Origin of the sequence: Aliidiomarina indica (assembly GCF_015354615.1) — a bacterium.
Taxonomy (GTDB): Bacteria; Pseudomonadota; Gammaproteobacteria; order Enterobacterales; family Alteromonadaceae; genus Aliidiomarina; species Aliidiomarina indica.
Genome location: NZ_JACAVQ010000001.1, coordinates 864,870 through 921,450, shown reverse-complemented (window position 1 = coordinate 921,450; position 56,581 = coordinate 864,870). Strand labels below are relative to the sequence as shown.

The following is a 56,581-nucleotide window of genomic DNA, read 5'->3' as shown; positions in this document are numbered from 1 at the left end:
ATCTTCAGGTAAACGCACAGGCAATTGTTCTTCGGGTACGGCAACCGACTCGCCATTCTCGAGGTTGAGCATTGGAATGGGTGTCCCCCAATATCGCTGGCGTGACACACCCCAATCCCGTAAACGATAATTAACCTGACGTTTCCCTTTGCCAAGTTCCTCTAGTTTATTGGCGATGGCGTTAAAGCCGTCGCTAGAGCTTAAACCGTTAAACTCAGCAGAATTAATTAAGCTGCCTTTCTCTACCATGGCGCCAGTGCTGTAATCGTGCGGTTGTTCACCTTCGATCACGGGCTTAATCGGCAACTTATAGGTAGTGGCAAATTCAAAATCACGTTGGTCATGGGCAGGAACGGCCATCACAGCACCGGTGCCGTAATCCATGAGCACAAAGTTAGCTACCCATACCGGCACTTCTTCACCGGTAAGCGGATGGGTTGCGGTATAGCCAGTGGCAATTCCGCGTTTTTCCATAGTGGCTAAGTCTGCTTCGGCCACTTTTTGTTGCTTGCACGACTCCACAAATTCCGCCACTTCGGGGGAATTCTCGGCTGCTTTGCGTGCCAACGGGTGTTGGGCAGCAACTGCCATATACGTGACGCCGTAAAAAGTGTCTGGGCGCGTGGTGTAAACACTGAGATCCATATCCAAGGCGTTGACATGGAAAGTAATCTCAACGCCTTCCGAGCGACCAATCCAGTTGCGTTGCATCGCTTTTACTTGATCTGGCCAGCCATCCAAATGCTCCAGGTCTTGTAACAGCTCTTCGGCATAAGCGGTGATGCGCACAAACCATTGCGGGATTTCTTTTTGCTCGACAATGGCACCAGAACGCCAACCGCGACCATCAATAACTTGCTCGTTCGCTAATACGGTTTGATCAACCGGATCCCAGTTCACCGTCGCATTCTTTTTATAAACCAATCCTTTTTCAAACAGCTTGGTAAAGAACCACTGTTCCCAGCGGTAGTACTCAGGATGACAGGTGGCGATCTCTCGGTTCCAGTCATAGCCAAAGCCAAGGGTTTTAAGCTGTTTACGCATTTCAGCGATATTTTGGTAGGTCCAGTGCGCCGGAGCAGTTTTATGCTGAATAGCGGCATTTTCTGCAGGCAATCCAAACGCGTCCCAGCCAATCGGGTGCAGTACATTTTTGCCTTGCAACCGTTGATAGCGGGATACAACATCACTGAGCGTGTAGTTTCGTACGTGCCCCATGTGCAATTTGCCACTGGGGTAGGGGAACATCGATAAGCAGTAGAATTTCTCTTTGCTTGAGTCCTCTGTCACAGTAAAAACTTGGTCACGTTCCCAACGTTCCTGAATTTCAGATTCCAGTGCGGTGGCGTGATATTGTTCGTCGATTTTCCGGGTCATCAAGATACTACCTGTTTAAAACTGCCTGATTAGAAATTGGATTAGCTTGCGTTGAAGATCATCGCCACAACCATTACCAAAGCGATAATGACGCCAGCGGCACCAAAAAAGATGGATTCGATTTTATCCCGCGCGCGCTCTTGTTCGTCGTCGCTGACGGTCGAAGGCATGAGGGCGCAAATAATACTGGCAATGCCTAGCCCAGCAGACGCGACGAACACGGTAAATAGAATGGCACCAAAAATCTCGTTCATGTTCTTATCCTTCCATTCGAACTGATTCGGCTAATACGTACAGCCCGTTAGTGTATAGTTTTTGTGGCTTTTTGACTACGCTGAGTGACGGAATTTCCAAGGTCGGGCTAGGGCAAGCAAGAGTAGGACAAACCCCCAAGCAGGGAGGTCGCCCCAACGGGCGTAACCCGTCGCTCCGGATACCAACATAACCCGCGCACTCGCTATACCAGGCTCAAACTGCGGAATACGCGTAATTGTATGACCTTGCTCGTCATAAATTCCGGTAATTCCGTTATTGGTAGCCCGTAGCATCGGCCGACCGAGCTCACGCGCTCGCATGCGCGCAATCTCCATGTGTTGGTGAGGTCCATGGGAATCACCAAACCACGTATCGTTACTGATGGTGAGCAACAATCCGGTCTCATCACTAAAGTTGGCACGGATTTGACGACTAAAAACCACTTCGTAACAAATATTGGCGGCAACTAAAACGCCATTCGCGTTTAAATTATTTTGAATGAAATCGCCCCGTGAAAAAGACGACATCGGCAAATTAAATAAAGGCGCGAGCGGGCGGAGTAGCGACTCAAAGGGAACAAATTCACCAATTGGCAACAGCTGGTGCTTTTGGTAGCGGTTTGGATGTCCGTGATACCAATGGCGGCCCGACTGCTCACCCAAAACAATCATACTGTTGAAGAAGTCCCCGGTGTTGCGATCCAGATCAATAATGCCACTGATCAGGGTGGTGTTTTGCTCGCGTAAATAATCATCCAGATCCGCCAATTGGCGCTGGGCAAACGGCTCAATAAAGGTAATTGCCGATTCTGGCCAAATAACTAAATCGTGGTCTAAATAGGGTGCAGTTAAATCCAAGTAGGTATGGAAATTGGGCCATTGTTCATCGGGGTTCCACTTTAGATCTTGAATGACATTGCCTTGTACCAATGCAACTTGCCGGTGTTCGCCGGTGGCTTCCATGGGATTAATCGAAGGCGCGGCAACGCCTAGTACGAGCAACGCGGGTACAGCTAAAAGCCACTGCAATTGGCGACGTAATACCGTGTAAGCAATACACACGGCCATCAACCAGAGCACCACAACAATACCCAGTTCGCCAATATGCGGGGCGAAGTTACCCAGCACGGAGGTGGTTTGCGTGTAACCTAAGCTCAGCCAAGGAAAGCCTGTAAATAGCCAGCCACGGAGAAACTCAGCGACCAGCCAAATGAAAGGGATGGCAAATAAACTTAAACCCATAAAATAAGGGCGACATCGTAACCAAAGCACGGCGACAAGAGTGGGGAAGAGCGCAAGGTATGCACAGAGTAAAACCATCACAAAAATAGATGCGATGAGGGGCATGCCCCCGAACTGGTCAATGCTAACAAACACCCAACTGATACCGGCGCCAAACCAGCCTAAACCAAACCAAAAACCGGTTGCTGCGGCTTGTCGCCAGTGTTGTGAGCGCACGACAAGCAGTAACCATGCGGCCATCACCAGAGGTGTTAGCCATGGCTGTGAAAAAGGCGCGTAGGCAAACACCAACACAAGCCCCAAAGCGAAGCTAAATACGCTTCGCCAGCGTTGGCTCTGCAGGAGGCGTGCAACATACTGCAGCATAGTTACGGGCTCCGTCGAATTAACTTTGTTCGTGGGGAATAGATACTTGTAATTGCTGAATACGGCGGCGGTCGGCAGCGGTTACTTTAAAGTTCAGATGACCAATCGTAACCTCTTCTCCCACTTCGGGTAAATGCCCAAACGAATGAGCGACTAAACCACCAATAGTATCGTATTCGTCGTCCATATAGTCGGTGTGAAAATATGAATTAAAGTCTTCGATGGTGGTCAGTGCTTTCACCATAAATCGAGAGTGACTCACTTTCCGTATATCACCCCGTGAGTCGTCATCGTCGGTTTCATCTTCAATTTCACCTACGATTTCTTCCAAGATATCTTCAATGGTGACCAAGCCACTAACGCCGCCATATTCATCGACAACTACGGCCATGTGGTAACGCTTGGAACGAAACTCCTTGAGCAGGGCATCAACACGCTTACTCTCTGGAACAATCACTGCGGGGCGCATAATTTGCTCAAGGGAAAAGGGTTGTTCAACCATACCAAAACCATAGGCAATAAGGTCTTTGGCGAGCAAGATACCTTCGATGTGGTCTTTATTTTCACTAACCACGGGATAACGAGAATGCTGAGTTTGAATAACAATAGGAAGGAATGCTTCAACGCTGGCGTTTTTATCAATCGTTACCATTTGTGAACGAGGGATCATAATATCCCGTACTTTCAGCTCGGCTACATCAAGTACGCCTTCAATCATTTCTTTGGTATCGAGGTCGATGAGATCGCGATGCTCCGCATCTTGGATCATATCAACGAATTCTTCGCGACTAGAGGGCTCGCCGGTAAAGGCCTGAAGTAACTTTTGTGCCCACGTTTTCCTTGAGTTCCCCGAACCGGGTTGGGGTTTGTCATCGCTCATTGACGTTTACTCACTCCTCGAGTCATTGTCGGTATCTTCGATTGAATTGATCATGGTATAGGGATCTGCGATATCCAGTGTGGCTAAAACAGCCCGTTCCAGATTCTCCATCGCTTCCGCTTCAGTATCGGTTATATGGTCATAACCTAGCAAATGCAAGGTGCCATGAACAACTAAATGCGCAAAGTGATGGGCAAGCGGTTTGTTTTGGGCGATAGCTTCTGCGCGCACAACCTCTTCGCAGAGAATCACATCTCCAAGCAAAGGTACGTCGAGACTTACTCCAGGCGGCAATTCTGCATCAAAAGGAAACGACAAGACGTTGGTGGGTTTGTCCTTGTCACGATACTCGCGATTTAGCGTTTGTACTTCGTTCGCATCGGTGATGCGGACGGTTAACTCAGCATGATCAATGTTTAGGTGACGGAATACCGCCAGCACCGTGGCTTCAATGGCGTTATCGTTGGGTAGATCGGGCGCCTCAACTTCTCGCTGAATATCAATGTGATGGCTCACGAGCGCGGATTCTCCGCTTCAAATAATTCGTAGGCTTGCACCACGCGTTGTACCACTGGATGGCGCACGACATCTTTTGCGCTAAAGAAGGTAAAGCTAATACCGTCGACGTCGTTTAGCACTTCGATGGCTTGGCGGAGCCCCGATTTCTGACCGCGGGGTAAGTCAATCTGGGTGATATCGCCAGTAATGACCGCCTTTGAATTAAAACCAATACGAGTGAGGAACATTTTCATCTGCTCCTGCGTTGTATTTTGGCTTTCATCCAACAATATAAAGGCATCGTTGAGGGTGCGACCACGCATATAAGCCAAGGGCGCAATTTCAATTACGTTGCGCTCAATGAGTTTTTCTACCTTCTCGAAACCGAGCATTTCAAATAGGGCGTCATAGAGAGGGCGCAAGTAGGGATCAACCTTTTGCGCAAGATCACCGGGTAAAAAGCCAAGTTTCTCACCGGCTTCAACGGCCGGGCGCGTTAATAGAATACGGCGAATTTCTTGGCGCTCAAGCGCATCGACCGCGGCTGCTACGGCCAAATAGGTTTTACCGGTACCGGCAGGGCCGATACCAAAATTGATGTCGTTGGTGAGAATGGCGCGAACGTACTCTTGCTGATTACGATTGCGGGGCTTAATTAACCCCCGCTTTGTTTTAATCAGCGTCATTGGATCGTCTTCGTCGGCACCTTCGTTTTGATCAAGGGCTCGGCTTTCTTGAATAGCCAAGTGCACCTGATTAGGTTCAATGGCGCGCATGCGCCCACGCACTGGGGCAGTTTCGATATAGAGGTTTTTCAGGATTTCTACGGTGGCGCGACTACCTGGGCCTTGACCGATAATGCGAAAATGATTGTCTTTGTAAACCACTTCAACGCCTAGGCGTCGCTCAATATGACGAATATTATCGTCTAAAGGGCCACATAAGTTTGCCAAACGCTGGCTATCTGCAGGCTCAAGATACAATTCGATGGTTTCTACCGTAGTACTCAATCGTTCCTCTCTGTTTATGACGTTGGGGGCCGCAGCCCCCATAGTCGGCTATTACACCGACGGATTAATTCGAATGACGCCTAAGGTATCGGGCGTAGGTTCTGGATTACGGGCAAGAATCGCTTGCGGTGCGGTATCAACACGTAAACCAAGCTCGTGCTCTTCACGCAGCACCACGCCGCGCAAAGAGTTTGGTAAGGCTTCGGTGATTTTTACATCCACGAATTTACCAATCATATCGGGGCGTCCTTCAAAATTTACCACGCGATTATTTTCGGTACGGCCACTCAATTCCATAGGGTTCTTGCGTGACGGACCAATCACCAAAATACGCTGCTCGGTGTCGAGCATTTGTCGTGCATGGCGCTGAGCTTGTTGATTAATACGCTGCTGGAGCAAATGCAGGCGTTCTTTCTTCACCGATTCTGGCACATCGTCGGGTAAATCCGCAGCCGGTGTACCAGGGCGTGCACTGTAAATAAAACTGAAGCTTAAATCGAAATCGATAGCCTGAATAAGGTCCATCGTCTGTTCAAAATCTGTCGCAGTTTCGCCAGGAAAACCAATGATAAAGTCCGACGACATGGCGATATTCGGACGCACTTTGCGTAATTTTCGAATTTGCGATTTGTACTCGAGCGCCGTATGGCCACGCTTCATCAAGGCCAAAATGCGGTCAGAGCCGCTTTGTACTGGCAAATGCAGGTGGCTCACCAGTTCCGGAATGGTTTCGTAGGCGGCGATAATATCGTCGGTAAACTCCACCGGATGTGAGGTGGTGTAACGAATTCGATCGATACCATCAATGGCGGCGATGTAGTGCAGTAATTCAGCAAAGGTACATACGCTGCCATCGTGACGATCACCACGGTATGCGTTTACGTTTTGGCCGAGCAAGTTCACTTCGCGCACGCCTTGGTCGGCGAGCTGCGCAATTTCAAACAATACATCGTCGAGAGGACGGCTAACTTCCTCACCACGAGTATAGGGGACCACACAGAAAGTACAGTATTTGCTACAGCCTTCCATAATCGACACAAAGGCAGTAGGGCCGTCTGCTTTTGGATCGGGCAAACGGTCAAATTTCTCAATTTCTGGGAACGAAATGTCGATCACCGACGTTTTCCCTTCGCCGAGCTCTTTGAGCATGGCAGGAAGGCGATGTAAGGTTTGCGGGCCAAAGACCAAATCGACAAAAGGAGCGCGCTCACGAATGGCGGCGCCTTCCTGAGAGGCAACACAGCCGCCCACGCCGATAATTAAATCGGGCTTGGTATTTTTTAGCTGTTTCCAACGGCCTAGCTGATGAAACACCTTCTCTTGCGCTTTTTCGCGTATAGAACAAGTGTTCAGCAAGATAAGATCCGCTTCTTCTGCTTCTGCTGCTGGCTCGTAGCCTAGGTGAGCGTGCAACAGATCTGCCATTTTGCCCGAGTCGTACTCGTTCATCTGGCAGCCCCAGGTTTTGATATAGACCTTTTTACTCATACTCTGCGTCTTCAGTTACTGCGTAGCTTTAAGGGCGGTTATTTTACCTTGTTCACCGCCCCCTTGCTACCTTTGCGCGCAAAGTGTTCGAGATGGTCTTAGCGAACAGGGTGAAATTGAATGCTGATTTGGGTGACAGGCTCGTTAGGCGCGGCCGAGTCGAGCTGGCCTTCAAGGGTAAAATGGTCGGCAAAGAAGGTAAAATTATCGACACCCCAGGTGATATTGCGGAATTGGGCGTCAATACCATCGGCAGTGGTTGGTATATTCAACGCTTGTAACAGTGCCGTGCGCTCTTCTGGTGTTGCCTCGGGATGTTGCGGGAACAGATAAAGGCGCGTGAGGTTGTCGCCACTGAGTGTGAAGCTCAGCCATAACGAGACCGCATAAGACTGTTCAAAATCTTGCGGTTGCGACAGATGTAAAAGCGGTAAGTTTTGTAAAGCCGTAACTCCCGCTTCAGCGTGGGCCTGTTCTGGTGAGAGCTCGAGTGCGCGCAGAGCCGCCACCACATCATCTAAATCGACCCGCTCACTATGGGCTAACAGCCGGTCATGGGCTTCTTGCTCTGAAGCCGATTCCGCGCTGGCGCGTTCAGCGGATAATTGCGCTTGTAGTGCACTTAAATCAACTTCGGAACTTTCGTGGCTAATGGTTTGAGTTCTGCTGCGTTGCTGGCGCTCACCGACACGGTTAAATGGCGTGGCTTGTCCGCCAATCTCTGCGTCACTGGGGCCTTGGCAAGCGCTCACAAGTTGGGCTTCAATGGTGACGCGCATACGCACCGATTGCGTTCCGCTTACTTCGTGAAGCGTGCGATCGACGCGGGTTAAAATAATCCCTGCGGCGTTCGCGGCTCTGGCTTCTTGCTGAACCTTGGCAAGCGCTTGGTCGAATACCGGTTGGAAATCACTGCGTTCGGGCTCTTCCACATACCCGGTACGGGTGCGGCTACGCCAAGTGACTTGTTCGGTCTCACTCACTTCCGAGAGAACCGAATACTCGCACTGTGGATATTGCTCGAGCACGGGCACAGAGGCCCATGCGTATCCGCTGACAAACATCGCTAAAATTAAGATCACTATTCCACGAAATGCGGCCACTAGAACTCCCACTTACTTCAATTGATGTGCGCTAAAACCATGGCTATCAGTTAAACAGAGCCTAGCATAGATTGCAAAATTACGGGTTGGTGGTTCCCGAGGGCGGAATTTTAATCGCAGGGCTACGGTTTTGACGTATAGCCATATAACCGGCAGCAATAATAATGGCTGATCCCACAAACATGTGCACGGTAAAGGCTTCTCCCCAAATGAGATATCCAATGAGAGCGGCAAACAGAACCGAGCTGTAGGTAAATACGCCAATTTGCGACGGTGAGGCCATGCTAAAGGCACGCGTCATGGTGAGTTGTCCGAGTACCGCGAAAACACCCATGAGCATAACGCCTAGCCACAGTTGCCACGATAGCCACTGCCAAGTCACCAGTACCGGAATGGCGGTGAGTACGGTGGAGAAAAATGAGAAATAGAAAACAATTTTGCTGGGCGACTCGGTCGCCGAGAGTTTACGAATAACTGTTTTCGCCCATGCAGCTAATCCTGCCGCGAGAAAAGCCAAGGCCATCACCGCCGGAAAGCCCCCGGCAAATGGATTTAGAAATACTAAAACGCCAAGAAAACCTAGCCCAATAGCCGCCCATAAGATGGGGCCGACCCGCTCTTTGAACCAGAACCAGCTAATAATTGGAATAATAAATGGGGCCATTAGCAGCACCAATGTGGCTTTTGCCAGCGCTACTTGAGTAATCACATAGAAAAACAGGTACATGCCGGCGATACCGGTTACCGTGCGTAGTAAATGTAGTTTCAATTGCGTGGTACGAAATGCCGTTGCTCGGCGCTTGTACAGCCAAGGAAGCAACACTACGAAGGCAAAGAAATTGCGAAAAAATACCAAGTGGGTGGAAGGAATATCAGCCGCTAAGTACTTTACCATGGCACTGGTAGCCGCAAAGCAGAGCTCGGCGAAAAGCAGAAAAAGTGAGGCGGCGATCAACGGGTTCAGAGCCAACTCCAAGGTGCCGGAGAGTGATGGCGTGATTCTATCATGATCTAGGATAAATGCAGCGACCTTTTGAATGGTGCATAATAGGCAGCATCAGGCGTAACTTGGGATGCGACACGTGGCAGAAAGAATGAAACCTTGGGTGATTGTCGGTGGCGGCATGGTGGGCGCAGCGGCCGCCCTAACTATAGCTGAACAGGGCTATCGAGTGGTGCTGCTAGAGCCGAAACCCGAGTCTGAATTTGATCCTCAAAGCCCCCATGATTTACGTATTTCTGCCATTACCGCTGACAATATCGCGCAATTGAATACGCTGGGGGTGTGGGAAGATGTCATCGCTCAGCGTGCGCAACGATTTGATGAATTAGCCGTACGCGAGCTTGACGGCCCCTGGGTTGAATTTGCAGGTCGTGGCGGCGCGCCGCTTGGCTATATGGTTGAGAACAAACTTCTACAGCGGGTGTTACAGAGTCATTGTAAGAAACATCCGTTGGTTCATTTTAAAACCGATGGTTTTTCCCATCTTGCTCGAACGGAGTCGGGTAAGCGTACGGTGCATACCAGCGCTGATGAAGCGATTGAATATTCTGGTTTACTCGGTGCCGACGGCGCGCAATCGTCGGTACGGGACGCATTGGGTCTTGGTACGGCGGGTGCTAGCTATCGTGAGCGTTGCCTGCTGGTTAATGTGGAAACAAGCTCGGTTTTACCCACACGTACTTGGCAGGTATTTTCGGATCAGGAAGTTCACGCGTTACTGCCTTTAACGTCCCATCATGCATGCTTGATTGTTTATGCGAATCACGATGAGATTTTGGCCTTGAGCGATAGTAAACAAGAGCTTGATGCGTGGCTACACACCCGTTTTGTGCCCCATATCGGTGATTTTACGATCCAGAGTTCCGGCAGCTTTCCATTGCGCCACCAACAAGTACTGACACCTTGGTCAGAGTCACTTTGTGGGGGTGTGATTGGTGATGCCGCTCATGCGGTGCACCCGCTCGCGGGCCAGGGTGTAAATCTTGGTTTTCGTGATGTGCAGGGCATTGCCTCAGCCTTAAAACATTGCTCAGAGAGTGAGGCGGTTACGGCGGTTGCGCGGGCGCTAAAACATCGGCGTCGGGAGAATTTACTAATGGGTTATGGCTTGGATGCGATCGCCAAAGGGTTTCGGTCACGCCACCCACTGGTGCAATTGTGCCGGCGCAGTTTATTTCATGGGTTGTCTCGGCAGCCGTCACTGCGCGACTTAATCGGACGCATAGCAGGGGGCAGGTTACTCTCGCGGTAGCCAACGCATTGCGTTGGCCCAGAGTTCTCGGGCAGCAATTCACGCTGACCAACGCATTGCGTTGGCTAGATTTTTCCATGCACGGAATGACCCTGACCAACGCATTGCGTTGGTTATATGTGATGCTATTGGGGAATGCTTGAAAGCTAGGGGAAACGATAGATACTGCGTGATTTCGATTCACGAGTTGGTGCGGAGGGGGGGACTCGAACCCCCACGTCCTTTCGGACACTAGCACCTGAAGCTAGCGCGTCTACCAATTCCGCCACCACCGCAACTCGGTGAATACGAAATGACTGAATAAAAAATGGCTGGGGTACCAGGATTCGAACCTGGGAATGGCGGGATCAAAACCCGCTGCCTTACCACTTGGCTATACCCCAGCAGAGTACTTTTTATTTGCCGCTGAAGTTTGCCGATGACGGTTTGCTACTTAGGTTGAACCTAGGCGCTGAACGTATCAACAAGAAAATGGCTGGGGTACCAGGATTCGAACCTGGGAATGGCGGGATCAAAACCCGCTGCCTTACCACTTGGCTATACCCCAACTATAGTGCACTTCTTTGATGCGATGGTGCGGAAGGAGAGACTCGAACTCTCACGCCTCGCGGCACTGGAACCTAAATCCAGCGTGTCTACCAATTCCACCACTCCCGCATTTAAGCATCAAAAGCTTTGAGTATATCGATGGTGGCTACGGCGGGATTCGAACCTGCGACCCCATCATTATGAGTGATGTGCTCTAACCAACTGAGCTACGTAGCCGTTTGCCGATATACTTGTGTGCGTGTCAGCGGCGCGTATTATGCGAATCCTGACTGACTCCGTCAACACCTTTCACGAAAAAAAGCAGCTTTAAGAGATCGATTGTACAAAAAAACACTGCGTTGGTTAAATTTACATCAACTGCATTGGGTTTTTGGGTTCGATCGCTGAGGCAAAAACACGTTAGCTCTGTTTACTACCAGGGTAAAACTTCGCCGTTGCTGTGCCAGAAGGTGCCTGAGTTGCTCTGATTGAGTTCTTCAATGCGCTGGCGCAGTCGTTCGGCAGCGGTATCTGCGCTGATATCACCGCTATTGTTTACCATGTCTGTTTGTACGTAGCCCGGGTGCAGCAGAGCGACTGAGATGCCTTGGGTTTCTAAATCTTTGGCAAGTGATACGCCAGCAGCGTTGAGTGCTGCTTTTGACATACGATAACCATAATAACCACCACTGCCGTTGTCTGTCATCGATCCCAATCGGCTGGTAATAAGTGCCACTTTACTGCCTTCTTTGAGGTTGGGAAGTAGGCCAATGGTAAGGCGCAACGGGGCCAATGAGTTTACCGCGAACTGTTTTAAAATGCTCTCCTCGGGCGCGTCGTGGAGGGTCTCGCGGCTGAGGATTCCGGCGTTGTTGATTAAAATATCAAGGTGTTGACCGTAAAGCACTTCACTGATTTTGGTCACTGCATCTGCAGAGGTTACATCGACACCATCGACCACGGTGATGTTGTCGTGATCAAGGCCTTCGGAGCGGCTTCTGCAGACGGCGAACACTTGGGCACCTGCGTTTGCGTACTGGGTGGCAAGGGCTAAGCCGATACCGCGGTTGGCACCGGTGATTAAAACCTTTGATTGTTCCATAGGTGACTCCTTTGTTGGTTGCTATCGGGTTCTGTGGCCAACGCGGTGCGTTGGCTACGAATCGCCCGTGAGCTTCTTCGGATTAAGGCGCTGTTCAAGCTCGTCTTCGGAGAGGTCGGTCATCTCTCGGGCAACGTCGATGATGGGCCGTTTCTCTTGATATGCTTTTTTGGCAATTTCTGCGGCTTTGCTATAGCCGATTACAGGATTGAGAGCAGTGACCAAAATCGGGTTTTTCGACAAGGCTTCTGACAGTTTGTCGTTGTTCACCGTAAAGCCTGCGATGGCCTGATCTGCTAACGCTATTGCCGACGATGTCATCAACTCAATACTCTGTAATAGGTTATATGCGATCAATGGCAACATCACATTGAGCTGGAAATTACCACTTTGGCCGGCAACGGTAAGGGACGTATGATTACCGAGTACTTGCGCGCAGGCCATGGCGACCGCTTCAGGGATGACCGGATTTACCTTGCCCGGCATAATGCTAGACCCCGGTTGCAGCGCAGGCAGAGCAATTTCTCCTAAGCCCGCGAGGGGGCCGCTATTCATCCAACGTAAATCATTGGCAATCTTCATTTGCGCGGTCGCTAACGATGTCAGGCAACCGGATACACCCACGGCCACATCTTGGCTCGCAATTCCCACAAATTTATTCGGTGCTGCGGTAAACGACATCTCCGTGAATTTGGTCAGGGAGTCACAGAATGTTTCTGCAAATTTAGGATCTGCATTAATGCCCGTGCCAATGGCGGTTCCCCCTTGAGGCAAGTCCATCAACTGTGGCATCAATGTGGCAAGGCGCTCGCGGGCTGCGGCGATTTGTTGCGCCCAGGTGCGTAATTCTTGCGCTAATGTCAGTGGCATGGCGTCCATTAAATGAGTGCGGCCGGTTTTAACAACCGTTTCCACCTCAGACGCTTTGTTCTCAATGGTTTCTTCAAGGTGGCGCAAGGCTGGAAATAGTTTGCGGTGCAGGCGTCGAGCAGCACTTATCTGAATGGCGGTAGGAATAACATCGTTGCTGCTTTGGCCGAGATTGACATGATCATTGGGATGCACGTCTTTGCCACTGTAGCGGGAAGCAAGCGTTGCCAACACTTCGTTGACGTTCATATTGGTGCTCGTGCCCGAGCCGGTTTGAAAAACATCGACGGGGAATTGGTTATGCCAGCGCCCTTCAAACACTTCAAGCGCCGCCTGCATGATGGCATCGGCGCGGGCCTTATCGAGCAGTTCCAGACGTTCGTTGGTTTCCGCAGCGCAGTATTTGATCAGGGCAACTGCCCGAATAAATGCAAAGGGCAGGGTAAGCTCGCTCATTTGAAAATTATTCACGGCGCGTTGGGTTTGCGCTCCGTAAAGTGCATCTTCCGGTACTTCAACTGATCCCATGCTATCCTGTTCTTTGCGAAAATTATTCGACATAACCTCTGTCCTTCTGCCAATGTAAGCAATTAAGTAATCGAAATTGAAAGTGTATCCGTATACATGACTATAGCAATTCCTCGGAACCTCAGAAAGCGGTCGGGTGAGGGAAGGCTCCCATGATGCGGATATAATGAACGTGACAAGGAGTTGCACTTGCCGCAACCACACCGAAATCAGAACCACTTTTTAGCACGCTTGCGCGCGTGGACTTTACCTATTCTGTTCCTGATTGGTTTTCCTGCGTATGGAGCACCGATACACATCATTGACGCTGAGAACAATCCGCTTGTCGGGGCGTTTATTTTTCAGTTAGTGCACCATGAAGGATCGGAAGCCAAAGAAAACGAGCAGAACGAGACGAATGCTCAGCAACAACAAACTTCTACCGCGCATATGATGGAGCAGGTCAATCGTCAGTTTTTTCCCCAGCTATTATTGATCCAGCCGGGAGACATCGTGAGTTTTCCCAATAACGATAATATGCGTCACCATGTGTATTCCTTTTCTGAGGCGCGTTCGTTTGAATTCCAACTGTATGCGACAGGTACGGCACCTTCGGTGGATTTTCCTGAACTTGGATTAGTCACCGTAGGCTGCAACATTCACGATGATATGATTGGGCATATTATCGTGAGCAATAACCCAGTGATGTATGAAACCGATGCCGAGGGCATAGCGAATTTAACTGAGCACGAAAAAACACAGTTAGAAGATTGGTATATTTGGCATCCGTGGTTTGGCGCGCAAGGATTTGGGCCTCTCGCATTAGCCGATTATGTGCAGGAGGCGGCGTACATAAAAATACCGGTAAGTGAGCCCGCGCCAGCAAAGGAAAGTGAGTTAGAGCAGCGCTTCCGACGGAGACTACAGCGTGAACATTAGTTTTCAAAGTCGACTCATTCTGTTGCTTACCGGTTTTACCGGACTGGCACTACTCACCATCACGCTCGCGATCATGTGGTCGACACAGGTAAGCGTGCAGCAAAATTCAGAACGCGAGCTTGATGTGAGTGAGCGGGTATTTAAAGAACTGCTGGAAGTGCGTGAGGAGCAGTTGCGCCAAGGCGCCGCCATTCTTGCAGACGATTTCGGCTTTCGACAAGCTGTGGCTAGCGCCGATGAAGACACCATTATTTCAGCCTTGTTAAATCATGGCCAGCGCATCGATGCTCAGTTGATGACACTGTTTTCAGCCAACGGCGATATTATCGTTTCAAGCCATGATATTGAGGAATACGAATGGGCGCGAAGCCTCGATTTACGTCGTCAAGAATCGGGCCTGCTGCGTGCGGAAGGGAATTTGTATCAAGCGGTTGTGGTTCCGGTGCGTGCGCCTCAAGTGGTGGCTTGGGTATTATTCGGATTTCCAGTAGATAGCGCCCTTGCGCAACAGCTCGAAGCGCTAACAAACAGCTATGTGAGCTTTATTTATCATCAAGACAGCGATGAGCCGTTGATAATTTCCTCAAAATCAACGGATCTACAAGCAGGGCTGCGCCAGGAGTTGATAACCTACGAGTCTTATTTAACCGATTGGGCGAAGGCGTCAAATCTATACTTGCGCTGGTTGCCTATGGCTACCTTTGCGACTGGGCCGCAAACAGAGCAAAGTAATCTAAGAGTGTTGCTCGCCGCGTCGTTAGAAAGTGCGCAGGCGCCGTTTAACACGCTACGCACGCAACTGTGGCTTATTGCATTTCTCACCATGGTGTTAGCTATTTTAATCGCTTTATTTTTAGGGCGGCAAGTCGTGCAGCCCGTGCGCGCTCTAGTTGAAGTAGTAAAGGGTATTGGCCGCGGTGACTATCAGCAAAAGATCGCCCTGAATCGGCGCGATGAGATTGGTCAGTTGGCTCAGGGCTTTTCGCATATGCAAACCGCCATTGCTGATAGGGAACAGCGTATATCCTATCAACTATTACATGATGATCTCACCGGATTACCCAACTCGCGGCAACTGCATAATGAAGTGGTGGCGCGACTCGCCAACGCCAGTAGCTTTCAGTTGGTGATTCTTAATTGGCGCAACTTTCGTCAGCTCAATAGCATGTATGGGCCCACGGTCTGTGATGATTTACTCAAAGCCATGGCGGAGCGATTACGTCAGGTGTGTGCCTCCAGTATATTTGTAGCGCGCCTGCAAGGGGATGAGTTTGTCTTGTTGCTTCCCGAGGCATCGAGTGAACGCGCGCTGAAACAACTATCGGCATTGTTAAATCAACTTAACCAACCGATTCAGGTGGGTAAAGTGCAATACGCCGTGAACTTGAGTGCGGGGTTAGTAGGCGCACCAGAGCACGGCAAAGAATTTGATGTGTTGGTGCGTTATGCCCAGTTTGCACTGGCTCATGGCCGGCGCAAAAAACTCGGAGTGAGCGCTTACAAAGATGGCCTTGATTTGGCTTATATTCGTACCTTGGCCATATCATCGGCGTTGCCCAATGCCTTGGTGCGCGATGAGTTTCATTTGGTGTATCAACCCAAAATTGCGGTGCAATCGGGCGAATGTACCGGTGTTGAGGTGCTGTTGCGCTGGCAAAGCGAAGAACTGGGTTGGATTGGCCCCGATGAATTTATTCCAGTGGCAGAACAATCGGGGCTTATTCATGAAATCACAGCCTGGGTTTGCACCCAAGCCATTCAACAAGTAGCCGAATGGCATGGTCAGGGATATCCGCTAAAGCTATCTGTGAACTTCTCCGCAAACGATTTGCTGAATGAAAACGTGCTCAATACCCTGCAAAAACAGCTACAGCAGCACAATTTGGATCCGAAATTCTTTGTGTTGGAAGTGACCGAAGGGGCCGTTGTGGAGAATCCTGAACTGACGTCGAAGCGTTTGAAGTCGTTGCGTGATGATGGCTTTGGCGTCTCCATTGATGATTACGGCACCGGCTACAGCTCGTTAGTACAGCTGCGTGATTTGCAGGCCACGGAGCTGAAAATCGACCGCAGTTTTGTGATGAAGCTAGAGCATAACAAAGCGGATCAAACTATTGTGCGTTCCAGTATTCAAATGGCGCACCAGTTAGGGTTACATGTAGTGGCCGAAGGTGTAGAAACAGAGCGGGCAGCAAAGCTATTAGGAACTTGGGGCTGCGATGAACTGCAAGGTTACTTTTACAGCAAGCCACAACCGGCAAACGACTTTATGCAGTGGTATGAACAACACCAAGCGCAACTGAGCGCGCAAAGTGATTAACAGGCATTAAAGAAGGGGAAAGGGATGGTTAAAACAACACAAAACAGCAGAAAAAGCTGGTTTGGCATCGGCACCATAACACTTTTACTAACGGCGGCGTCCATAGTTCCAGCACATGCTGCCGGAGGCCGCTTATTGGCGACCGGAGGGGCAACCACGATTGAAGGTGCTGCTGGTGGAGGATTAGTGCCTTGGGCGGTCATTAGCGGCTACACCGAAGACGATCAAGTGGGTGGCACCGTCGCTTTAAGTCGTGCTCAAGTTGACGACTACCGCTTAGATGTTACAGCTGCGTCGTTTTCGTATGGCAATCGGTTTGAACTGAGTATTACGCAACAGATGTTTACGCTGGAAAACCTAGGCGCTGAACTACGCCAACAAGTGCTCGGCGCTAAATACAAAGTGGCCGGGGATCTGATTTATGGTGATATTCCCCAAGTTAGTGTGGGCGCAATGTATAAACGCAATACCCGTTACGATATTCCAGAAGCGGTGGGCTCGGGACGAGATAGCGATTGGGAAGCCTATGTGGCGGTAAGCCGTGCCTGGCTCGCCGGACCTTTTGATCGCACTTGGCTCGCCAATGCAACGGTACGAAGCACGCGTGCAAACCAAACCGGTTTGTTAGGCTTTGGCGGTGATTTAAACGATAGCCATGAGCTGCAATTTGAAGCCGCTTTAGGCATGTTTTTACATCGCTCGCTCGCCGTGGGCGTAGAATATCGTCAGAAGCCCGATAATTTGAGCTTCGCCCGTGAACAAGATTGGATGTCGGCGTTTGTAGCGTGGTTCCCATCAAAACATGTGGCGCTGGTTGGGGCATACGTCGATTTAGGCGAGATTGCTGGCGCGCGGAATCAAACCGGTTATTACCTCAGTTTACAAGCGTCGTTCTAAGGGGGCACAATGAATTCAATATTCAAACATACGGTTTACTTACTTGCAGTAGCTGCCATGGGCACCATGCTAACTTTGGCGAGCCCTAGTGCGCAGGCCAATTCGTTATATCAGGAACTCGGTGAACGTGCGGGCATTGAGATCTTAATGGAGGATCTCTTACTCTATGTGGCCGAAGACAGACGTATTAGCCATCATTTTGTCGACATCGATATTTTGCGTTTACATGAAAAGCTCAGCGAGCAGATTTGTGAGTTGGCTGGTGGACCCTGTGTGTATACCGGCGACGATATGGTGACTTCGCATACGGGCATGGAGCTGACCAATACAGATTTTAATGCCCTCGTAGAAGCGCTGCAAAAAGCAATGGATGATCGGGATATATCGGTGGGTGCGCAAAATCGCTTATTAGCGTTGTTAGCACCGATGCACGGCGATATAGTCGGCCGTTAGCTTTCTGAAACTCACCAGAACGCACATACAAAAAGGCGCGAGTAGGGTACTCGCGCCTTTTTTCATGATAATCGCTGTAAAACTGAAAAAGTCTTACACGTTAAAGCGGAAGTGAATAACATCGCCGTCTTTTACGATGTACTCTTTGCCTTCTAAGCGCCATTTACCGGCATCTTTGGCGCCTTGTTCGCCTTTATTCGTGACATAATCGTTGTAGCCGATTACCTCAGCACGAATAAAGCCTTTTTCGAAGTCGGTGTGAATACGGCCGGCCGCTTGCGGCGCCGTTGAATTCTTCTTCACTGTCCATGCCCGTACTTCTTTCACACCCGCGGTAAAGTAGGTGTGTAGGTTCAAGAGCTCGTAACCGGCACGAATAACACGGTTCAAGCCCGGCTCTTCTAAGCCCATCGTTTCTAAAAACTCTGCTTTGTCTTCGTCTTCCAGCTCGCCGATTTCAGATTCAATGGCGGCGCACACGGGTACCACGATAGCATTTTCATTTTTCGCTAAATCGATCACTGCTTGTAAGTGCGGGTTATTTTCAAAGCCATCTTCACTCACGTTACAGATGTACATGGTGGGCTTGAGCGTAAGCAGGTTGAACGAACGAATCACCTTGCGGTCATCGTCGCTTAAATCGACGCTACGGGCCATGTGGCCTTCTGAGAGGGCAGGAAGGAGCTTTTCAAGCACGACCAACTCTTCTTTCGCTTGCTTTTCGCCACCTTTGGCTTTTTTGCCCAGGCGATGAATGGCTTTTTCCACACTGTCGAGATCCGCCAATGCCAACTCAGTATTGATGGTATCAATATCTTCCAGCGGATTTACGCGGCCAGCCACATGCACGATGTTCTCGTCTTCAAAGCAGCGCACCACGTGGCCGATGGCATCGGTTTCACGAATATTGGCCAAAAACTGATTGCCCAAACCTTCGCCTTTCGATGCACCTTTTACCAAGCCGGCGATATCGACGAACTCCATGGTGGTAGGAATCACTTTTTGCGGATTGACGATGCTCGCTAGTTCATCGAGGCGCGTATCCGGAACAGCCACCACGCCGGTATTCGGCTCAATGGTACAGAACGGAAAGTTAGCTGCATCAATGCCTGCTTTGGTAAGGGCGTTGAACAGAGTTGATTTACCGACGTTGGGCAGGCCAACGATGCCGCATTTAAATCCCATGATTGGTATCCACGTTATCTGGTTCTAGAGTTCGGGTTTAATCGAATGTAAGTATTGCTTTGCTGCCGTCCAGCCTTCTTTCATGGCGATCTCAACGGCACGCAATGATGCGTTAACCGCATCATCTATTAAATTCTGATCTTGGCTTGGCGCTTTGCCCAATACATAGCCAGTAACTTGCGAACTATGCCCAGGATGGCCAATACCAATGCGCAACCGGTGGAAATTCAAGTTATTGCCAAGGGCGCTGGTTATATCTTTTAAGCCATTGTGCCCACCGTGACCGCCGCCTTGTTTAAATTTGGCAATGCCGGGGGGTAAATCTAATTCGTCGTGCACTACTAAAATCTGCTCAGGCTCAATTTTGAAGAAATTAGCCATAGCGCCTACCGATTGACCACTGCGATTCATAAATGTCATGGGCAGTAATAAACGGGTATCCGAAAAAGGAGGCGTCAGGCGAGCCGTTTGGCCAAAATACTTGGCTTCGGGAGTGAGTTGCACGTTTAATTGTTGAGCGAGGGCCTCAACAAACCAGAACCCGGCATTGTGCCGGGTTGCTGTATATTCGGGGCCTGGATTTCCCAGGCCCACAATAAGACGAATGTCTGCTGACATCAGAGAATCCTATTGATTACTCTTTGTCTTCGTCTTCTTGATCACCAGCGGCTTCAGGTGCTTCTGGAGCTTCTGGCGCGTCGTCTTCTACTTTCTCAGCTTTAGGCTTGCTCACAGTAACCAATACTGGGTTGTGCTCTTCACCGCGAGTAAGTTCAACGAAAGTAACACCTTTAGGCGCAGTAATATCGCTCAGGTGAATATTGTCACCAATTTCTAGGCCAGATACGTCGATTTCGATGTATTCAGGCAGATCTTTTGGTAAACATGCAATTTCGATGTCGTTCATTTGGTGAACTACTACGCCACCTGCTTTCTTCACGATGTCTTCACCGATGAAGTGGATAGGCAGGTTCGTGTGCAATTCTTCTTTAGCGCTTACGCGTTGGAAGTCTAAGTGAGTGATCTTAGGCTTGAACGGGTGACGCTGAACGTCTTTCAAAATAGCCTGATGCTTCTTGCCACCGATGTGCAGAGTAAGAATGTGGCTATAGAAGCCTTCGTGGTCTGCAGCGTTGATGATTTTGTCATGGTTTAACGTTAATGACACTGCATCTTCGCTTCCACCGTATAAAATGGCAGGAACAAGACCTTCACGACGCAGGCGGCGGCTCGCACCTTTACCCAGATCGTTCCGGATTTCAGCTTTGAATTCGTATACTGGTTGACTCATTAGTAAATCTCCGAAGATTAATGGACCGTTTCCCGCGACCAAGAAACGGCGCTAAACCCTGATTTCAGGGGCCGCGCATTCTACCATCGGTTCGAGATTGGCGCAATGGCGAGGAGAGGGTTTTGCTAGGGTGTGATGGTTGACCGCCTTGCGTGCTCGATTTTACACTCAGGGCAGTAACGGTGAGCACTATGATTCCCATGCCGAGAACCTGCAGCGCCGCCAAACTTTCACTTAAAATTATCACGCCAAATAGTGACGCGGTAACCGGCTCAACCATGGCCACAATGGAGGCAACGGCCGGTGGAGTATGATTTAGCCCGACGATATAGAAAATAAATGATAATCCGGCACCAAGAATGCCTAGCACCAAAAACAGGGGCCAACTCGGTGTTGTGAGCACCGCCAAAGTTTGATCGGCATCGCCCAAAAAGATTAGCAGGGTGGCGAGCACTGCAAACGCGATCACTAAAATTGCCTGCGGACTACCGTGGGGTGCTGCATACTTAAAACCGAAAATAAATAACGCATAGGACAAGCCAGCAAGCAGGCCGGCACCAGCGGCAATGAGGGTAACGTCATCGGCATCAATGTTGTAAATGCCAGTAAGCAACGCAATGCCAAATATGATCATGACGATGGCAGCCCACTTGAGCAGCGTGGGTCTTTCGAGCTTCAGAGTGAAAGACACAAGATAAACGAACACGGGTGCGCAGTACATTAAGGTTGCAGCAATCGCGACACTTCCCTCGGCAATACTAATAAAATAGAAGGTAAAGTTACCGGCTATACCTAACCCAGCAATCGCCGACCAGAACCATAGTTTATGGTTTGCCAATCCACTGTTATTCGGGCGCAACATTAACCAGCAGAGAACGAAGAGAAAACCAATGGCACCCCGATAAAACGACACGACCACGGGATCCCAGTTGTGAGCTGTAAGAATACCGCCGATGCCGCCAGATAGTCCCCAGCATAGTGCTGCTAGCGCCACGAATAAAATATTCACATTTTTCACGTGTGGACGCTCTGTAATTTCAATATTATTAACAACAATGTCGGGCTGATCATGTTCGTTGACAATATGGGAAGTAAGCTCCGCATTGTCAAACGTCCGAGATCACGGGCTGTGGCCCAAAATGTTAGACAAGCGTAGTGCCTTTTTGGGTTAACAGCTAGTAGGTCACGATAATGTTTATAGTGTCAGTATATGTGCCGGGATGCGTACCACGTTGTGAGATCAAAGGAATACGGCCATAAACCGTATGCACATAGTTTTGGCCATCTACAGGGTTGGTATTGGTTACATCGAAATTGTCACCAGAATTGCCATCCCCCCAGATCTGTTGATAAGCAGCATCACGGTAAAGATTGTATTCGAGAGTCTGACCACCGGCAACCATATTGCGTAGACTATAGGTGCCGTTTCCTGTTAAAAGAGCGACTGAATAGCCGGCGACATCGGTGCAGTTCACCGTGATGTCGCCGGTGCTATCGACAAAGTTCATCGTTAGTGGGCTGAAACTGCCGAAACTGACCACCGAGGCGCTTACCTGACAGGTCGCTGCTTGTGCACCGAATGCCATCATCACGCCGGTTATGCATACCAGCACGCCTCCACGCCATAATAAAGTTGTTTTCATGGTTGTTCTCCGCAAGTCAGTGGTCCGATGCGCGGCTCGCTTGGTCCGGCGGGATCTAGAGCCAGATTTAATTGGCAGACACCATCTTTCCATTGCACCGTGAGATGATTGTTATCCGAGAGGTTCATCAGATAGACCTCTCCACGCTTGCCGACGATAAAGCTCTTCTCACCTGGAAACACCGTCACCCGCGCGCCGGCGGGAACCTCTGAGCCATCAAATAAGCGCAGCAGAACCAACGCATTGCGTGAACGGTATACCGGGAAGTCAACCAAGAGTCCACTGCGGGCAAAGGGTACGGCGATCTCTCGGACGCTGTGAATTTCGACATCGAAGGGCAGTTCGATCGGATCAATGCTAAGTTGGTTTGCCTGATAGGGGAGCAGGTTGGGGACGAGGGCCATTCCGCTAGCGTTGGTTACGGCGATCAGCTGATTGCTGCGGTAGATTGGAACACCTTCAATGTTATCTAACTTAACCACAGCGAAACTACCGGCACCAATAGTGCGAGCAGCGAAAGAGTGACCGCCCAACCAGCCGATAGAGCCACTGGCCCCCAAGCGAACGGCTGGGTTATTGACCGAGTCGGTAGCCTCGGCTCTGAAGCTGCCGACGCTAGTATTTTGAACAACTCCGGCATACCAGCGTTGGCTAGGAGCATCGCTGATACCCACTCGCCAGCCGGTTCCGGGACCTCCTGGTGGTGACTGACTTAACTCTACTCGGTTGATCGCGTTGCGATCGCGGCCATGGTTGGTGCTGGCGGTTAGAGCACGTTGCTTGCCGAGCGAAACATTGAGCGTGATGCCCGCACTCCAGCCATTTCTAGGGCCAAGGTCTTTACTTGCGTAGCTACTCAGGTAGATTCCATCTGAGAGTGTGGCACCTAGACTTACGGCAAGAAGATCCAAGCGGCTATTGTCCCAGGATGTCTGGGCTGTATAGTTGATCGCCGTTGAAACATTCCCCGGCAGCAAGGTGCCTAGCCGCGCACTGATGCGTTCCCGTGGTCGAGCTTCGCCAGGAAACGCTGCAAACTGAACGAAATCACGTTCAAAGTACTCCCAGCGTAAATAACCGCTTCCCTTTTGAGTGCGACGTTCCAATCCGAATAGATAATGATTGCCTGGGATGTTATCGGTCCGGGCAGTTGCCACCGCAGCCTCGGCGGTAGCGAAGGTGCCCAGTAACGCCACTAAATCGACGCCGAGCGCCTGGCGATGAGCCTGGGTCTCGAAGCGAACCTCGCCTGTCAGTGCCGAGGTCAATCCGTAGCGTCGGGTACCGGCAATAAAGCCATTGCTGAAATCATAATCATTGCTTCGTATGCCGTAGTTTTCACGCAAAAATCCTGCCTCGACAGAAAAGTCGGACAGGCCCTTGGCGAGCAGCCGGGGAGAAAAATAGTAACTCTGATTGATGATGCTCTCGCGCCCGAGTAGATCGCGTACGATTAGATTGATTTCTCCGGCACCGCTCGTTACTGGCACATTGGTGAGTTCGAACGGGCCGGGGGGAACTTGCTCTATCGCGCGGCGCTGATTGTTAATCAATACATCGATAGTGGATGGCAACGCAGCCGTACCTGAAAGGCTAGGCATGGGCATGGCAATGAATCCAGGCCGCAAGGAGAAGTCACGAGCCCAGCGGATGCCTGCATAGCGCGCAGGACGGCTCCAAGCACCACCATCGCCGACAGTGTCACCCAAAACCAGTGTCTCCATTGGACCGGGTAGGTCTTTGCGCCAATAGCTGTGCGTGCGAACCGCTTGATTGCTCTCCCGGTTACCGGTGAATAAGAGGCCGGATACAGCGGACCCCCAGTTATTGAAAGCTACGCCCTCAAGCAGAAGGCCGTGACTCTCGTAGCCGCGGTCCCCGCTGCTTACACTTGCGTCGTAGTCGAGATAGAAGCCAGGCTGAACTGCATCTGGCTTTATAAAAACGCCATTGAGTTGGTTTATCTTACTACTTGTGAAAGCGGATGCCGGTGCTGTAACTGTGAGGATCATCTGTCTATGATCGAGTTCGTAGGTTAAACCGACCACTGATTCAAGTGCATAACCATGTTGGTTGTCAGGTAGGAGTAGCGGGTCCCCTTCAGGCATTCGCAGGTGCGTCGCTTCCCAGGCTGCCGCCCCGAGAGCGAGGCGGCCGTCAGCGAGTTTCTCCGCGCGTACAATATTGGGCATTAGTTGGGTATTGATAATGACATTGAGTAACAGCGTTTCAGCACGTCCAATGTCGTTGTCTTGCGCGGCTGTTGGCGCTGCGAAGGTAAGCAGCGCCGTAACTAACACAACCATCATAGAGCCGCCGACGCGGTTCATTGTGACACATCATAAACTGAGCCCGTGGGTAACGGGGCAGCATTCGGTAATTCAAAACTCAGCCGGCCTGCTGAAGTTTCGGCAGTGACGGTCAATCGGCCTGCTGATACTGGCGGTAACGCAAAGCTCCATTGAAGCCATGCACCTGCTAGGATGCGTTGTCCTGCCCCTAGTTCCTCTTGCCAATTTTTGCCAGTCACCACCAGATTCCATACCTGCACATATTGGTCGCCGTTGTTATGCAGACGCACGCAGCCTAATTGAGAGGAGTTTGGGCATGGTCCAAGGTGCGGTTGCGGACCGATGTTTCCTGTTCCCGCGACAAATACCGGAAGGCGGTGTGAGAACACGAAACTCACGCCCTTATCGGCGTTTTGTTGATTCGTCCCGCTAATATCATCTAGCACTAAACGATAGGCTCGTTCTGCGATGGCTGTGGTGGGATGTCTCTGGGTGACTCGGAATACCTGAGTTCCTCGGGGATCGATCTCGACGATTGCAGGAGCAACTAACAGATCAGTGCTTTCTTCGAGGTGATTTTCGCCATTGCTCTGGGTCCATGCAAGAATCTGGCTTTGAAAAATTAATGGCAAGTCGGCGTTATTGGTGACCGTGATGGTCACTACTGGATGGGCACGCGACAACTCCACTTTTACTGGAGATATGGTGGTGGCTAGTGCAGAGGACGATATGAGGCAGGCAAGGACCATAAGCGCTAGCCGACCCAAGCTGCCTCTGTTGAGTCCCACATCGTATGACACATTCACATCGCTGGAGGAGTACATGAGTTATATCCTGTAGGAATTAATATTCAACGTTGATCACGATAGATGCCGAATATAGCCCTGGAGCTTTCCCAGAGTAATCTGCGGCCTTGATCAGTCCGTGCAAAGGCACTGCCTGTTCTGTTCCATCCGCTGTGAATGGAGCGGCAATGGCTTCACCTGAGGATATTACCGGTAGTGCATTGGTTAGGGCCGTCGCCGGCGTTTGTCCTAGGCTAAAAGGAATAGTGTCAACACCAGCCCCCGGTCCGGTTAGGAAACGAGGCGAGTCCGACCAAATTAACGGTGTTGTCACCGAAGTGCAGGCGATCATAAGCGAGCCTGCTGTATCTGCTACGACATCTTCTTGGACAAACGGAGAGAGCGGAGGAAATGTCATTGTTGATGCACTTACGGAACACGCTTCAGCAACGGTCGCTGAAACGTTCATGGTTCCGGATGCAGTTTCTGCCATCGCCGCGCTGCTCAGGCTTGCCGTAACGCTGAGTATCGCCAGAATAGTTAGTTTCGTGTTCATAGGATTTATCCTTTAAAAGGACTTACCTGCCCAGTATTGGACCGTGCCTTATTACTTGACTTCTGTCTGGGCGAGTTCGTTAACCGAGGCAGGAGTCACCTACGAGGTTAGTTTGATTGGGCTATGACGGTCTATGCGCTAGCGTACAGTTAGAAAAGAATTTTTTCTGGGGGAGGGGTTTGCGTGTTGAGACAAGTTTACTGTGGCGTTAAAGCCTCATAGGGTATTTTTCTTGTCATGTATGTATCGCTTAAAAACATTGGCCCAAGGCTCTGTTAAAAGTCGATTTCGGTTAGTGAGGTTGCAGTCTAGCAGCCAAATTAGACGGAGCTCAGCTTGCTAGAGATATAAGAGCGGCTAAGAGTTGCTCCACCAGTTTCATTTCCCCTGCGCTGTGCAGGGGAATAAGTCGGTACAGGCGTACTCAAGCGCTTGCCTGACTGACCGGGGGAAGTGGGTTCCGATGCGCGGATCCATGAAGCTAGAGAGAGGTAAAGTGGATTCCTCATCCAATCCTTCGATCTCTTCTATCTGTTCACGAAGCGACTGAAGCGCTGAACTATCGTGACGCTCTGCAAGCATAAGCACTGCCATGTTCCGAGCAACCCCACTGCGCGTAGGGTCACGCACGAAGTCAGTTAGCCGAGCGGCAGACTCTTTCCCCTCTACAACTGCCAGTGCACGAACTCCCGATATCTGAGTATGAAAAAAATCGTGCGTCAGAAAGGGCTCAATCGTAGCGAGCGGAAGGGGTCTGCGGAGCAAATACGATGACTCAAGCGCAACGTGCTGGCGGAAAAAAAGCTGTATTTCTGCATCATTGGCATCTGGGCTAAGGCCTGCCGCAGCCTCGTGAAGAGGCAGAATAATCAAATCAGCCAATGCATCAAAATCGCAATCCTCGTTCCTAAATACTCGGAACAAACATGGCTGCAATCGTTCGTAATCCTCTGCCGGTTGCAGTACTTGGTGAAAGCTGATGCGGTAGGTTGCGGCCACTTGGTTAGCCTCGTGTAGCGTCGCGATGCCAGCGCTGGGACTGAGTAATCTCCATTTTTCGTTCGCACGAGAGAGCAAAACGTAAGCGCTTTGATCTTTTCGGATCCAAGGAATCAGCGCATGCCGATGGCCGCTAGCGGATGTGAGCTCGACTTGAACTGGGCTCTGAACACGCACGATCGACGGGAGAGCATCGCCAGCTAGAACGCGCAGAACCTGTAGTTCTACGTACTCCCTGTGGGTCTCCACCAGTTGTACCAACGCCAAAGTGTCGGATTTTTCGAGAACCTCGCGGTGCCACGGCTCACTCCATGTTTCCGCCAACGCCCAACTGGGAGTAAGCGTCAAAACCAAGGCTAGCGATATTAATGCCACACGGAGAACAGCGAAAATTTTCTTGTTCATGGGAATCCCTATGGTTTTATAAGCTCAAGTAGATTTGTTCCTAGCTGCGCTTTGTTATGCAATGTACGATTAAATACAAAATCCACTACTTGTCTGTTTAAATTCTAGCTTCTCATTATTGCCAATTATGCGATATAGAACCTGATGCCAGCAGCCACCAGAGTGATATGAGAATTTCGCTATTTCGCCATCAATCTCTATCGAGGACACTCGGTGTGGGTTCTTTAACCACCTTGCCATCCGCTCGTCTTTCGGAACAACTTTTACACCTTTATGTGCCGAATAAGCCCACACCGCAGTATCCACATCAGACGTTTCTTCAATGTAAAAATATTCAGATGGCTCATCACTATAAAATGCTTGGTTAAGAGATATTGTGCAAAGCGCCCGCTTCGCCTGCCTGCCTGCAGCAGGGCATGCGACCGAGTAGAAAAAAACAATGTTATTTTCAGCCTTATGCGGTGAAAATTTGAATATGGTTTCATAATGTAAATGGCTTGTGTCTCGAAATAATAGATTTTGAGATTTAAGCTCAGCAAAAGATTCAATCAGTGATTTTTCTGTCAGTCTATATCTCCAATCGCCATCATCTTCAAGAAACTCCTTCATTTGAGTTAATACTTCTAAACATGACGGCCTATATTGATCGTTTGACTCTGCGCAGTACCTTTCCTGCTCGGCTATCCAAGTGCTTCGAAGATTTTCCGCTTGCAGCTCATCAATATATTCGTAGTTAACAGTAACCTCACGGATCTTCTTCGAAGGTACAATTTTATATAATGCTACATTCTCAGGACCACGATCGAGAAAGAGTTTGTAATCAGATTCAGTCTCAAAACGGCGACACGTTTCATTTGACCAACAATATTGGGCAAACTCAGAATAGTTGCTATCTGAGTGCGTCACAGTCTCAGCTTTACATAGGTATTTATCTGTTTCTTTGGCGGCTAATTGCTCACGAGGAAGGAAACATCTTACCTCAAGAAAAGTGTTGGGACCTGGATCAAATCCTCGCCATGCTTTGTATGTTGTTTCATTATGAATAAAGCACATGTGCCACTCGTACAATGCTACCTTCGGCGAACCTTTGCGACTAAAGCCAAAATACCTATTTGCAGGTTCGCTCGTAGACACAGAGGCCTGAGTGTATATATGCCCCTTTTCACAATTTGTGTCATTGGTCGAGTTTGAAATACGGATTTTAAAGTCGATAGAGTCCTCGCTATCTGTTTCTATAAGGTATGTATGATGATCCTTGTCAGATGAAGAGCCAGTATCATAATGAATTGGCCGATTATCCTCCGAAGCAGAAACAGATGAGCATGAAGCCACAAATAGACACAAAATTAATATTCGAATGATCACAGAGTTACCTTTGCATAACGCTTAAAATAAGCCGTGCCGCGAAGCGGCATCGGCTTGAACGAATTGTTAGCCGCCTAGCCTCAACTCCATAGGCGCACCGGCATCAACCCCCAGAAGGCAAGCACCACGCACCACTGGAGTACCCCAAGCATTGCCAGCTTGTCCCACAGCATGCCTCGGTCCGTTGCACCCCAGCGGAACGAACGCCACAACCCGAAGATCATCGCAAGCGGCAGAATGCCTGTCATCAGTGCCAGCAGCGCGCTTGCTGTAGTCAGGTCGCCAAGTTGCAGGAAGGACTGGCCAAAGAATAGCGGGATCGGAAGAAGAAGCGCCACGGCTGCGAGAAATGGCACAAACAGCGCAGACGAAGGCTGTAGCCGACGGCGCAGCACGCGAACAATTCCGGACACAAGCAGCCAGACCAGTCCGGCCAATCCTGCGGCGAGGCTGGCCCAGAGAGGCACCATGCGCCACAGACTTGCCTGTTCATAGCTGCGGAAGCCATCGCTGATGACTCGTTTTCCCTGATCCGAAACGATGAGCACGTGCGATGCCCGCGTTCTTTCCTCGGCGCGGAAGAGCCGGTCACCTGTGGGCAATAAAGGCCTAGCTGCGCCTTGGAACGGGTTCAGATGCAGTTGTCGCCCGTCCCACCGGACAGTTGCAAAGTTCAGGGCTTGGTCGAGGTAAGCGAAGCTTTCGGTACGGCTGGGGGCCAGTATGTAGACTCCCTGCCAGTCACTGATCCCGTCAGGTGGGGTTGCTATCGGTGCCGGCGTCGCGGCGTCAATGCCGAGTTCTTGGATCAGCAAGGCGTCGAATCGATCGTAGTCCGCTGTTTCGGCATCAGCATTGATGGCAATGAAGAACGCCTTCTGCTCTTTGGGAAACAGGCAGAAATTCGCCCGGAAGCCCACCGTGGTACCGACATGGCAGTTCCCGACAACACCGTGTCGATCTCGGCTGTTCAATCCAAGTCCATACCCCGCATCAACCAGCCCCGCCAAGGCTGCTTCGGTGGTCGTCGGCCTTCCCATTACTCGCAGCAGGTCAGGGGCGATGAAAGGCTTGCCGTCGATCTCGCCGTTGCTCATCAGGTAGCGCGCGAGCAGCGCCATGTCCGCCGCGGTGGAGGTGAACTGCCCGGCAGGGCGTAGATAGAGCGGGACGGAAGGCTGGGTGGCGCCGCCCTCGAAGTGCCCCATTGCCAGGCTGGTATCCTCATGAGGTCCCTCTTGGGAAACAAACTGGAAGGTGCTCCGGTGCATGCCGAGGGGATACAACAGTTGCGAATCAAGATAGTGTTCGTAGCGCTGGCCGGTCACCTGCTCGATCACCATCCCAAGCAGGGTGTAGCCCAGGTTTGAGTAGGAAAGACGGCTACCCGGCCGGCTGCGGATCCGTAGCGGCTCCCGTTGGATGCTCGTCCTCAGTGGCGCATCGGGTTCGGCATTAAGGCTGAAAACCTGCCAGAGGCGGGCGTCATCGAGTCCGGATGTGTGATCCAGCAGGTGCCGCACGAGGACGGGGTGGCTTGACGCCCAGTTATTCTCAAACTTGACGTCAGGCAGGAGCGGTGCAACAGGACTGTCGAGGGTCAGCCTTCCTTCTGTGACCAGTCGCAGTATTCCAGTGGCAATCAATGTTTTGACTATCGAGCCGGTCTGGACTCTGCCTTCAGGGGAGAGTGGCTCTTGGCGCCTGACATCGGCGAGGCCAGCTGCACCCGTCGCAATCCCATCGGGTGTTACGGTTGCCCATACAACGCCTGCCAACCCCTCATTTTCAATCGATTTTTCCATCTCTGCGTGAAGTTCGACACCGACCTTAGACTCACTGGCATGAGCCGATATGTTAAACACTCCTGCGCAGATAGCAGCTGTTGCGACAATCCATTTGAAGAATGTACTCATCCTCTCCCCATTTGCTGCGAGATGGCCTACTGCCCGCCCTTCAGCAGGCGTTTCGTGCGAAAAGTGACGGGGGGCTAACATTTGAATACTAGGCATGTAAGTGAGGTAATCGTGCGGGAAGACTGATGGTTTCTGCGGATGTCATGACATGCTCCCTGCGTTTACTTTGCACAAACCGTGCGTGCCTATTTATTCTTATGATGGCGACTTATTCATCGCTCGTTTTATGTTCAATGTTCTGACTCTAGCGTGCTTGAGTTCGATCGGCAAGCGGATACTATGCGCACTGGTCTTTATGTATCAAAAAGTATTAAATCAACGTAAAGGGCGCAACAGAACTATCGTTGACATGCTATATGGCAGCGGTGAACTATATGCCGGTACCATGAATCCATTGGATAGAATAAAAGGTGCGCTGTTGCCAGCCTCATATCTGCAGTAGTCATGGCACATTATCGACTTGCCTAACGGCTGCAAGCCGTTTATTGTCTATGTTATCGAATAAATAATAAGCAAGCATGGGAATGAAATAGAGCGCGCACAGATTGCGCCGCACGAACACAGGGAGCCGTTCATGAAATCCTCAGTATTTATCGACCTCCCACACTGTTCCTCACCGCTAATACACTGTGCATGCTTAGTATTCAAATGTTAGGTTACAAGACCAGAATGCGCTATTTCTTAGTTCTCATAGCAGTAATCTTGAGCGGTTGCACCGCTTACTCCGAGCGAAGCTACAAGTCCCCTGAGGAGGCTTGGCTAGACGTAGTCGCTCAGGTACGGAGTGATCAAAATACACCCCATCGCGGTCTTATGTTTCTCTATTCCGGACCATTCGGTTGGAGCGATCCAGATTGGAGAATTACCATTGACTTTCTCCGGGATTACAGAGTCGAGATAGTGAGATTCGAAGCGCATCCCGGATTTCAGGCTCGGGAATTGTTTGAAGCTGGATCTAGAGATAGAGAGCAGCTGGCCGAGCAGCTCCGATTCACACAAATAGGCGCAAATGAGACAAACTGTCCTGGAATTAAGGAATGGGCTCACCGCATTTGGGCTTCGGTAGTGGAGAAGTCCGCCGAGTTTGACTTCGTTGGTGATACCCTCATCAGGACCGATGGTGGTGCTCTCTACAAGGTTGTTCTCGCTAATGGGCGATATGAACGCATCGGATACTCAACGGCATTTTCTTCCGATTCCGTTGTGGAAAGCATTGTGGCGTTTGAACGCTTTGTGGCCGAATGCAAATCTTAAGCCTAACAAGGCGCTCAAGTTCGTTCCGGCCTTCGGCCTCCACCGGACGCGGCTAACGCTGCGCCGCTTAGCTTAAATGTTAGCAATCTTGAGAGTGGAAATGAAAGTTGAGTTAAAGCAATATAATTCGAAATGGCCTGAGCTATTCGAGCAAGAAAAGACGTTTCTGCTAGAAAAGATCGGTAGTTGTCTTGTTGGCTCAGTGGAGCACGTTGGCAGCACTGCTGTGCCAGGCATGATTGCAAAACCGATAATCGACATTATGTTTGGAGTTGAAGGCCTAGAGTCTTCAAAGGGTGCAATTGAAGTTCTGCAATCGAATGGATATTGCTATTACCCTTACAAATCAGACGTTATGCATTGGTTTTGCAAGCCTTCTCCCGAGCTTCGTACGCACCATTTGCATTTGGTACCGTACCAGAGTCCGCTGTGGAAGGAACGCATTAGGTTCCGGGAACTACTTCGAGAAAACCCGAAAGTAGCGGAGGAATACGCTGCCTTAAAACAATCATTGGCGGCTGAAATGGCATCTGATCGCGAGTCATATACTGATAGTAAGTCGCTATTTATTAAAAAGGTGCTATTTGCCAGCCCCAACCGCTAACAAGTCGTGTCAGTCGGATAATTTGTTCCGTGGCTTTCTTTGTGCTGGACACTGCGCTAACGCAAAGCGCCACTCCACAAACTGCGGCTGAACTAAGCGTTAGAAGGGAATTATCCAGTGCAATTAGTACTTCCAAGTAAAGAGTATGAGCAAAGCTACCTCGAATATATCCTGGAGCTTGGTGATGAGGAGAGGTATCCATTTCCTCTGGATTTCGATCACTCTGATTTTGATTTATTGCTGGAAAAACTTGAAAAGTTTAGTACGGGCAAAGACCTACCAGAGGGCTATGTTCCCGCAAGTACTTTTTGGTTAGTAGATCGGGGCGAAATTTTGGGTGTCTCCAACCTCCGACACCATCTCAACGATCGCATACAACGTGCAGGCGGCCACATCGGGCTTGGAATAAGACCTACACAACGCGGGAAGGGACTTGGGATTCACTTGCTAAGTTTGACGCTTGAGAAGGCATTTGCGCTTGGCATTACCCAAGTTCATATCCATTGCCATAAACATAATGAACCTTCAGTGAGAATGATTCTAGCTAACGGTGGGCGCTTGGAATCTGAGATTGAAGATGATGGTGAGATCATACAGAGGTATGAGGTGTATGCCCTTTAACAATTGCACGCAATTCGGCGCTATGGGCGCAGGCGTAGCTTCGCTCCGCGTTAATGGCGAGCGTTAGCAAGGAGACTCCCGTGGAGCAGGTATATAAGTCAAAGATTGATACGTGGCTTGCGCTGGTTTTGATGAGTGCCGCTAGTGCATGTTTCATTGCGTTTGTGTTCGCTCTCCTTAGCGGAAGTGCTATTGCAATTGTCGTGGCTTTACTAACACTTATTATTGGCGCTGGCCTGCCTGTATGGGTGATGACAAGTACAAGTTACACCTTGAGTGGCACGACTCTGATTGTGAAGAATGGACCGTTTAAGTGGCAGGTGCCAATTGAGCAGATCAAAAGCATCACGCCAACTTCGAGTCCATTGTCGAGCCCAGCTCTCTCGACCGATCGACTCCGGATAGATTACGGGCGTTGGCAATCGATAATGATCTCGCCAAAGTTTAAGGATGAATTTATCCAAGACTTGGAGTCACGTCGTAGGGGAAATCGCGAACAAAGCCATCTAAATGGATAGCTCCGCTCGTGCACCGTTTATGGAAGCGTTCTGCATTTTAAGGAGAACATGGTGAATATCGGCATTTTTATCTATCGCGACGCTGAAGTTCTCGATTTTTCTGGTCCATTCGAGGTTTTCTCGACCGCCTCACGGCTGTGCGGCACGGAAAGTCCGTTTTCGGTGTTTCTCATTGCTGAGGGTAGCGAAGCTGTGACTGCTAGGGCTGGCTATACAGTTGTGCCGCATTACTCAATTGATGATCACCCACCACTCGATGTGTTGATTATATCTGGGGGTGTGCATACCCAGCAGATGACAAACGAGAAGATTCTTGCCTGGGTCAAACAGCAGTCGGAGTACGTAAAGCTAACAGCCACGGTTTGCACAGGAATTTTCATTCTGGCTCAAGCTGTTGAGTCCCTCTCTTGCAGCGTCACCACTCACTGGGAAGACATTAATGATCTCAAAGCCATGTTCAGCCGTCTTGATGTCATTCAAGGCGTGCGATGGGTTGATGAGGGAAGTATTGTTAGCTCGGGCGGTATATCAGCGGGTATAGATATGAGCCTGCATTTGGTAAGTAAGTTACACCGCGAAAATTTGGCGGTGAAAACTGCTCGTCAAATGGAGTTCGCTTGGGTAAGGAGCGCATAAACAGTCGCGTAAAGCGGACTGCTTTTAATCGCCGCTGTGCTCGATCCTCTTTGAATTCCACCTTTATTTCTCTAATTCAGCTTGTAAAAGCCATAAATTAATCAATTAATTAGATTTGAGAGAGTTATTTTAAAAATAAAAATAATGTTGAATCCTGACCCTTATCAATTGGTTGAATTTATTTAGGTGGGTTTAACTGGTTTTATTTATGTACGCTTAGTTTATATACCTTGCTATATGTAAATATAGGGAATAGCATTGTGTAGTAAGTCAATTTAATTTTAAGTTGGCTTATGTATAGCAACGTTGAGTTGTCAAGAGCAAACCCATCGAAAGGTGGTGACGCAAAGTTACCTGTCTAAAAGTTGTTACAAACAACTCATGATCGAGGAACTGCCACACATCGTTATCCAAGTAGATAATTTCTTTTGCCTAATGCTGTGGCTTTTGTAGAGATAGCCATATAGCTTGCCTGCCTCATCTCAAGGTTGTTCTTGCCTTAAATATACGTACTTAGGTACGTGGGAGAACACATATGAAAAGAATTATCCTAGCGACATTAATCTCGTCAGCGTTTATTGCTTCTACTGCGCACTCAGAGACTGAAACGTCTACTTTTGATGTGACGGCAGAAGTCGCCGCAAGCTGCCAAATTACCACAAACCCGCTTGCATTTGGTGCATTTGACCCTTCAATCCAAACTACCGGTTCATCAGCTCTTGATGTTGCCTGTACTTCTGGTTCTACGGGTACCGTAACCTTAAGCTCGGCTAATGCGTGGACTATGGTCGATGGTGTGAACACTCTTGCGTATGGCTTATTCACAGATGCTGGCCATACAACAGTTTGGGATAATGCCACTATCGGTCAAACAGTGACTGGTGCGGGCCTATCTACGCCTACCGCATTTAGCGTCCATGGGAAAATCGATGCTCAACCCGCAGCGCAAGTGTCGGCTGCTTACAGCGATACTGTTACTGTTACAGTAACTTACTAAGGTCATTTTATGTTGAGCTTTATGTTTAATCGTAAAGTCAACGCACACCAGGCTAGTGTTACTAGTCTGGCGTGCAGTGCCTTTCGTCTCATAATACGCATAGCTATCTCGAGTGGGATATTTCTATGTGCCTCGGTTTCTGCGCAATCTCTTGGCGTATCACCAGTATATGTAAGTCTTTCTGAAGATAACCGTATAGCATCAATTACGGTAACGAACTCAAGCAATAAACCAAGAACAATTCAAATTAGACTCTATGAGTGGACACATGAAGGAATTAAAACAGAACTCATAGATACAAAAGATATTATTCCGTCACCGCCGATTGCAGTTATTCCGGCCAAAAAAACTCAAATTGTTCGAGTTGGTATGCGCATGTCGGCAGAGAAGCATTACGAAAAAAGTTATCGACTAATTTTGGATGAGATTCCTCAATTAGATAGCGCCGGCGTAATTATGGCGCTGAAAATTTCTTTACCTATTTTTGTTAAGCCTTCTGAAACACAAGTAAATCACAATCTAGATTGGCATATTGAGAAGCGTAACGGGGAGCACTTTTTAGTAGCGAAAAATATTGGCAACGGCCACGTTAAAATTAATGATATTGCTGTTTCTCCCACAATGCTGACTCATGCAGAGGCACAATCAAATATCTATGTGCTTCCAAAAAGTTATTATGAATGGAAACTACCTTCTGAGGTAATGAATCACCGCAATATCCAGGTAAAAGCAAATGTCCATGGACAAGCGGTTTCAATATCTGTGCCAGTACTTTAAATCTCTGGCGGCAGTCATATCTATCTTAGTATTCTCCTCTAGCGCAGGTTACTTGGCTTTGGGCGTGTCGGAAGCAAGCGAAACCCCATCAAATACTCCCATTCAAGCCGCTCGGCTCGGAAATTGGCCCAATAAAACTCGGTTAGTTTTTGAGGGGCTAGATCGCATCGATGCAGAAGTGAAGCCTGGCAGCCGTTCTCAATCGATTGATTTGCGGTTCACTTTTTCAAAGCCTTACAACAACGCAAACAGCTGGCTGGAACGTATTATTCCTAACAACCATGATGCAATCCAAAGTTTTCAATACCACCCAGTGTCATCAACTGTTTTCGATGTTCGATTCAATTTTTACCGACCAACGATAACCAATATTCTAAAGCTTGGTGCAATGGAAGGGTTTGCTCCACGTTTAGTTATCGACTTTTACGAAGCAGATTTCGTTCTTGAGGAACTTTGGTTAGACGTGACCATTAATGGACAGTACGAGTACGGTACCGTATTAGCACTGACGTTTGAGGGCAATGATGTCCTTATAGATGGTGCTGATCTCGAGAAGTGGAGGGTCAATCTGCCCGCACATAATTACGTTGAACACTATGATGCAAAATATTATTCATTACGGGATGTTGGCTATAAGTTCGAACTTGACCGTAGCCGTTTGCATCTATCTGTTCAGATTCCTGCCACTGAATTCAAAGAACTTCATTTAAAAGCCTACCAATACACAGCGGCAACACTAACCAAAACAGAGCCTGGCTTCTTTTTGAATTATGATCTAACAGCAACTCGAGATGCGGTAGCAACGACCGGTGCAGGTTATCTTGAGTTCGGGCTCTTTAATAGCTTAGGCAGTCTAAAGCAGACATCAATACATCGGTACGATGAGTCAACGTCAGAATTTGAATCGATACGATTGGATACCGTTTGGCGAACCGACTTTCCCGATAGAATGACATCGTTTTATATGGGGGATGTTTTGACCAAGTCTGCCAGTTGGAATAGAGATTTGCGCATGGCTGGATTTAAGTGGGAAACCAATTTTGCTACGCAGCCAGAACTTATCAAAGTTCCCACGCTGGCTTTTTCCGGACTTGCCGGTGAGCCATCGACAATTGATTTGTATATCAACGATGCCTTGCGGTTTCGCCGAGAAGTGCCACCTGGACCATTCAGTATCGATGAGTTGCCGACCATTACTGGTTACGGTGATGTGCGAATGGTGGTGACGGATATTTTGGGGCGACAGCAAGTTTTGCAGCATAGTTTTTTTACCGACAGACGTTTGCTGCGCGAGGGATTGCATGATTATTCGTATTCAATTGGTGCAGTAAGAGAAAACTATGGTTTCAGTCATGCGGATTATAACGGCTGGCTCATCAATGGATACCATCGCTACGGGGTCAGTGATAAGTTCACGACTGAGTGGTCGGCGCGCCTGACTGAGCATTATCAATTGCTTGGTTTGGGCGCTGTTCATGTGTTGCCGTGGAGTAATTCATTCAGTTATTCAGTGGCTGCCAGTCACAGTGAAGCAGGGGCAGGGCACCTCATACAGTTAGGTATACAGCACCAACGACGAGAGTTTAACTTTGGCATTGATGCGCAAAAATCGTTTGATCAATTTCAAGTGAGTGATGTTGAACTTTTGATGAACTATCCTCAGTTGCAAGTGGCGTCTCATATAAGCTGGTCTCCATCGGGTTTTGGTAGCTTCCGCCTTGGATATACCAAACAACAATATGCGGCGAGCAGCGTTTCTTTTGTCAATGCAGGCATCTCCACGCAAGTTGGCGATCTGGGGTATTTTTCTATCCAGGCTTTAAAATTTCTTGACGATCATCAGGAATATCAGGTTTCAGCGACAATCAGTATCCCATTGGGGAGACGTTCTAATCTGAGTACGGGCGCAACCAGATACGCAAATAGAGACACAGGATATGTTCAGCTGCAGCGACATGCGCCCCCAGGAAACGGTATAGGTTTAAGACTGCGACACGGTTTACTGGATGATTCGAGCAGAAGAGCGGACGTATTGTTAAAAAGTAGCATTGGTAACTATACCCTAAACTATCAGGCGCACGAACGTGATGGTGGTTATGAGGAGGCTTATCGAGCCAGTGTAAGTGGCTCTATAAGTTATGTTGGTGGGTACATGAAATTAGGACAACCGGTCCATGATAGTTTTGGGTTGGTGAGTTTGCCAGAGTATCCGAACGTTAAGGTTTATGTAGATAACCAACATATTGCTACTACAGATAAAGATGGTCATGCGTTTATCCCAAGACTTCGAGCATATCAAAATAACCGCATTAGACTGGATTATGCCGACCTTCCTTTAAGCACTAATATTGACTCATTAGAGCAAGAAATTAGGCCTTACTATCGTAGTGGGGTAGTCATAAAATTTCCTGTTTCACAGTCGCTTAACGCGACAATGAGTGTTATCACGACAAACGGTGACTTTGTTCCTGTTTCCGCTCAGGCAACGAATGAAAAAAGCGGTGAAATCACAATCATTGGATATGACGGTTTATTATATTTAGTAGGGCTTGCAGCCGAAAATACAATAGCCATAGAGTGGAAGAAGGATAGCATGCTATATCAGTGCACACTGACCTTTAAGCTTCCCAATGAGCCTGATATTTTGCATGATTTAGGGAGAATGGTATGTCGATAATATTGAATCGAAAATTAGTCTTAACATTTGCAGGATTAAGCTTATGTCTGTTCTCAGCGGGGGCTCATGCCGGTTGTATGGTGTCAGCACAGGGAGTGGCATTCGGGTTATATGATGGTTTAAATGTTAGCCCCACTGAGAGTACTGGTGTCATCGAAGTTACGTGCGATGTTTCTACCAGTTATCAATTATCGCTGAGCACTGGGACGGGAAGTTTTACCGAGCGGAAAATGGCGAATGGGAACGATAATCTTGTTTATAATCTTTTCACCGACCCAAGCTATTCATTTATCTGGGGGGATGGTACAAGCTTCACTAGTACCGTAAACGGCGTCACAGATTCGACCCAAGTTCATTATGTTTATGGCCGTGTTCCAGCGCGTCAAGATGTGGCTGTGGGAACCTACAGTGATGTGATTATTGTAACCATGCAGTTTTAAATGCTCGTGTTTTAACTAATTGATGCTGATGCGTAGATTTCTTTTGGAACCTGAATTGGCTAGGTAACCATCAAGTTAACTCGGTAACCACCACCGCAAGTGGCGCTTGCGCTCACAGGGGCATAATAGGTCCTATCAGGTCGCGCCACATACGATTCCATCCCTTTTTTAAAAATTGCTATAGTTCTCGACAGGGCGCACAATGCTTTGGTTAACCCACGCGGTTCAATCAAAAAGGATAGAGTTATGTCTTTTCATATTACCCTTACTCCAGTGCTGTCCATCATTGCCGGTGTTCTCATACTTATCTATCCCAAGATTCTTAACTATGTTGTGGCTATTTATTTGATTGCGATTGGTGCAATTCAAATCTTTGGTCTGTAAGTTTCGAGGGGCGGCTTGGCGTCGTCTGATTACTAGGCTTGAATTGAACGATGAGTGAGAAATTCTCGCTGTTCAGTTCTTGTTGCCACTGTAGCCTCGTCGCATGTGGCCGCCAGAATACTCCGCTACTTCGTGAAAATCAGCCACTATAGTTCAGCAGCGCGTATAATTTTCATTTGTACCGATGTGTGATTGAGATCGATACCAACAATAAGGTTATCGGGGCGAACTACTCGTAAAGCACTTGCATACCAACCTAAAAGCTTAGAATGGATGTATGCGTGAACATCTGATGAAAATCTTCAGGTACCTGAGCCCTTATAAATGATGGCCTGATTCACGCTTAGGATAAGCCGCGGGGCTCCAACGTTTCTGTGCATAGTAGATGATGAAGGAGCCGATAAGGCCGGGCAATATCCATGTGATCCAGCTAAAACTACCTAAGCCACTGAGCAATCTGCTGGCGCCAAATACAGTAACTGCCGTGTAAGCACCAATGCCACTGCCGATAAAAGCACCAATATGCTCATGTAGCCAATGCGTCGGCTTTTTTGAATGGTAGTAAACGTAGTTTCGAATTTGGAAAAACAACACAATTCCAATCAATGCAAAGGCGCCGTATAAGATACTCTGAACGTAGATTGCGACTCCTGCCAAGGCCACTGCGCTGGCCACTAAAAGCCCCAATAAAAGAGAATAGCTTGGGTGACGAAGCAGCTTGCGTTGCTCTTTGTCGCGTATAACTAGGCTGGCGTGCACCAGCAGCGTCAATGTGAGAACACTTAGAAAAAACAGAAAGCTCGCGAAGCTTCGCATTTGCAAAGTGACGGCTTCAGGGTTTGCTGCGTTACCTATAATCTCACCGAAAAACCATGATGGGTTTAACAGAATGAAGGTTGTCGACGTAATCGCTGAGGCGGCTACAACCAGCATAGCTAGGCGATACATACTCCCTGTTTGTTTGTGTGAGCGAGAGCCCTTTTTGGTTAAAATCGGTCCCCAAAACGCGATGATGGCTAGCGTGCCTGCAATAATGTGTGTGTTTCTTAGTATGCTATGAAGTAGTTCCACGGTTGTTTCTCCAAACGAGGTATCGTTAGAACTGATGTTAGGCAACTAGCACAATCGAAAACAGTGTAAGGAGTCACGATCTCGGTTTGTGACTTCTGACCTATTGCTCATCACTTGAAGTGCGGGCACTATTTAATTCGTGTCGAGGTTTCTCATTCGCAATTCAGGAATTCATGTGTAATGACCCAACAAGAAAGTCGGTTGAATCCCAAAACTGAATTTTTCGCAGGCTTTATTACGTGGGCGCTAGTCAGCGGGTTTGCCGTGTACTTTGGCGGTGTGTTTCATGGATTCTTAAGTTGGCAGTTGTTACTTGTTAGTCTGTGTGCGTTGGTATTTATACTGCTGTTCACGGGCTTAGAGAAATGGGAAAGAGGGCGCGAGCTGCCCTACGTGGCTTATGTTTCTCAGTGGTTGTGCGCGGCCATTATTCTTATGCTTGTGCCATTCTACTTCACCGCTATCTTATTGGTGATTCTGGCTGCAGAATTAGCTGCAAGGCTGCGTTTGGGTGTGTGTATTGCACTGTTGCCTGTACTTGCCTTGCCACTGTGGTTTGCTATTGCCATTGTTTGGGAAAACAACTGGGGAAGTGCTTTTGCAACCACCCTCCTGTTTTCCACCTTTAATCTCTTTGCCATGTTAATGATGCATCGAGCCATCTCTGAGGAAAATGCGCGCAGAGATCTTGCTGCAGTGCACGCGCAATTATTAACTAATCAAAATCTATTACTGGCCGCTACTCAGCAAACGGAACGTTTGAATATTGCCCGTGAGTTGCATGATGTTTTAGGCCATCATCTTACGGCACTGAGTCTTCAGTTGCAGATTGCGGAACGCAAGGTTGGAGATAAGCCTGGAGGCCAAGCGGTAAATCAAGCGCAGCAGTTGGCGAAACAACTACTCAGTGACGTGCGACAGGTGGTGAGCGATATACGTGATAATGGCGCTCTGGATGTAGGTGTTTTGGCTCACGAGCTGTGCGATAATTTCCCATTAAAACGTATTACATTAACCGTCGAGCCGGAAGTCCAAACAGATTCGGTGGCAAAGGCAGAAACACTACTCGCTGTGATTCGGGAGGTTCTTACCAATGCTGCCCGTCATAGTCCTGATCACCCGCTAACGATTGTGATGCGGCGTTCGGGTTCGTGGTTTGAGGTGTACACGCATCAGCCAGGGGTAAAGTTACCTTTGCTCCCCGAGGGGAATGGGCTGCGAGGTATGCGTGAGCGGCTTGAAGAACAGGGCGGTGAATTATATCTGTCAACGGAAAAAGGGCTCGAGCTTTCGGCGAAGGTTCCCGTATGAACGAACCGTTGAAAGTATTTCTCGTCGATGACCAGTGGCTCGTGCGTCGTGGCATCGTTGAGCTGTTAGAGATGACGGGTTCCGTTGAAGTTCTAGGAGAGGCTGAAGATGGTCAGCTGGCGCTAGAGTGGTTGGCAGGCGCTGAAGTGTTACCTGAGGTTTTGTTGGTAGATATTCGCATGCCGCGGATGTCCGGTGTGGAGCTAGTTCAGGCGGTGGGGCACAGCTATCCTCAAATCGCTTGTCTGGTTCTTACAACCTTTGATGATTATCGCTTGGTACTGGAATGTATGCAGGCCGGCGCACGGGGTTATTTACTGAAAGATGTTCCGATCGAAACGCTCGTCGTGGCCATCAAGCAAGTGGCAGAAGGTAAAGTTTGGCTGCAGCCGGGTGTTACCGATAGTCTGTTACGTGCGTTTAATCCAAAACAGGACGTAGATTCTGCGTATAAATCGGTGCCCAATCTTACCGAGCGTGAAACGCAAATTCTTCATCTAATTGCTGCTGGCATGAGTAACAAAGAGATTGCCGACGCAACCTTTCGCTCGGAAGGAACAATTAAAAACCAAGTGTCGACCTTGATTGCTAAGTTGGGCACACGAGATAGAACCCAAGCTGTTCTTAAAGCCATTGAGTGGGGCTTGATAGAGCGAAAAGGCTCATAACAATCATCGAAGACGTTCAAGATAGAGGGAGAGTTACTGCTGTGAAATTCATTCAATATTTTCTGGGCACTATGTGCGTATCACGGAAAATTCGGGTGGCTACTTCATGTTGAACGTGTTGTTTGTTGTTATCGGGATAGTGCTTCTCACCACTGGCGGTGAGGCCTTAATTCGCGGCTCTTTGGCAGCGGCAAATCGACTGAGAATATCGCCCTTGCTAAGTGGCTTGTTAATCGTCGGTTTCGGCACCTCCGCGCCGGAGCTGGTGGTGTCTATTGATGCTGCTCTGAGTCAGCGACCAGACATCGCTGTTGGTAACGTGGTGGGGAGTAATATTGGCAATAATTTGCTGATTCTCGGGTTATGCGCAGTGATCACGCCGCTAGCGGTCAAACCACTTGTGCTGCGCCGCGACGGGGTGACTGCTGTTGCGGCGTGTATTTTGTTTCTTATTCTCGTTGGCGGGGATGCTTTGGTAAGGTCTGATGCCGCCATATTCCTGTTGGCGCTAGCGGCGTATCTATTCTGGGCCTACTTTACCGAACGTTCTGGAAACGCACCTTCTGCAACCTTACATATTGCTGAGGGAGAGGAAGTTACAACCTTACCAAAAACTGCGGTCTGGATAGTCATGGCTGTTGTTTTCGGTTTAGCGCTCTTGATCATTGGTTCACAAGTTCTTTTAAAAGGAGCTGTGGGGATCGCCGAAGCCTTTGGTGTTTCAGAAGCTGTCATCGGTTTAACCCTCGTTGCAGTTGGCACGTCACTGCCCGAACTTTCGATATCCGTCATTGCGGCGTTCCGCCGACACGCCGATGTGGCGATTGGTAATATTCTAGGCAGTAACATTTTTAATCTTCTCGGAATACTCGGAATCTCAGCGCTACTGCAACCGTTGCCGGTCCATGAGCGGATTTTACAGTTTGATCAATGGGTCATGTTGGGAACATCGTTAATTTTGCTATTCTTCTTGTACACGGGTAGCCGCTTAAGCAGAATTGAGGGTGGATTGCTTCTGCTCGGCTATGCGGTATACGTGAGTTTTAGCTTCTTGATGTTTAACACCTAAAGTAAGTGGTTTTCCCACCAATCGACCATGGGCAACGAGTAACGCGATGACTCAGATGCGCGCAGTTCTGCAAAACCAATACGGCGAGCCTGAAAAAGTGCTATCCGTCGCCGATGTGGCTATTCCCACCCCGAAACCAGATGAGGTGCTCGTACGTGTTCGCGCCGCGTCAGTGCATCCCGATGTATGGCACGTTGTTACCGGCTATCCGCGCGTGTTGCGTTTGATGGGGGCAGGGCTGCGCAAACCCAAGCAACCAATTCCCGGCATAGATATGGCAGGAGAAGTAGTGTCTCTGGGGTCTGCTGTTACTCACTTCTCGGTTGGCGATGCCGTGTTTGGAGAAACTCACCGTGAGATACAATGGGTTAACGGGGGCGCTTTTGCTGAGTATGTTTGTGTACCCGAAGATGTTCTCGCTCACAAACCTGAAAATGTTACCTTTGAGCAAGCGGCCTCTGTGCCCACTGCCGGCATGATTTTTTTAAATAATCTTAAAAATTATATATGGAACAAGCCCGGTCAGCGCATAGTAATTAATGGCGCTGCTGGCGGTGTCGGCAGTATCGCGCTGCAAATTGCAAAAGCTCAGGGTGCCTATGTGATAGGTATTGATCACACCAGCAAAATTGAATTTATGCGTTCGCTAGGCGCGGACTATGTGCTCGATTACACATGCGACAACCTAACACACATCCATAAACCGGTTGACCTCATTATTGATATCGCTTCAACCCTTTCTGTAACCCGCTGTAAACCCATATTACAACCACAAGGCAAGTATGTGATGATTGGTCACGATCATTATGGTAAGCAGGGGAATAACCTATTGGGTGGTATACCTAAATTTTTTGCAGGGATGCTGCGAGGGGTTTTTGACCACCATTTACCTAAGCCATCTTTAGACACTCTGCAAAAACGCGATGCAATGACAACCCTTGCGAGTATGCTTGCGAACGGCACTTTAGCCCCCGTAATCGCAAGAACATTCTCTTTATCGGAAGTGCCGCTGGCGCTGACGTTCCTACAAACAGAGCAAGTGAACGGACGCATCGTGATAGTGCCTAGCCGCCACAGAGAGTGACCTACTGCACAGGCAAATTGACCCTCCATTGATGCTTTACTATCGTTAAGGTGCGCTTGAGGCGCACAGCAAGCGAATTTCTCATCGGCAACAGGGCAATAATAATGAGCAATTATAAGGATATTATTCGAGACATGTATGCGGCATTCGCGCAGGGCGATGTGCCGTCAGTTTTAGGAGTGCTTGCACCCGATGTACATTGGATTGAGGCTGAAGGCGGGCCGCAGGGTGGCACATATGTAGGGCCGCAAGCGGTGCTCGAAAACGTGTTTATGAAGCTAGGCACTGATTGGGAGATTTTTGAGGCTGTTCCTGCGGAAATCATCGCTGATCAAAATACGGTTGTTGCTCTCGGTGAATATAGCGGAACCCATCATGCAACAGGGAAGAGCTTCAAGGCACCTTTTGCCCACGTTTGGAAGTTTCGTGATGGAAAAGCAATATTCTTTCAGCAATACACGGACACCCTCGTCATGCAGCGTGCCACGTGAAGACGTGTATGGTTTGCGCTAGCGTTATTTGTGCCAACCAATTATTCTGAAGGGTAAGACTGCGATTTGTGCTCGCGAGAACAGCGGTGAGTAGGTAGACAAGCGATAGAGATTGCCATGACTACAGAAGAGTTTTATTTAGTTCTACTCGATATTAACTCGGGATTTACGCCTGTAAGAATTGAATCCGATGAGTGGGTTTCTCGGGAGCTTATCTCGCAGTTAATTGCGGACGGTTACGTTAGCGCTAAGAGGCAGGCACCCGATAACTCGGTTTTTATAAATTTATCGCTGACGGAGCGCGGCAAGAGGAAATTAGCTGAGCTTAAACGCATGAATCCTCGTATGGCATGGACCGCTCGTTTAAAACCATCTAAAAAAGACATTAAGGGTTTCATATATGGATTTCTATCGTTGGCTGTCGTCGATGGTTTTTTTAGACTTTTATGGGGCAATTGATAATTTTCCCCTGCCACACTTGGCAAAAGGCAAAGCATAAAAGGAATGGGTATGCTGGTTGTTGATAAGCTGAAATTCTTCGCCAAGCGCCTGCGCGAGCGGTTATGGGTAAACCGCTCGTTTCTCTGAAGCAAAATGAGCTTATACCGCCGTTAACCCCAGGCGCCTAAAATAAGCCCCATGATGGTGAGTGAAATCGTCCAGAAACCGCCAGTAATGAGCACATATCGCCAACTGCGTTGCTCATAAAGGCTATTCACAGCAATAGCAAAAAACACCCAACCAAAGCCTGACAGGAAACCATAAAGAGCACCCTGTGCCGCGCCAATGTCTGGATGGTTTAATGACATGCCCAAGAAGCTTGCAATAAATAGGTTAAAGATAAAGGCTAAGCTAAATATTTTAAGCATGTTGCCTCGCTCTAGTTGTTCTTCAGTGAAGCCCAACTCTCGCATCCATAATTTACCGAAAAGCAGTGAAAACCAGATCCCACCAAGTATAAAGTTTGAAGCTGCCGCTAGCAGTACCGCCCACCAATTTGGAAATTCCATCGTTGTGTTCCTTATAAGAATTGTTATATTTTGCGTGTACGCGCAGGTTGATTATGTACATAATTTTAGAAAATGCTACTTTGGCGCTTTCACAAAAAGGAATACAGCATGGGTAAGCAAGTACGCAATGTCATTGCCGTTTTAGTGGGCGTAGTGCTAGGCGCTTTTGTCAATTCCATGATTATTGCATTTGGGCCCGGCGTAATCCCCCCTCCAGAAGGGGTCGACATGAGTACCGCTGAAGGCTTGGCTGCCGCCATGCCTTTGCTTGAACCGCGCCACTTTATTATGCCGTTTCTTGCCCATGCACTCGGCACTTTGGTGGGTGTAACTATCGCTTATTTAGTTGCCGCATCGGCGAAACAATACATCGGATATGGGATTGGCGTGTTCTTCTTACTTGGGGGTATCGTCGCCAGTGTGATGATCCCAGCGCCGCTGTGGTTTATCGTGCTTGATTTGGTATTTGCCTATCTACCGATGGCTTGGTTAGGTGTTCACATCGGTAAGCGTATCAACTTAAATCTTCGCCAACATCGTGATGCAAATAACTAAACCGATTGACGTCAAATGCCCCAGATGTGGCGCGCTTGCTCGATTCGAAGAGCCATTTGAGTTTCGTTCTGCGCGTCATTCCTCTGCTGAGGAATCGAGACCGGCGCATCATTGGGGGAGTTGGCTAGTAGTTGAGCGCTTCCCAACCCATTTCTCATGGCAAGCGCCTGCGAACTCATCCCAGTTTATACGTGATGGCGGCACTCAAGGCGGAGAGGGATATCCGCTTCTTAGCTATGGCCTCATTCGATGTGGTAGCTGCCATTATCATGGTAAACACCAATTAAAATGGCCTCATGATGCCTATTGGCAGTGGGAAATCCGAGGAGCATTATTGTGGGCTTGGGATCGAGAGCATGCGCAAAGCATTCTTGAGCATATTCAACAAACACACAGGCCCGCGCGAACCGAACCTTACTTAAAATACATACCATCACATTTTCTCAGTGCAAAAGTACGCGATTTAGTTGTACAAAAAATGCAGCGCAGCTTGTGATTTTTCGAGTGCATCAAGAGCGGTGATGAACCTTATAAATTGCTTATTCGCCCAGTAGTCGGTGCAAAGGGACTTCTGTTTGTATTTCACCATCACTCACGAATAAAACACCATCGCTTATCATTAAGCCCCAGTGCATATTGCGGTTGATAGTATTGGCAAGCATAGCGTGCTCTGCTTCTGGGATGGCGAGAATAGAGACATTCTTTAAATGATTTACCTTGGGAACGGTTTTATCAGCCCAAACCCGTGTGTTGCCATAAACAAGCACGGACAGCTGTGGCGCGCGGCGACTCGCCTTAACGATACGTTCATGATCCGGTTGGCCGACATCAATCCAGTGTTCAATTTCCCCAGATAAACTTATTTGCCATAGTGCCGCTTCATCGGAATCGGAAAGACCACGACCGAAAGCTAAATGCTCATGATAAAAGAGGCCGAAAGCGAGGATTCGGGCAACTAAGCGCAGAGGGGTTTCTGAAGGATGTCGCGCTACGGTAACTTTGACACTTTCGTACACACCGCGATCAACATCGGAAATATCTAAACTTACTTTGTAAGGGGTTGCTTGCAGAGCCATATAACTACCTTGTGGCCGACCTTCGGCGTTTGATCTCATACATTTGGGTATCAGCGTGACTCAATAGCGTGTCTGCATCTTCACCATCTTGCGGATATCGAGCTACGCCAATACTACATGAAGGCATGGCTATCCCGTCGAATTCATGAGTAAGGGGCTCAGCAAGGCTCTCGCTTAGTTGAGCAACAACATGGCGTAATGCCTCATCGGATGGAATATCGGTAAGTAGAACGGTGAATTCATCACCACCCATGCGGGCAACAGTATCTGTTTTGCGCAAACAGCTTTCTAAACGGCGAGCGATCGCGCAAAGCACGCGATCTCCGCTGGCATGGCCGTATTTATCATTGATCATTTTAAAATCATTAACATCGATAAACAGCAGTGCCACACTGCTCTTATGGCGCCGCGCCGCACTTAGTGCGATGTCCAGCCGATCGTTAAATAATGAACGATTTGTTAGTCCTGTGAGTGGATCGTGGTGGGCCAAGAAGCGAAGCTCTGCCTCCGCTTGTTGCAGCGCCGTCACATCCCGGGCCACCCCAATACGAACGCCTTCTTCTTCATACCAACGCGCAGACCAGAGAATATATACCACGCCGCCGTCTTTACGGATGTAGCGATTGCGAAAATTCACATGAGACTGGCCACTCATTACTCGTCGAATTGAATCGTGTGTGGCAGGTAAATCTTCGGGATGCATATAGTTAGTAATGTGCGTACCAATAAGCTCTTCGGCAGTGTAACCCAGTAAATTTTCGCAGGCGTGACTCGCAAATACAATTTGATTGTCACTATCGACCACAAATATGGTGTCGAGCATTAAATGGATAAGCTTAGGGTAGAGCTTTTGCAGGTCGATGGGCATAGGCCTGAGTGTTCCATTGCTACAAATTGCATTTAGCCCATTGAAAATGGAGGCGATGGCGTCGCCTCCTTGGGTTCAGCGGGTAATACGCTTGAGATAAATCAGTGTAGCCTTGTGAGGGGGCGAGGTCTAGCCCAAAAAGCTTTACCTTTATTAACCTCGTTAACTGCCCCAAGTGGTAAAAATGCCCACCGCGAGTTCCGCCCAGAGATAGACAAATAACACCAGAAAGCCAACGCCAATAAAGCCCCAGTGTTTACGTGGTAACCGCCGTGCAACAAGAATAAATACGCTTGCGGTAACGAAAATAAGACTCCCCATAACGATAAAGTCGGTGAGATCCCAGTTAACTTCGTGAGTGATTTGCATAGCAACGAGCGGAATGAGTAACAATAAACCGGTTGCCAGAGCAATCCAGCCGAAGACACGATTACTTAGAATGATGGAATGTATGTTGTTCATGAAGTTAGCCTCGAATGAGCCTAGCATGTTTACTATGCGGGAGCATACGAGCGGTGAGATTCCGCTGTCATCTGCCAACGCCGCGCCTTTTTTTATAGCGAAGATTCGACCATCTTTATGATTTATTGTTCCGTTTAGAGATGGCCCAAAACACAATGCCTAGGGCTACAAATGTAAGAACAGTCCCCAAAAACGCGGCAAGGTGAGCGGTTAATTCCACAGCTAAAAATACAACGCTGCAGATAAAAATACGAGACCAAGCGATTGTTTTTAATTTTTTTTTTGCTACGTTGGGTTTGGCATGAAGCCATAAATAACTTAAAAGGAATTTCTATGAGATTAATCACACTGTTTTCAGGATTAGCGTTAGCCCTCGTATGCACCGTTGTATCTGCTGAAATAAGACCCGGGGATATTGTTATTCAGTCGAATGAAGGCACTATTCAGGAACTAAGTAAAAAAGGACTCATATTACCTGAAGCTGTCTCACGATTTCAGGAGTTGGGTTTTACACTCTCGGACCGAGTTACTGTCGCGATGAAGCGCAACGCAGAAGTATTAAGTGCTGATTTGCAACGACATTCTGTATTGAACATTGATCCTAGTTCTCCTCAAGACGGTGATACGCGAACCTATAAAGGAGAGCGTACGGAGGGAAGGTATATCTATGAATATACAACATCTTATATTTACGTTGTTGACGAAAATGGCTTCGGGCAGTGGATTGTGCTGGAACAGAGCAAGCGATTGATCGGTACGATCACCGAAGATCCACAATAACGGCTATGCATGAATACATACGTTGTGTGGAGTCACGTTGGTCGTTAAAAGTACCTTGTGTTGATAGTATTTGGATAGTAACGCTAATCAATTACCACTTTGTTGCGGCCTAACTCTTTTGCTTTGTACATACGGTGATCGGCTATTTTGTATAAAGCATCATAGTCGTCACCATCGATTCCGTACTCAGACATTCCGAAGCTTACGGTAAGCTCAATTTTGATAGCCTCGATAACAAAGTACTCGTTCTCAATAATTTGCCGCAACCTTTCTGCCAGAATAACTCCGTCATTGAGTGCGGTGTCCGGAAGGATAATCGCGAATTCCTCACCACCAATACGCCCCAATATATCACTTGGGCGCAAATTTTCCTGCACCATGTCAGCAAAGGCAACAAGCACTTCGTCACCAATGCTGTGGCCATACTGATCATTGATTTTCTTAAAATGGTCAAGGTCTAGGGCTACGAAGGTAAGCGGTGACCCGGAACGCTGAGCGCGCGCTATTTCGGTGCGGGCACTACTCTCAAATCCTCGACGATTTTTGCACTTGGTAAGAGAATCCGTTTCCGCAATCACTTCAAGCGCCTCATGGGCCCTTTGTAACTTCAGCAAGGCATCGTCGGCGCGTTCTTTTTCTTCTCGCAACTGCTCAAAGAGCTCAGCTTGGCTATACACTTTAGAAAAAGAACCTGTTGTTAGAAACCCTTGGATAACGCTGTAACTGAGCGCCATAAAGCCGACTGCGAAAATTGCATGGGCAAGCCACCATTGGTGATTCCATGCACTTCCTAACATAAATGAGATAGAAGATTGCGCGAAAAACACAACAGCAATCGCATATACCGTCATTAAGGGAGAGCGAATACGCCGGAAGATGATGATCAAGGCGCAACTTAACATCACGCACATGGCCGCAAACTCCATCAGCCAGCGCGAAACGATTGCCCATTGGCTAAATGCTAATAGTGATACGAAAATGCTAATCAACCCAAATACAGCAATGGCGGCCCACCAAAAGCTGTTGTTTTTTAGAACTTTAGTTGATTCGTCGTCGCGACTATAGAATAAAAGGCCGATGAGCAAACAGATTGCCATGACCAAACGAGAAGCAGGGCCAAACAGAATAAACAGCATCATGTGGTCGCTTGAGAGGCGGGTAAACACACCATGCCAACCATAGATGAGCGTGAAACCCAAGAAACCAAGGGTTAGCCAGCAAAGAAAAAGCTCTTTAGTTCGTTGGTAACAAAAGTAAGTCACGTAAGCGATGAGGGCTCCCTGCAATAAGGATACCGCTATGGCGAATTCGTGAAAAGCGTGACTTTCAAACAACAGAGTGGGGTTTTGAAAAAAATGGACATAAGCAATTGCAAATAGGGGAACCACTGCAAGCGTGACGAGCAGAATCACCGCATACCCTTTACTTAAGGAACGGACAAGGCGTTCGGACTCCGGTGATCTAGAAAATGCCATAATTGTTTTTTATCCCTAGAAGAGTCCAAGTTGCCGATATTGCGCAAGAGCGAGTTTGCAGTATGCAACAAGAATGACTGAAAGAACCGACTTTAGCCAGTGTATCTGCTCATTTACACCAATCTATTCAGGGGGGAGAAATGCTTGTCGCTTCCGGATGAGTTATGCACGTCGGTGTCTTTAGGTGGTTGCGCTTCGCTACCCAAAGCGGCTGAGTAAAACGCATTGGTTTTGGAAAATTTAGCAATGTGCTAATCAATGCCTATAGTAAGTAGGTATTATCACTCACTAGGACGCCATTATGCTCATATTAGTTGCAACTGTATTGATTCTGCTGGCCGCGGTGATTACCGCTTTATCGTTGTGGGGTGTTTTATCGCCCATGGTTGTGGTCGCGTTTGTGCGATCTTTTATGCATCGCCCAGTGGCGATATGGGTGGCAATTGGAATTCGATTGCTATTAGCGGTGCTATTGTGGTTGGCCGCCCCAGCATCTTATACGCCTTTCTTATTTATGCTATTGGCCGTTATCGCGCTAGGCGCCGCTATCGTATTAGCTGTCGCTGGATCGGATCGAGTTTCTAAGATCATCGACCATGTGTCAGTTTGGCCGCAGCAACGGATTCGCTTTCTGTGTTTATTTGGCGTGGCGTTTGGACTATTTGTTATTTGGTCGTTGTCGCCAGTTTGGACAGCATACTAAAAAGCGCTAAACGAGGAATTTTGCATGAAATACTTAATATTCATCGTTTTTGTGGTGCTTTATTCTGGAAAGGCGGTGGCCTGTTCCTGTGCTTTTCATGACGGAACACTCGAAGAAGCGGTAATGGATTCCTATCACGGTGCTGCCGCGGTTGTTTTAGCCACCGCAGAGCGGGTTGAACAATTCAACCGACGGGAGAATAACGAACGTCAGAAAACGCATTTTGTCACCAAACAAACCTGGAAAGGTGATCATGGTCCGAGATTTAAGACAGACATTGTGACTGCATGCTGTTTATGCGGATACGCTTTTAGCGAAGGGCAAACATACCTTTTGTATTTATATGGCCCCAACGAAGACGGATATTTCAGCACCAATATTTGCTCTCGCACCAAGATTGCGAGCGACGAAATTGACAAGGAGTTAGAAATTCTCGATTTGATCCATCAAAAATAAAAGTAGACTTGGTTAAGATCCTTGACCTTTTAGTTAAGTCTAAGAAAAGGTGGGGGGTTGAGTTTTTAAAATAGCCATTAGACACGCGCCTACAGCCTTTGGTCGTAGGAAAAACAAGGAAGATATAACAATGAAAATGTATTTAAGCGTGGCTGCGCTCGCAGCACTGGTCATAGCTGGTTGCACATCAACAGAACCAACGGATAGCTCTTATGCGGATGTGCCGCTCTCGCAAGGCGAACTGCAAAAGGATAAGTGGAGCGATCTGATTCGATTTTCGCCTCGCTACCCAGAGCAAGCAGTGATGCAATCATCCGAGGGATGCGCCACCATTGAATATGTGATTACCCCAGATAATACGATACATGATCTACATGTAGTGACTGCAACCAACCGGCTGTTTGGGGTTTCAGCCTCAAATGTTGTCCATAACTGGAATTGGTCTGATTTACCGCAAGGCATTATTAGTGAGCCGGTAAAAACGCAAACACGGTTTGAGTTCTGCTTTGATAGAGCGGATCAGCCGTGCACTGAGATCCAGCCCGTGCATGCATGTCCTGGCGACGACGTTATTTACTCGCGCGGAATGCGTATGTAGCTCTACTGTGGATGGCCGATAAAAGAGGCAATAATAGGGCAGGGTTGTTCGCGGCTGTGTTCACAGTCGTGGGCGAGCTTTTCTAATGCTGCTCGCGCCGATTGTAGCTGCGCAATCTGCTCATCAATGGCGGTGAGACGCGTTAACGCGAGTTCCCGTGCCTGATGATGGTGTTGTGACGCATCCATGGTAAGCAACTTTTTAATTTCTTTCAGCGTAAAGCCAGCGGCTTGCGCGCTTTTGATAAATAGCACCCGCTGTAGGTGCGTTTCGTTATATCGACGCACTTTTCCAGCGGATTCGGGAACCTCCAACAAGCCTTTGCGTTGATAAAATCGAAGGGTTTCGACGCCAACGCATGCATTTGCTGCTAACTTTCCAATAGTAAACATGAATCCCTCTTGACTCCGTACCATGGTACGTAGTTTACGCTTCTTTCGGTTAGGTTCAACTCAAGGAGATAAAACATGGCAAAAAACACCAAGCGTGCGGTGCTGTACCGTATGATGACCCCAAAGCATCAATGTCCTTATGGTTTGAAAACGTTGCATTTATTGCGGCAGTCGGGCTTTGAAGTTGAGGATAACCATCTCACATCTCGCGAGGAAATTGACGCGTTCAAGCAAAAGCACGATGTAAACACTACGCCGCAGGTGTTTATTGATGACGAGCGTATTGGTGGCTATGAAGCCGTGCGCAAGCACCTAGGCAAGCCGGTGCGTGATCCCGATGCGACTAGCTATCGGCCGGTTGCTGTTTTATTTGCGATGACAGCATTAAGCGCGTTTGCATTAAATAAAGGATTCAATGGTACCTGGGTATCAGTGCAGGCCGTTGAGTGGTTTATCGCTTTGTCTATGGTGGTTTTGGCGTTACTCAAACTGCAAGACATCGAAAGCTTCTCAACCATGTTTCTAAACTATGATTTAGTGGCCAAACGATGGGTTCCCTATAGCTATGTGTATCCATACGCAGAAGGCCTAGCGGGTGTGCTTATGGTTGGAGGTTTAATGAACTGGCTTTCAATACCTCTCGCTTTGTTCATCGGTACGGTCGGGGCAGCTTCGGTCTTCAAAGCGGTTTATATTGATAAACGTGAACTCAAATGTGCCTGTGTTGGTGGCGGTAACAACGTCCCCCTTGGTTTTATTTCGCTGACCGAGAATCTCATGATGATCGGTATGGGGCTTTGGATGTGGTACGCCCACGGCTGGTTTTAATTAACAGGGACAACCGGTTATTTTGGTCTTTTAGAAATGATCGGTTGACTTCCCTTCAGATCAGCGTAGTCTAGGCCGCGTTGGATAGTAAATATTATTTAGATCTTCACTTCGTTGTACAATTATTCGTAATTAGCTCCGTCCTGTCGTTTTAAAAGTTTGTTATTTTCTCTCCGAAGTCCGCCTTAAATGTTTAAGGCAATTTATTATATTAAAATTTCAGGATATTAATTATGTCTAATACTGTAACTGGTACTGTAAAGTGGTTTAACGAAGCAAAAGGTTTTGGTTTTCTAGAGCAGCCAGGTGGCGCCGATGTGTTCGCACATTTCAGCGCAATTGCTAGCTCAGGATTCAAAACGCTTGCCGAAGGCCAACGTGTAGAATTCACTGTAACTCAGGGCGCTAAAGGTCCTCAGGCAGAAAATATTGTAGCACTGTAATTATGCAGAGTAGCGCTTGCTACTCGGTGTAACATTACATGGCTTAAAACGCACCTTCGGGTGCGTTTTTTTATGGGTAAAATTCGATAATAAGTCATTGAGACCGTGGGGGAGCTGCTATATGGTAATACCTTGTTTATCAATACATATGGCTGTTTAAACGCGATAAGCTGTGAGGTAGAACTCATGAGTGAAAAAAATACCGATCAAAAGAGTGATAAAAAGAAAAAAAAGAAACTCAATATGGGTGTCGCCATCGCCATTGGTATGTCGATGGGTATTATTTTTGGTGTCGTGTTTAATAATATTGGGTTCGGTATCGCGCTCGGTCCGGCTTTCGCCATCATCATCGCGATTGCCTCGGGCGCAGAGTGGTGATTTTATTTTCAACCGGACGTATCCATGATCTTTTTTCCTCTTTACCGAAAAATGCCCACTTAGCCGACGAGCGCGCATCTGCAAATCAGATGGCTATTGGTGATGATAACTATCAGCGGCTTATTAAGAATAAAGGCTAAGATGGGTTGGATATATTGCACAAAAAGTACAGATTGCTAAGGCCGTTTGCCGCTATATGACCTAGAGTAAGTAGCGAACTTAGACGCAGGAGATAACGAATGAGTGACATAAAAGAGTTTTTAACGACGTTTAACCAAGCGTGGGTCGATAACGATATCGATACCATCGTGCAGGGTGTTACCAACGATATTCATTTTCGCATGGCAACTGACGAAACCGGTGTACACGGCAAAGAAGCGTTTAAAATTTGGCTAAAAGACATGCTCATCTCAGATGTAGAGATGGATGTAACCACCGACCGCATGATTATTAGTGGTGATGAAGCAGTGCTCAGTGGCCGGATTCGAATGATAGAGCAAGACGGAACCCAAAAACAGTTTACGTTCTGCGATTTGTATAGACTACGCGATGGTAAAGTTGCAGAGCTTGTCGCCTACGTGATGAATTACAACACGGGTTCTTAATGCTGTTATTAAGCAAGAGATTGAGGTTATCAAGGAGAACCCATGCTGATGTCAGCTGAGTCGTAGGTTTTAGCATGCCATTGTCTCGTGTATTACCGCTCACAACCTTTGCGATGTTGGCCTTTGCTGCCAACTCGCTGCTGTGTCGGGCGGCCCTCTTGTATACCGATATAGATGCGGCCAGCTTCACAACGATCCGACTTGTCTCTGGAGCCTTAGTGCTTTGGTTGATAGTGCAGATGCGTCAGGGTGTTCAAACGGGGGAAGGAAACTGGGTATCGGCATTGGCGCTATTTGTGTATGCCGCTGGCTTCTCGTTCGCCTATATGAGTCTTTCTGCCGCAACAGGCGCATTACTACTATTTGGTGCAGTGCAAGTGACCATGATGGGTTATGGTTTCTGGGCTGGCGAGCGCTTTCGCACTCTGCAAATGGTCGGCTTTGCTTTGGCCTTTAGCGGGTTGGTCGCGCTGTTACTCCCAGGACTCTCAGCGCCACCACTGTTTGGTTCATTGCTGATGCTGGCAGCCGGTGTTGGCTGGGGTATCTACTCATTGCGCGGCAGTGGCGGTGGTGATCCTGTTCGAGTAACCGCTGGCAACTTTCTGAGAGCTGTACCCATGGCCGCTCTTGTTAGTATCGTTATGCTCGGCGGCATGACGATGGATCTCATGGGTGTAGTTTACGCGGTGGCGTCCGGTGCTTTAGCCTCAGGAGTCGGCTATGCGCTTTGGTACATGGCGCTTCCAGCACTAAGAGCAACAAGCGCTGCTACGGTACAATTAAGCGTGCCTGTGCTCACTGCCATCGGCGGCGTGATACTCC

At 48.6% G+C, this 56,581-nt stretch carries 61 protein-coding genes, 5 tRNA genes and 1 riboswitch (2 of these 67 only partly in view); of the genes, 32 read left to right on the top strand and 34 right to left on the bottom strand.

What is annotated here, in order from left to right:
• The 9 genes from leuS to HXZ99_RS04225 all read right to left on the bottom strand — a co-directional run.
• Positions 1-1,365, bottom strand: partial view of a leucine--tRNA ligase gene (gene leuS, locus HXZ99_RS04265; protein ID WP_194756065.1) — the 5' portion only. Its footprint begins 1,218 nt before the window's first position; the window shows 1,365 of its 2,583 coding nt (coding positions 1-1,365); the start codon lies at positions 1,363-1,365; its stop codon lies off the left edge, out of view.
• 53 nt (positions 1,366-1,418) lie between these two features.
• On the bottom strand, positions 1,419-1,631 hold the full coding sequence (locus HXZ99_RS04260; RefSeq protein ID WP_194756004.1) for a hypothetical protein: 213 nt from the start codon (positions 1,629-1,631) through the stop codon (positions 1,419-1,421).
• A gap of 75 nt (positions 1,632-1,706) precedes the next feature.
• On the bottom strand, positions 1,707-3,239 hold the full coding sequence (gene lnt, locus HXZ99_RS04255; RefSeq protein ID WP_194756003.1) for an apolipoprotein N-acyltransferase: 1,533 nt from the start codon (positions 3,237-3,239) through the stop codon (positions 1,707-1,709).
• Positions 3,240-3,258: 19 nt separating this feature from the next.
• Positions 3,259-4,119 (bottom strand): HlyC/CorC family transporter, encoded by an 861-nt coding sequence (locus HXZ99_RS04250; protein WP_194756002.1) that lies wholly within the window; start codon positions 4,117-4,119, stop codon positions 3,259-3,261.
• A gap of 6 nt (positions 4,120-4,125) precedes the next feature.
• The gene (ybeY, locus tag HXZ99_RS04245; RefSeq protein ID WP_194756001.1) at positions 4,126-4,635 is read right to left on the bottom strand and encodes an rRNA maturation RNase YbeY; all 510 of its coding nucleotides are present in this window, start codon (positions 4,633-4,635) and stop codon (positions 4,126-4,128) included.
• Positions 4,632-5,627, bottom strand: coding sequence for a PhoH family protein (locus HXZ99_RS04240; protein WP_194756000.1), 996 nt, complete (start codon positions 5,625-5,627; stop codon positions 4,632-4,634). The genes ybeY and HXZ99_RS04240 overlap by 4 nt, the downstream gene beginning before the upstream one ends.
• A 51-nt stretch (positions 5,628-5,678) precedes the next feature.
• Complete coding sequence (gene miaB / locus HXZ99_RS04235) at positions 5,679-7,115, bottom strand: tRNA (N6-isopentenyl adenosine(37)-C2)-methylthiotransferase MiaB (protein WP_194755999.1); 1,437 nt, start codon at positions 7,113-7,115, stop codon at positions 5,679-5,681.
• A 98-nt stretch (positions 7,116-7,213) separates the two neighbouring features.
• Positions 7,214-8,218: a hypothetical protein gene (locus HXZ99_RS04230; RefSeq protein ID WP_194755998.1), complete on the bottom strand. Its 1,005-nt coding sequence runs from the start codon at positions 8,216-8,218 to the stop codon at positions 7,214-7,216.
• Between the two features lie 79 nt (positions 8,219-8,297).
• Positions 8,298-9,173 carry a DMT family transporter gene (locus HXZ99_RS04225; protein WP_228517643.1) on the bottom strand — a complete coding sequence of 292 codons (876 nt, stop codon included), beginning with the start codon at positions 9,171-9,173 and terminating at the stop codon, positions 8,298-8,300.
• Between the two features lie 127 nt (positions 9,174-9,300).
• Between HXZ99_RS04225 and HXZ99_RS04220 the strand changes: the two genes are divergently transcribed.
• Positions 9,301-10,473, top strand: a complete 1,173-nt coding sequence (locus tag HXZ99_RS04220) for an FAD-dependent oxidoreductase (protein WP_194755997.1) — start codon at positions 9,301-9,303, stop codon at positions 10,471-10,473.
• Between the two features lie 188 nt (positions 10,474-10,661).
• Here the strand turns inward: HXZ99_RS04220 and HXZ99_RS04215 are convergent.
• The 7 genes from HXZ99_RS04215 to HXZ99_RS04185 all read right to left on the bottom strand — a co-directional run bounded on the left by HXZ99_RS04215 (position 10,662) and on the right by HXZ99_RS04185 (position 13,534).
• A tRNA-Leu gene (locus HXZ99_RS04215) sits at positions 10,662-10,748 on the bottom strand.
• A 33-nt stretch (positions 10,749-10,781) separates the two neighbouring features.
• Positions 10,782-10,856: transfer RNA gene (locus HXZ99_RS04210), tRNA-Gln, on the bottom strand.
• A gap of 89 nt (positions 10,857-10,945) precedes the next feature.
• Positions 10,946-11,020: transfer RNA gene (locus HXZ99_RS04205), tRNA-Gln, on the bottom strand.
• A gap of 25 nt (positions 11,021-11,045) precedes the next feature.
• Positions 11,046-11,130 (bottom strand) — tRNA-Leu (locus HXZ99_RS04200).
• A gap of 31 nt (positions 11,131-11,161) precedes the next feature.
• Positions 11,162-11,238, bottom strand: a tRNA-Met gene (locus HXZ99_RS04195).
• Positions 11,239-11,434: 196 nt separating this feature from the next.
• Positions 11,435-12,103: an SDR family oxidoreductase gene (locus HXZ99_RS04190; protein ID WP_194755996.1), complete on the bottom strand. Its 669-nt coding sequence runs from the start codon at positions 12,101-12,103 to the stop codon at positions 11,435-11,437.
• Between the two features lie 54 nt (positions 12,104-12,157).
• Positions 12,158-13,534 (bottom strand): class II fumarate hydratase, encoded by a 1,377-nt coding sequence (locus HXZ99_RS04185; protein ID WP_194755995.1) that lies wholly within the window; start codon positions 13,532-13,534, stop codon positions 12,158-12,160.
• A gap of 156 nt (positions 13,535-13,690) precedes the next feature.
• Between HXZ99_RS04185 and HXZ99_RS04180 the strand changes: the two genes are divergently transcribed.
• From HXZ99_RS04180 to HXZ99_RS04165, 4 genes are read left to right on the top strand one after another with little or no spacing between them, the layout of a single operon-like run.
• Entirely contained in the window at positions 13,691-14,419 is a 729-nt protein-coding gene (locus HXZ99_RS04180; protein ID WP_194755994.1) for a cupredoxin domain-containing protein, read from the top strand.
• Positions 14,409-16,739 (top strand): putative bifunctional diguanylate cyclase/phosphodiesterase, encoded by a 2,331-nt coding sequence (locus HXZ99_RS04175; RefSeq protein ID WP_194755993.1) that lies wholly within the window; start codon positions 14,409-14,411, stop codon positions 16,737-16,739. Before HXZ99_RS04180 ends, HXZ99_RS04175 begins: the two co-directional genes overlap by 11 nt.
• Positions 16,740-16,763: 24 nt before the next feature.
• Positions 16,764-17,636: a DUF3034 family protein gene (locus tag HXZ99_RS04170; protein WP_194755992.1), complete on the top strand. Its 873-nt coding sequence runs from the start codon at positions 16,764-16,766 to the stop codon at positions 17,634-17,636.
• Between the two features lie 9 nt (positions 17,637-17,645).
• On the top strand, positions 17,646-18,089 hold the full coding sequence (locus tag HXZ99_RS04165) for a group I truncated hemoglobin (RefSeq protein ID WP_228517540.1): 444 nt from the start codon (positions 17,646-17,648) through the stop codon (positions 18,087-18,089).
• A gap of 93 nt (positions 18,090-18,182) precedes the next feature.
• On the opposite strand, the gene ychF is transcribed toward HXZ99_RS04165, so the two are convergent.
• The 11 genes from ychF to HXZ99_RS04110 form a co-directional block, all read right to left on the bottom strand.
• Positions 18,183-19,274, bottom strand: a complete 1,092-nt coding sequence (gene ychF / locus HXZ99_RS04160) for a redox-regulated ATPase YchF (RefSeq protein ID WP_194755991.1) — start codon at positions 19,272-19,274, stop codon at positions 18,183-18,185.
• Between the two features lie 24 nt (positions 19,275-19,298).
• Positions 19,299-19,892 carry an aminoacyl-tRNA hydrolase gene (gene pth, locus HXZ99_RS04155; RefSeq protein WP_194755990.1) on the bottom strand — a complete coding sequence of 198 codons (594 nt, stop codon included), beginning with the start codon at positions 19,890-19,892 and terminating at the stop codon, positions 19,299-19,301.
• Between the two features lie 16 nt (positions 19,893-19,908).
• A complete protein-coding gene (locus HXZ99_RS04150; RefSeq protein WP_194755989.1) occupies positions 19,909-20,565 on the bottom strand; it encodes a 50S ribosomal protein L25/general stress protein Ctc in 657 nt (218 codons plus the stop codon).
• A 64-nt stretch (positions 20,566-20,629) separates the two neighbouring features.
• Positions 20,630-21,574 (bottom strand): DMT family transporter, encoded by a 945-nt coding sequence (locus HXZ99_RS12355; RefSeq protein ID WP_331458467.1) that lies wholly within the window; start codon positions 21,572-21,574, stop codon positions 20,630-20,632.
• Between the two features lie 166 nt (positions 21,575-21,740).
• Entirely contained in the window at positions 21,741-22,208 is a 468-nt protein-coding gene (locus HXZ99_RS04140; protein WP_194755987.1) for a Csu type fimbrial protein, read from the bottom strand.
• The gene (locus tag HXZ99_RS04135) at positions 22,205-24,538 is read right to left on the bottom strand and encodes a fimbria/pilus outer membrane usher protein (RefSeq protein ID WP_194755986.1); all 2,334 of its coding nucleotides are present in this window, start codon (positions 24,536-24,538) and stop codon (positions 22,205-22,207) included. The genes HXZ99_RS04140 and HXZ99_RS04135 overlap by 4 nt, the downstream gene beginning before the upstream one ends.
• Positions 24,535-25,323, bottom strand: coding sequence for a fimbrial biogenesis chaperone (locus HXZ99_RS04130; protein ID WP_194755985.1), 789 nt, complete (start codon positions 25,321-25,323; stop codon positions 24,535-24,537). The genes HXZ99_RS04135 and HXZ99_RS04130 overlap by 4 nt, the downstream gene beginning before the upstream one ends.
• 19 nt (positions 25,324-25,342) lie before the next feature.
• Positions 25,343-25,840, bottom strand: coding sequence for a spore coat protein U domain-containing protein (locus HXZ99_RS04125; RefSeq protein ID WP_194755984.1), 498 nt, complete (start codon positions 25,838-25,840; stop codon positions 25,343-25,345).
• Between the two features lie 378 nt (positions 25,841-26,218).
• Positions 26,219-27,244, bottom strand: a complete 1,026-nt coding sequence (locus HXZ99_RS04120) for a hypothetical protein (protein WP_194755983.1) — start codon at positions 27,242-27,244, stop codon at positions 26,219-26,221.
• Between the two features lie 69 nt (positions 27,245-27,313).
• The gene (locus HXZ99_RS04115; RefSeq protein ID WP_194755982.1) at positions 27,314-28,609 is read right to left on the bottom strand and encodes a hypothetical protein; all 1,296 of its coding nucleotides are present in this window, start codon (positions 28,607-28,609) and stop codon (positions 27,314-27,316) included.
• Between the two features lie 80 nt (positions 28,610-28,689).
• On the bottom strand, positions 28,690-30,525 hold the full coding sequence (locus HXZ99_RS04110; protein ID WP_194755981.1) for a serine hydrolase domain-containing protein: 1,836 nt from the start codon (positions 30,523-30,525) through the stop codon (positions 28,690-28,692).
• Between the two features lie 900 nt (positions 30,526-31,425).
• On the opposite strand from HXZ99_RS04110, the gene HXZ99_RS04105 reads away from it, so the two are divergent.
• The 10 genes from HXZ99_RS04105 (at position 31,426) to HXZ99_RS04060 (ending at position 39,433) form a co-directional block, all read left to right on the top strand.
• A complete protein-coding gene (locus tag HXZ99_RS04105) occupies positions 31,426-31,779 on the top strand; it encodes a hypothetical protein (RefSeq protein ID WP_194755980.1) in 354 nt (117 codons plus the stop codon).
• Between the two features lie 100 nt (positions 31,780-31,879).
• Entirely contained in the window at positions 31,880-32,383 is a 504-nt protein-coding gene (locus tag HXZ99_RS04100) for a GrpB family protein (protein ID WP_194755979.1), read from the top strand.
• A gap of 117 nt (positions 32,384-32,500) precedes the next feature.
• Positions 32,501-33,004: a GNAT family N-acetyltransferase gene (locus tag HXZ99_RS04095; protein ID WP_194755978.1), complete on the top strand. Its 504-nt coding sequence runs from the start codon at positions 32,501-32,503 to the stop codon at positions 33,002-33,004.
• 53 nt (positions 33,005-33,057) lie between these two features.
• A complete protein-coding gene (locus tag HXZ99_RS12405) occupies positions 33,058-33,522 on the top strand; it encodes a PH domain-containing protein (protein WP_407928488.1) in 465 nt (154 codons plus the stop codon).
• A gap of 48 nt (positions 33,523-33,570) precedes the next feature.
• Positions 33,571-34,158: a DJ-1/PfpI family protein gene (locus tag HXZ99_RS04085; protein ID WP_228517538.1), complete on the top strand. Its 588-nt coding sequence runs from the start codon at positions 33,571-33,573 to the stop codon at positions 34,156-34,158.
• A gap of 309 nt (positions 34,159-34,467) precedes the next feature.
• Positions 34,468-34,559, top strand: a riboswitch (cyclic di-GMP riboswitch).
• A 134-nt stretch (positions 34,560-34,693) separates the two neighbouring features.
• The gene (locus HXZ99_RS04080) at positions 34,694-35,155 is read left to right on the top strand and encodes a Csu type fimbrial protein (RefSeq protein ID WP_194755976.1); all 462 of its coding nucleotides are present in this window, start codon (positions 34,694-34,696) and stop codon (positions 35,153-35,155) included.
• A 9-nt stretch (positions 35,156-35,164) separates the two neighbouring features.
• A complete protein-coding gene (locus HXZ99_RS04075) occupies positions 35,165-35,932 on the top strand; it encodes a fimbrial biogenesis chaperone (protein ID WP_194755975.1) in 768 nt (255 codons plus the stop codon).
• Complete coding sequence (locus HXZ99_RS04070; RefSeq protein ID WP_194755974.1) at positions 35,895-38,609, top strand: fimbria/pilus outer membrane usher protein; 2,715 nt, start codon at positions 35,895-35,897, stop codon at positions 38,607-38,609. The genes HXZ99_RS04075 and HXZ99_RS04070 overlap by 38 nt, the downstream gene beginning before the upstream one ends.
• Complete coding sequence (locus HXZ99_RS04065) at positions 38,600-39,049, top strand: Csu type fimbrial protein (RefSeq protein ID WP_194755973.1); 450 nt, start codon at positions 38,600-38,602, stop codon at positions 39,047-39,049. Before HXZ99_RS04070 ends, HXZ99_RS04065 begins: the two co-directional genes overlap by 10 nt.
• A gap of 246 nt (positions 39,050-39,295) precedes the next feature.
• Positions 39,296-39,433: a DUF3096 domain-containing protein gene (locus HXZ99_RS04060; protein ID WP_194755972.1), complete on the top strand. Its 138-nt coding sequence runs from the start codon at positions 39,296-39,298 to the stop codon at positions 39,431-39,433.
• A 318-nt stretch (positions 39,434-39,751) separates the two neighbouring features.
• On the opposite strand, the gene HXZ99_RS04055 is transcribed toward HXZ99_RS04060, so the two are convergent.
• Positions 39,752-40,504: a hypothetical protein gene (locus tag HXZ99_RS04055; protein ID WP_194755971.1), complete on the bottom strand. Its 753-nt coding sequence runs from the start codon at positions 40,502-40,504 to the stop codon at positions 39,752-39,754.
• A 180-nt stretch (positions 40,505-40,684) separates the two neighbouring features.
• Here HXZ99_RS04055 and HXZ99_RS04050 point away from each other — a divergent pair, with 180 nt between their 5' ends.
• From HXZ99_RS04050 to HXZ99_RS04025, 6 genes are all read left to right on the top strand, one after another.
• The gene (locus HXZ99_RS04050; protein ID WP_194755970.1) at positions 40,685-41,815 is read left to right on the top strand and encodes a sensor histidine kinase; all 1,131 of its coding nucleotides are present in this window, start codon (positions 40,685-40,687) and stop codon (positions 41,813-41,815) included.
• Positions 41,812-42,483, top strand: a complete 672-nt coding sequence (locus HXZ99_RS04045; RefSeq protein ID WP_194755969.1) for a response regulator — start codon at positions 41,812-41,814, stop codon at positions 42,481-42,483. The genes HXZ99_RS04050 and HXZ99_RS04045 overlap by 4 nt, the downstream gene beginning before the upstream one ends.
• Positions 42,484-42,589: 106 nt before the next feature.
• The gene (locus HXZ99_RS04040; protein WP_194755968.1) at positions 42,590-43,552 is read left to right on the top strand and encodes a calcium/sodium antiporter; all 963 of its coding nucleotides are present in this window, start codon (positions 42,590-42,592) and stop codon (positions 43,550-43,552) included.
• 46 nt (positions 43,553-43,598) lie between these two features.
• Positions 43,599-44,636 (top strand): NAD(P)-dependent alcohol dehydrogenase, encoded by a 1,038-nt coding sequence (locus HXZ99_RS04035; RefSeq protein ID WP_194755967.1) that lies wholly within the window; start codon positions 43,599-43,601, stop codon positions 44,634-44,636.
• A 104-nt stretch (positions 44,637-44,740) separates the two neighbouring features.
• On the top strand, positions 44,741-45,127 hold the full coding sequence (locus HXZ99_RS04030; RefSeq protein ID WP_194755966.1) for a nuclear transport factor 2 family protein: 387 nt from the start codon (positions 44,741-44,743) through the stop codon (positions 45,125-45,127).
• Positions 45,128-45,244: 117 nt separating this feature from the next.
• A complete protein-coding gene (locus HXZ99_RS04025; protein WP_194755965.1) occupies positions 45,245-45,586 on the top strand; it encodes a hypothetical protein in 342 nt (113 codons plus the stop codon).
• A gap of 152 nt (positions 45,587-45,738) precedes the next feature.
• Here the strand turns inward: HXZ99_RS04025 and HXZ99_RS04020 are convergent, their stop codons facing one another.
• Positions 45,739-46,137 carry a DUF1761 domain-containing protein gene (locus tag HXZ99_RS04020; protein ID WP_194755964.1) on the bottom strand — a complete coding sequence of 133 codons (399 nt, stop codon included), beginning with the start codon at positions 46,135-46,137 and terminating at the stop codon, positions 45,739-45,741.
• A gap of 108 nt (positions 46,138-46,245) precedes the next feature.
• On the opposite strand from HXZ99_RS04020, the gene HXZ99_RS04015 reads away from it, so the two are divergent.
• Positions 46,246-46,692, top strand: coding sequence for a hypothetical protein (locus HXZ99_RS04015; protein ID WP_194755963.1), 447 nt, complete (start codon positions 46,246-46,248; stop codon positions 46,690-46,692).
• A gap of 539 nt (positions 46,693-47,231) precedes the next feature.
• Here HXZ99_RS04015 and HXZ99_RS04010 read toward each other — a convergent pair.
• The 3 genes from HXZ99_RS04010 to HXZ99_RS04000 all read right to left on the bottom strand — a co-directional run bounded on the left by HXZ99_RS04010 (position 47,232) and on the right by HXZ99_RS04000 (position 49,098).
• Positions 47,232-47,768: a YaeQ family protein gene (locus HXZ99_RS04010; RefSeq protein ID WP_194755962.1), complete on the bottom strand. Its 537-nt coding sequence runs from the start codon at positions 47,766-47,768 to the stop codon at positions 47,232-47,234.
• Between the two features lie 4 nt (positions 47,769-47,772).
• On the bottom strand, positions 47,773-48,636 hold the full coding sequence (locus tag HXZ99_RS04005) for a diguanylate cyclase domain-containing protein (RefSeq protein ID WP_194755961.1): 864 nt from the start codon (positions 48,634-48,636) through the stop codon (positions 47,773-47,775).
• A gap of 162 nt (positions 48,637-48,798) precedes the next feature.
• Positions 48,799-49,098 carry a hypothetical protein gene (locus HXZ99_RS04000; protein ID WP_228517536.1) on the bottom strand — a complete coding sequence of 100 codons (300 nt, stop codon included), beginning with the start codon at positions 49,096-49,098 and terminating at the stop codon, positions 48,799-48,801.
• Positions 49,099-49,431: 333 nt separating this feature from the next.
• On the opposite strand from HXZ99_RS04000, the gene HXZ99_RS03995 reads away from it, so the two are divergent.
• Positions 49,432-49,878, top strand: a complete 447-nt coding sequence (locus tag HXZ99_RS03995) for a hypothetical protein (RefSeq protein ID WP_194755960.1) — start codon at positions 49,432-49,434, stop codon at positions 49,876-49,878.
• An 83-nt stretch (positions 49,879-49,961) separates the two neighbouring features.
• Here the strand turns inward: HXZ99_RS03995 and HXZ99_RS03990 are convergent, their stop codons facing one another.
• On the bottom strand, positions 49,962-51,353 hold the full coding sequence (locus HXZ99_RS03990; protein ID WP_194755959.1) for a sensor domain-containing diguanylate cyclase: 1,392 nt from the start codon (positions 51,351-51,353) through the stop codon (positions 49,962-49,964).
• Positions 51,354-51,654: 301 nt separating this feature from the next.
• Here HXZ99_RS03990 and HXZ99_RS03985 point away from each other — a divergent pair, with 301 nt between their 5' ends.
• From HXZ99_RS03985 to HXZ99_RS03975, 3 genes are all read left to right on the top strand, one after another.
• Complete coding sequence (locus HXZ99_RS03985; protein WP_194755958.1) at positions 51,655-52,056, top strand: hypothetical protein; 402 nt, start codon at positions 51,655-51,657, stop codon at positions 52,054-52,056.
• A gap of 24 nt (positions 52,057-52,080) precedes the next feature.
• Positions 52,081-52,512 (top strand): hypothetical protein, encoded by a 432-nt coding sequence (locus HXZ99_RS03980; RefSeq protein WP_194755957.1) that lies wholly within the window; start codon positions 52,081-52,083, stop codon positions 52,510-52,512.
• Between the two features lie 130 nt (positions 52,513-52,642).
• Complete coding sequence (locus HXZ99_RS03975) at positions 52,643-53,110, top strand: energy transducer TonB (protein WP_194755956.1); 468 nt, start codon at positions 52,643-52,645, stop codon at positions 53,108-53,110.
• A gap of 2 nt (positions 53,111-53,112) precedes the next feature.
• Here HXZ99_RS03975 and HXZ99_RS03970 read toward each other — a convergent pair whose 3' ends face one another.
• A complete protein-coding gene (locus HXZ99_RS03970; RefSeq protein ID WP_228517534.1) occupies positions 53,113-53,502 on the bottom strand; it encodes a MerR family transcriptional regulator in 390 nt (129 codons plus the stop codon).
• 75 nt (positions 53,503-53,577) lie between these two features.
• Here HXZ99_RS03970 and HXZ99_RS03965 point away from each other — a divergent pair, with 75 nt between their 5' ends.
• The 6 genes from HXZ99_RS03965 to HXZ99_RS03940 all read left to right on the top strand — a co-directional run.
• Entirely contained in the window at positions 53,578-54,330 is a 753-nt protein-coding gene (locus HXZ99_RS03965; RefSeq protein WP_194755954.1) for a glutaredoxin, read from the top strand.
• 233 nt (positions 54,331-54,563) lie between these two features.
• Positions 54,564-54,773, top strand: a complete 210-nt coding sequence (locus HXZ99_RS03960; RefSeq protein WP_143233874.1) for a cold-shock protein — start codon at positions 54,564-54,566, stop codon at positions 54,771-54,773.
• A gap of 186 nt (positions 54,774-54,959) precedes the next feature.
• A complete protein-coding gene (locus HXZ99_RS03955; protein WP_194756067.1) occupies positions 54,960-55,151 on the top strand; it encodes a hypothetical protein in 192 nt (63 codons plus the stop codon).
• Positions 55,148-55,291 (top strand): hypothetical protein, encoded by a 144-nt coding sequence (locus tag HXZ99_RS03950; protein ID WP_194755953.1) that lies wholly within the window; start codon positions 55,148-55,150, stop codon positions 55,289-55,291. The genes HXZ99_RS03955 and HXZ99_RS03950 overlap by 4 nt, the downstream gene beginning before the upstream one ends.
• 99 nt (positions 55,292-55,390) lie before the next feature.
• Positions 55,391-55,756, top strand: coding sequence for a nuclear transport factor 2 family protein (locus HXZ99_RS03945; RefSeq protein ID WP_194755952.1), 366 nt, complete (start codon positions 55,391-55,393; stop codon positions 55,754-55,756).
• Positions 55,757-55,830: 74 nt separating this feature from the next.
• Positions 55,831-56,581, top strand: partial view of a DMT family transporter gene (locus HXZ99_RS03940; protein WP_194755951.1) — the 5' portion only. The gene runs 119 nt beyond the window's last position; the window shows 751 of its 870 coding nt (coding positions 1-751); its start codon is at positions 55,831-55,833; its stop codon lies beyond the right edge, outside the window.

Excerpts from the sequence above, each read along its gene's own strand:
- HXZ99_RS04260 (WP_194756004.1), bottom strand. The coding sequence starts at position 1,631 with ATGAACGAGATTTTTGGTGCCATTCTATTTACCGTGTTCGTCGCGTCT.
- lnt (WP_194756003.1), bottom strand. The coding sequence starts at position 3,239 with ATGCTGCAGTATGTTGCACGCCTCCTGCAGAGCCAACGCTGGCGAAGC.
- HXZ99_RS04250 (WP_194756002.1), bottom strand. The coding sequence starts at position 4,119 with ATGAGCGATGACAAACCCCAACCCGGTTCGGGGAACTCAAGGAAAACG.
- miaB (WP_194755999.1), bottom strand. The coding sequence starts at position 7,115 with ATGAGTAAAAAGGTCTATATCAAAACCTGGGGCTGCCAGATGAACGAG.
- HXZ99_RS04190 (WP_194755996.1), bottom strand. The coding sequence starts at position 12,103 with ATGGAACAATCAAAGGTTTTAATCACCGGTGCCAACCGCGGTATCGGC.
- HXZ99_RS04185 (WP_194755995.1), bottom strand. The coding sequence starts at position 13,534 with ATGTCGAATAATTTTCGCAAAGAACAGGATAGCATGGGATCAGTTGAA.
- HXZ99_RS04170 (WP_194755992.1), top strand. The coding sequence starts at position 16,764 with ATGGTTAAAACAACACAAAACAGCAGAAAAAGCTGGTTTGGCATCGGC.
- HXZ99_RS04165 (WP_228517540.1), top strand. The coding sequence starts at position 17,646 with ATGAATTCAATATTCAAACATACGGTTTACTTACTTGCAGTAGCTGCC.
- ychF (WP_194755991.1), bottom strand. The coding sequence starts at position 19,274 with ATGGGATTTAAATGCGGCATCGTTGGCCTGCCCAACGTCGGTAAATCA.
- pth (WP_194755990.1), bottom strand. The coding sequence starts at position 19,892 with ATGTCAGCAGACATTCGTCTTATTGTGGGCCTGGGAAATCCAGGCCCC.
- HXZ99_RS04150 (WP_194755989.1), bottom strand. The coding sequence starts at position 20,565 with ATGAGTCAACCAGTATACGAATTCAAAGCTGAAATCCGGAACGATCTG.
- HXZ99_RS04140 (WP_194755987.1), bottom strand. The coding sequence starts at position 22,208 with ATGAAAACAACTTTATTATGGCGTGGAGGCGTGCTGGTATGCATAACC.
- HXZ99_RS04135 (WP_194755986.1), bottom strand. The coding sequence starts at position 24,538 with ATGAACCGCGTCGGCGGCTCTATGATGGTTGTGTTAGTTACGGCGCTG.
- HXZ99_RS04130 (WP_194755985.1), bottom strand. The coding sequence starts at position 25,323 with ATGTACTCCTCCAGCGATGTGAATGTGTCATACGATGTGGGACTCAAC.
- HXZ99_RS04125 (WP_194755984.1), bottom strand. The coding sequence starts at position 25,840 with ATGAACACGAAACTAACTATTCTGGCGATACTCAGCGTTACGGCAAGC.
- HXZ99_RS04120 (WP_194755983.1), bottom strand. The coding sequence starts at position 27,244 with ATGAACAAGAAAATTTTCGCTGTTCTCCGTGTGGCATTAATATCGCTA.
- HXZ99_RS04110 (WP_194755981.1), bottom strand. The coding sequence starts at position 30,525 with ATGAGTACATTCTTCAAATGGATTGTCGCAACAGCTGCTATCTGCGCA.
- HXZ99_RS04100 (WP_194755979.1), top strand. The coding sequence starts at position 31,880 with ATGAAAGTTGAGTTAAAGCAATATAATTCGAAATGGCCTGAGCTATTC.
- HXZ99_RS12405 (WP_407928488.1), top strand. The coding sequence starts at position 33,058 with ATGGCGAGCGTTAGCAAGGAGACTCCCGTGGAGCAGGTATATAAGTCA.
- HXZ99_RS04085 (WP_228517538.1), top strand. The coding sequence starts at position 33,571 with ATGGTGAATATCGGCATTTTTATCTATCGCGACGCTGAAGTTCTCGAT.
- HXZ99_RS04080 (WP_194755976.1), top strand. The coding sequence starts at position 34,694 with ATGAAAAGAATTATCCTAGCGACATTAATCTCGTCAGCGTTTATTGCT.
- HXZ99_RS04075 (WP_194755975.1), top strand. The coding sequence starts at position 35,165 with ATGTTGAGCTTTATGTTTAATCGTAAAGTCAACGCACACCAGGCTAGT.
- HXZ99_RS04070 (WP_194755974.1), top strand. The coding sequence starts at position 35,895 with ATGGACAAGCGGTTTCAATATCTGTGCCAGTACTTTAAATCTCTGGCG.
- HXZ99_RS04065 (WP_194755973.1), top strand. The coding sequence starts at position 38,600 with ATGTCGATAATATTGAATCGAAAATTAGTCTTAACATTTGCAGGATTA.
- HXZ99_RS04060 (WP_194755972.1), top strand. The coding sequence starts at position 39,296 with ATGTCTTTTCATATTACCCTTACTCCAGTGCTGTCCATCATTGCCGGT.
- HXZ99_RS04050 (WP_194755970.1), top strand. The coding sequence starts at position 40,685 with ATGACCCAACAAGAAAGTCGGTTGAATCCCAAAACTGAATTTTTCGCA.
- HXZ99_RS04045 (WP_194755969.1), top strand. The coding sequence starts at position 41,812 with ATGAACGAACCGTTGAAAGTATTTCTCGTCGATGACCAGTGGCTCGTG.
- HXZ99_RS04040 (WP_194755968.1), top strand. The coding sequence starts at position 42,590 with ATGTTGAACGTGTTGTTTGTTGTTATCGGGATAGTGCTTCTCACCACT.
- HXZ99_RS04035 (WP_194755967.1), top strand. The coding sequence starts at position 43,599 with ATGACTCAGATGCGCGCAGTTCTGCAAAACCAATACGGCGAGCCTGAA.
- HXZ99_RS04030 (WP_194755966.1), top strand. The coding sequence starts at position 44,741 with ATGAGCAATTATAAGGATATTATTCGAGACATGTATGCGGCATTCGCG.
- HXZ99_RS04025 (WP_194755965.1), top strand. The coding sequence starts at position 45,245 with ATGACTACAGAAGAGTTTTATTTAGTTCTACTCGATATTAACTCGGGA.
- HXZ99_RS04020 (WP_194755964.1), bottom strand. The coding sequence starts at position 46,137 with ATGGAATTTCCAAATTGGTGGGCGGTACTGCTAGCGGCAGCTTCAAAC.
- HXZ99_RS04015 (WP_194755963.1), top strand. The coding sequence starts at position 46,246 with ATGGGTAAGCAAGTACGCAATGTCATTGCCGTTTTAGTGGGCGTAGTG.
- HXZ99_RS04010 (WP_194755962.1), bottom strand. The coding sequence starts at position 47,768 with ATGGCTCTGCAAGCAACCCCTTACAAAGTAAGTTTAGATATTTCCGAT.
- HXZ99_RS04005 (WP_194755961.1), bottom strand. The coding sequence starts at position 48,636 with ATGCCCATCGACCTGCAAAAGCTCTACCCTAAGCTTATCCATTTAATG.
- HXZ99_RS04000 (WP_228517536.1), bottom strand. The coding sequence starts at position 49,098 with ATGAACAACATACATTCCATCATTCTAAGTAATCGTGTCTTCGGCTGG.
- HXZ99_RS03995 (WP_194755960.1), top strand. The coding sequence starts at position 49,432 with ATGAGATTAATCACACTGTTTTCAGGATTAGCGTTAGCCCTCGTATGC.
- HXZ99_RS03990 (WP_194755959.1), bottom strand. The coding sequence starts at position 51,353 with ATGGCATTTTCTAGATCACCGGAGTCCGAACGCCTTGTCCGTTCCTTA.
- HXZ99_RS03985 (WP_194755958.1), top strand. The coding sequence starts at position 51,655 with ATGCTCATATTAGTTGCAACTGTATTGATTCTGCTGGCCGCGGTGATT.
- HXZ99_RS03980 (WP_194755957.1), top strand. The coding sequence starts at position 52,081 with ATGAAATACTTAATATTCATCGTTTTTGTGGTGCTTTATTCTGGAAAG.
- HXZ99_RS03975 (WP_194755956.1), top strand. The coding sequence starts at position 52,643 with ATGAAAATGTATTTAAGCGTGGCTGCGCTCGCAGCACTGGTCATAGCT.
- HXZ99_RS03970 (WP_228517534.1), bottom strand. The coding sequence starts at position 53,502 with ATGTTTACTATTGGAAAGTTAGCAGCAAATGCATGCGTTGGCGTCGAA.
- HXZ99_RS03965 (WP_194755954.1), top strand. The coding sequence starts at position 53,578 with ATGGCAAAAAACACCAAGCGTGCGGTGCTGTACCGTATGATGACCCCA.
- HXZ99_RS03960 (WP_143233874.1), top strand. The coding sequence starts at position 54,564 with ATGTCTAATACTGTAACTGGTACTGTAAAGTGGTTTAACGAAGCAAAA.
- HXZ99_RS03955 (WP_194756067.1), top strand. The coding sequence starts at position 54,960 with ATGAGTGAAAAAAATACCGATCAAAAGAGTGATAAAAAGAAAAAAAAG.
- HXZ99_RS03945 (WP_194755952.1), top strand. The coding sequence starts at position 55,391 with ATGAGTGACATAAAAGAGTTTTTAACGACGTTTAACCAAGCGTGGGTC.